We start from the raw sequence: 55,039 nt of genomic DNA on the forward strand, positions 1-55,039 counted from the left end.
GTGCCGCCCACGGCGCGGAAGGCGCGCACCGGCGAATTCACGCCGCCGGGGATGAGCGCCTTGGCGCGTTCGAAAAGGGGGAGATTGAGGTCAGTGTTGTGTGTCATGGGGTGGCAAATCGAAGCCCTCCACGACCGCGGAGGGAGATACGTCGTCGTCGGTGTCCTCGTCGTCGGGCTGGGCCCAGAACATGCGGTCGGGCAGCACATGGCCCATGCCGGGGCGGAATCCGTGCTGCAGGCAGCCGTCCAGGTAAGTGAGCGCTTCGCTCGTGGCCTCGCCCAGGTCGCTGCCGGTGGCAATGAGCGCCGCCAGGGTGGCCGACAGGGTTTCGCCCGCTCCGATGAAAGTCACTTCAAAGCGTTCGAAGCGCCCGCTGCCCAGCACCGTCTGCGGTGAGGCGAGCACATTGTCGATATGCCGCTCCGCCGCGGGAATGCCGGTCACCAATAGATAGGGCACGCCTATCTCCGCGACTGCCATGGCCAGGTCGCGTGCCGAGGGTGGGCGCTCACTGCCCCAGTCCGGCAGCAGCCAGCGCCACAGGGTGCTGTGGTTTCCAACCAACACCGATGTCTGCGGCAGCAACAGCTCGCGGAAGGCGTCGTGGTACTGGTCGATGAGATCGTCCTGCCACCACGACAGGTCCGGCATGAAGGCGATGACGGGCACGTCCGCATAGTCGGCGGCGATCTCGGAGATGGCGCTCAGGTTCTCGGGGCTCCCCACGAAGCCGACCTTGATCGCGTGCAGCGGCATGTCTTCCAGCACGGCACGGGCCTGCTCGGCGACCGTCTCGTCTTCGAAGGCGTAATGGTCGAATATCTCGGCGCTGTCACGCACATAGGTCCCGGTCACCACTGGCGCGACATGCCCCCCGACCGAGGACACCGCCGAAATATCGGCCGCCAATCCTCCCGCGCCGCTGGGGTCGTTTGCATTGAAAACCATCACGCAGATGGTGGGGGCGGTGGATTCGCTGTCATCCGCCGTCAAGCTTTGGCTGTCGGGTGCTGAAGGGGTATTCGATTGCATGGGTGGGTGCCAGCGTAACCGGTGGCACGAAAGCTGCATCCGGCAGTGATGACTAGATACAATCGTTGCATTCTATGTGAAGGCCCCTTAAGCTGTGACGGACCCAAAAACTTGGATGTGTTTGATTTGCGGTTGGATATATGACGAAGCTGCGGGCTGCCCCGAGCACGGCATTGCCCCCAACACCCGCTGGGCAGACGTTCCCATGAACTGGACCTGTCCCGAATGCGGCGCCCGCAAGGAAGACTTCGAGATGGTCGAGATTTGAGGCGCGGCTCCTGCCAGCGTTGTTTTTTCGTTCCTCAGGAGCAGTGAGAAATTGGCTACGACGACGACCGGTCCCACCTTCCGTGTCCTGGTGGTGGACGACAGCAATACCATACGGCGCAGCGCCGAAATTTTCCTCAAGCAGGGAGGGCACGAGGTTTTATTGGCCGACGATGGTTTCGATGCCTTGGCCAAAGTCAATGATTACCAGCCTCAGCTGATTTTCTGCGACATCCTCATGCCCAAGCTGGATGGTTATCAGACCTGCGCCATCATCAAACGCAACGCGCGTTTTGCTGATACGCCCGTGGTAATGCTTTCATCCAAGGACGGGGTTTTCGATAAGGCGCGCGGCCGCATGGTCGGTTGCCAGGAATATCTGACCAAACCATTTACCAAAGACCAGTTGCTGCAGGCTGTGCAGCAATTTGGAAATGCCCAATAAGGAGTTTTGTAATGCCGATTCAGAAAGTTTTGGTCGTGGACGACTCGAAGACCGAGTTGATGTTTCTGACCGACTTGCTGCAGAAAAAGGGCATGCAAGTGCGTACCGCCGAGAATGCCGAAGAGGCATTTCGCCGTCTGGCCGAGGAAAAGCCGGACCTGATCCTGATGGACGTGGTCATGCCCGGCCAAAACGGTTTCCAACTGACCCGTGCCATTACCCGCGATCCGCAGTATGCGGATGTGCCCATCATCATGTGCACGAGCAAGAACCAGGAAACCGATCGCGTGTGGGGCATGCGCCAGGGCGCGCGCGGCTACATCACCAAGCCAGTCGATCCTGCAGAACTGCAGGCCAAGATCGACGCGCTGAACTGAGGCCGGCTGCATACCCATGGCTAACCGCGAAGCCCTGAAAGAGCTACAGACACGACTTGCCGCCCGGCTGCAGGCTGCCAGAGGCGAGGGTGTGTCCGTGTCGTCCTGGTTGGCCGTGGAGTCTGCCGGACGCTATTTCCTTCTCCCTCTTGGACAGTCGGGGGAGATCTTCCCCTGGGGCGGGGTGCAGCCCGTTCCGTATACCCAACCGTGGTTCCTGGGCGTGGCCAACCTGCGTGGCGCGCTCACCGGCGTGGTGGATCTGGCGGGCCTCCTTGGCGCCGCGCAGATGCGCACGGAGCAGGCCTTGGCAGAATCCAGCCTGCTGGCCTTCAATGGTGCGCTGGACGTGAATGCCGCCTTGCTCGTGGACCGGCTGTCCGGCCTGCGGGGAATGGAGGCCTTCGTCGCCTCCGAGCCGCCGGAGGCCGATGCGCCCCCCTATTTCGGCACCACCTATCTTGATGCACAGGGCACGCGTTGGCAGGAATTGAACCTGCACGCTCTTTCCCAGCATCCCGCTTTTCTCAGCATCAGCGCTTGATTATTTCTGTAAGGCAGCACCATGTCCGTCGTCAATCCATTTGGAAAATTGTTTAACCGCAAGCCCGCCGACCCGGATGCTGAGCTGAACCCCACTGACTTGGCGCAGCACCCGGCGGGCGGACTGCTTGCCGATGCGTACCAGACCGATGGCATGGCCAGCGTGCAGGGCGATCCCGGCGATGCGGCGCAATATCCCGAAGGGGAGTTTGCGGATGAAGACTTGGTCTCGCTGCCTCTGCTGGGCCGCGCAACCACTGCCGTCCACCAGCGCCGCCTGCTGATGCTGCTGGGTGTTGGCTTGGTGGTGCTCGCCTTGATTGCCGGCTGGGTTCTGCAGCAAGCCAACCGCTCGGCGCAGCAGCTGACGGCGACCGGCCAGTCGCTGATGCAGTCGCAGCGGCTTGCAAAGTCCGTGTCGCAGGCCTTGGTGGGCAGCCCCCAGGCCTTCCCCGACGTGGTGGAGAGCTCGGGCGTGCTGGCGCGCAACGTGCGCGCACTCAACGGTGGCGACAACGAACTGGATGTGCAGGCACTGGGTGAGCCTTTCCGCCCCGAACTGGATGCCATCACGCCGCTTGTGGAGCGTGCCGAGCGCAACGCGGGCGTGGTGATGGGTCAGCAAAAGATCCTGACGCAGGTGGGCGACGCTCTGCGTACCATCAACCGCCAGTCCTCGGACCTGCTGGAGATCGCGGAGACGGTCTCGTCCCTGAAGCTTCAGCAAAATGCGCCCGCCTCCGAGATTTCTGCCGCAGGCCAGCTCGTGATGTTGACCCAGCGTATCGGCAAGTCGGCTAACGAGTTCCAAACGACGGAGGGCGTGAGCCCCGAGGCGGTGTTCCTGCTGGGCAAGGACTTGAACTCCTTCAAGGAAATCGCACAGGGCATGCTGGACGGTAGCGCCGACCTCCGCCTGGCAGCCACCCGCGACGCCCAAACCCGCGAGCAACTGGAGTCGCTCATCAAGCTGTATGAGCAGACGCGTACGCAAGCCGGCGCCATCCTGGGCAACCTCCAGGGTCTGGTGTCCGCACGTGAGGCGCAGTCGGCCATCCTGGCAGACAGCGAACCGCTGCGCCGTCAACTGGAAGGCCTGCAAAGCAAGCTGTCGGCACAATCGGGCATGGGTGCGGGCCAGTTCGCCGCGCTCGCCGTGGCCGGCATCTTCGTGCTGCTGTGCGGCGTGGGTATTTCGCGCGTGCAGCTGCTGGACAGCCGCAGCCGCCAAGCCACGGCCGAAGCACAGCAGCGTGATGCCAAGCGCCAGGAACAGGAAGCCAAGCGCATCAACGACGCCAACCAGGCGGCCATTCTGCGACTGATGAACGAACTGCAATCGGTCGCTGAAGGGGACCTGACGCAGGAAGCCACCGTGACGGAGGACATCACGGGCGCCATCGCCGACTCGGTGAACTACACGGTGGAAGAGCTCCGCCAGCTGGTGGGCAACGTGCAGAACACCGCGGCCCGGATGGCCCAGACCACCGCGCAGGTGGACAGCACCTCTACGGAACTGCTGGCGGCTTCGACCGAGCAGCTGCGTGAAATCCGTGAAACGGGCCGTTCGGTGCTCGAGATGGCAACGCGTATTAACGACGTGTCTTCGCAAGCGCAGGAATCCGCCTCGGTGGCCCGCCAGTCGCTGCAGGCCGCCGACCAGGGTCTGCAGGCCGTGCAAAACGCCATCGGTGGTATGAACGCCATCCGCGACCAGATCCAGGATACGTCCAAGCGCATCAAGCGCCTGGGCGAGTCATCCCAGGAGATTGGCGAAATCACCGAGCTGATCTCGGACATTACCGAGCAGACCAACGTGCTGGCTCTGAACGCGGCCATCCAGGCTGCCTCCGCCGGTGAAGCCGGTCGCGGCTTCTCGGTGGTGGCGGAAGAAGTGCAGCGTCTCGCGGAGCGCTCCGCAGACGCCACGCGCCAGATCTCGGCGCTCGTGAAGGCCATTCAGACCGACACCCAGGACGCGGTGGCCGCTATGGAGCGTTCCACCCAGGGCGTGGTGGAAGGAGCGCGTCTGTCGGACAGCGCAGGAACGGCGCTTTCGGAGATCGACCGCGTGTCACGGCGCCTGGCCGAGCTGATTGAGCAGATCTCATCGTCAGCCTCCCGCGAAGCGGACCTCGCCAACGGCGTGGCAGACAACATCCAGCATATTTTTGCGGTGACGGAGCAGACCGGAGAAGGTACCCGTACGACTGCGCAGCAGGTGCGTGAACTGTCTCACGTGGCCGAGGAACTGCGCCAGTCGGTGGCGCGATTCAAGATTGCCTGACGTCTTCCATTAACGAACTTGCTCCGGATCAGCCGGGGACGAATCCATGTCATCTGTTGACGCCGCAAACGCACAGGGCGCCGATTGGGCCCAGGGCGAGCAGGATCTTGGGCCGCTCGCATGGGTGCTCGATGAACTGCGCAAATCCTTGGATGGTGCCGTCAAGGCCATGCGCCGTTTCGTGCGCGATGCCGAGATAGCGCGGGAGTCCGATCTCGCCTCACTGGACGCGGGGCCCTTGCGCATCGCACGCCAGCAACTCCACCAGGCCAGCGGCGCGCTGGAGATGGTGGGCATGGCGCCTCCGGCACTGGTGTTGCGCGCCATGGAAACGGCGGTCCAGCGGTTCGTTCAGCGGCCGGAGACCTGCAGCGATGATGCAGCGGCCGTCATCGAGCGCGCCAGCTTTGCCTTGATCGAATACCTGGAGCATGTGCTCGCAGGCAAGTCCGTGTCGCCGGTGGCGCTGTTTCCCCAGTACCGCGAGGCGCAGACGCTGGCGGGGGGCGAGCGGGTGCATCCGGCGGACTTGTGGCCCGTGGAGCGGCGTTTCCATGATCCTGACGTGCCGGTTGCCGCTGCGCCGCTGCCCTATGGCTCGGAAGCGCGTGCGCGGCTGGACAGCGCGGTACTGCGGCTAGTGAAGAATGCGGACCCGGGCGCCGCTGCAGACATGCAGACAACCTGCCTGGGCTTCGCCGCGGCGCAGACCGACCGCCAGGCCCGCGCTTTCTGGAAGATCTGTGCAGGCTTTTTCGAGGCGCTGGCGCAGCAGGCACTCAATCCGGACCTGTATGCCAAGCGCGTCGCTTCGCGCGTGCTGATGCAATACGCCACCTTGGCCAAGGGGGACACGGCGATCAGCGACCGTCTGGTGCAGGATCTTCTGTTCTTCTGCGCCCAGGCCGTGGTGCCTGCGACGGCGGAAGCAGCTTCCCGCATGCCGGTACTGACGGCCGTACGGCGCGCGTTTGATTTGAATCGTTATCAGCCGGTGGACTATGACCAGCCGCGCTTCGGTCTTTTCGACCCTGCCATTCTTGCGCAGGCGCGCAAGCGCATTGCCGCGGCCACGGAAACCTGGTCCGCACTTGCGGGTGGAGACCGCAACAAGCTCAAACCGGCAGCGGACCAGTTCAGCCTGGTGTGCGATTCATTGCGCAAACTGCACCCGGACAGCGAAAGCCTGGCACTGGCCCTGACGCGTGCCCTGGAGGCCACCACACGGTCGGGCGAGCCTCCTTCGGCAGCGCTGGCCATGGAAGTGGCCACCTCTGTGCTGTATCTGCAGGCGTCCTTCGAGGAACTGGATGCCGCCCAGCAGTACATGGCGGAGCGAGCTGCGCGGCTGTCCGAGCGACTGGACAGCGTGGTTGCCGGCGGGGAATCGCAGCCTCTTGAACCCTGGATGGAAGAGCTGTATCGCCGCGTCAGTGACCACCAGACCATGGGTAGCGTGGTCGGTGAACTGCGTGCGACTCTGGCAGAGGCAGAGAAGTCCATGGACCAGTTCTTCCGCAGCCCGGAAGACATGACCCTGCTTGCCTCCGTGCCTGGCAGCCTGCAGCAGATGCGTGGCGTGCTGTCCGTGCTGGGACTGGATCAGGCCTCCTTGGCCGTGGTGCGCATGCGCGACACGGTCGAGCGCATGCTGACCAACGACCTGCCCGAGGAAGAGCGCCCGCAGGTTTTCGAGAAACTGGGCAACAGCCTGGGAGCGCTGGGCTTTCTCATCGACATGCTGAGCTACCAGCGTGCCATGGCGCGCAAGCTCTTCGTTTACGACGAAGAGCTGGGCGAGTTGCGTGTCCTCATGGGGCGGGCGCGTGCGCAACTGCCTCATCCGGGCGCGCATGATCAGGAAGCGCCTGCCGTACCCGCGTTGGAGCTCCCATTCCCCGACGCACCCGAACCCGCGGCTGCGGCTGTGGTCGAGAGCGCCACGCCGTCTGCACTGGCGGACATTGATTTTTCGCTGCTTGACGTGGACGCGGCGACGTCGCAAGGCGCCGTTTCGGCGGTGGCCGCTCCGGAAGAGCCCGCGCTTCCAGTGGTTCCTTCGAGCAACGTCGCTGCCGCAGCCCTGCCGGAGGACGATGGCGAGGATGAACTGCTCGACATCTTCCTGGAAGAGGCGCGCGAAGTTGTCGCCACCGGCTTGTCGGCCATTGACGCGCTGCGTGCTGCACCGGGTGACCTGAGCGAGCAGACCACGCTGCGGCGGGCCTTCCATACCCTCAAGGGTAGCTCGCGCATGGTGGGACTGAACGAATTTGGTGAAGCCGCGTGGTCCATGGAGCAGACGCTCAATGCCTGGCTGGCCGAGCAAAAACCCATCAAGGAAGCGCTGCTGCAACTCTCCTCCGAGGCGTTGGGCGCCTTTGGTCGATGGGCCGATGACATCGCAGCAGGAGCTGCCGACCCGTGGAAGGCCGAAGCCTTCCGGGTTGCGGCGGATGCGATGCGCACGGATGGCACGTTGCTGCCACTGGGCGTGCCCTCCCCCGATTCCGCGGACACCACTGCGGCCTTGGCGCCGCAAGTGCCCGCAGAACCGCTGCTGCCTGACGAGCCCGTGTTGTCGGTGCCAGACCTTCCGGAGCCCGCGGCCGAACCACAAGCATTTGCCATTGAACCGCCTGCACCGCTCGAAGTGGTTGACGCCCACGCCAACGCTGCCGCGCTGGAGTTTGATCTGGTGCTGCCGGATGTCGACGTGCCGTCTCAGGACGCGACGGCGGGCCATGAGGAAGTGGGCGGCGACTTTGTCGACACCTTCATCGATGCGGATGAGGCCGACCAGGCCGTGTTGCCGGTGGAGGAGGTGCCCGCAGCTCCCGAGACGGCGACGGAGGAGGTGGATTTCTCCCTGTTCGAGGCTGCGCTGCAAGCCACCGATGCGCCAGTACAGGAGGTCGGCGAACCCGCTTCAACAGTAGCGGCTGACACGGTGGCGGAGCCGGCGGATAACGCATCCGCGGTGCGGCAGGACGAGACATTCTTTATCGGCACGGATGGCGTCCAACCCGAGTTCATCCTGGACGAGGAGCCAGCGGCGGACGTACCGGCTGCGCAAGCCGCTGAAACCGCGGCCGGGACGGACGGTCCGGCGGAGGAAGCGGTCGACGAAGCGGTCAAGGTCATCGAGCACCTGCGCATCGGCATACCGCTGTACAACGTGTACCTCAACGAGGCCGACGAATGGTCGCGCCGCCTCGTGACTGCGTTGCAGGAATGGTCGCTGGAATTGCACCAGCCGCTGCCGGACAGCGCGGTGGCGCTGGCGCACTCGCTGGCAGGCAGCTCTGCCACTGTCGGGTTCTCGGCACTGTCCAATCTTGCGCGTACCCTGGAACATACGCTGCAGCATGTTCAACTGCTGCAGCAGGGTCTCCCCGAGCATGCGCAGGCATTCAACGCCGCTGCCGAGGACATCCGGAGGTTGCTGCACCAATTCGCCGCAGGCTTCCTGAAGGAGCCCAGCGCCTCGGTGCTGGAACAGCTCAACGAGATCCTGCAGACCGAAGTGATCAGCGGCATGGTGTCGCTCGAAGACCGTGCTTTCGCCGAGGCAGAGGCCCAGGCATTCGAGACGCTGGAGCCGGCGCCGGCAACGCCTCAGGGCACCGCGCATGCGACGGCCGTCGACGAGCCGGCTGCCCCATCGCCCGTGGTGGCGCCTACGCTCCCCGTAGGCCGCGACCGCGTGATTGGCGATACTGTCGCGCCTGCCGTGTCGACCACCGTCGATATCGATGACGACATCGATGCGCTGGACAACATCGACCCCGATCTGTTCCCCATTTTCGAGGAAGAAGCAGTCGAACTGCTGCCCACGCTGGGTGGGGCGTTGCGCCAGTGGTCGTCCCGGCCGGAGAACCTGGGCGCACGCAGCGAACTGCTGCGCGCCCTGCACACCCTCAAGGGCAGTGCGCGCCTGGCTGGCGCGATGCGGCTTGGCGAAATGGCGCACCGCATGGAAACGGCCGTGGAGCAGATCGACACGGAAACCGTGGCGGCCGCAGACATTGAGCCCTTGCTGGTCAACTTCGACGCATTGCAGGCGAGTTTCGACGCGCTGCGCGCAACTGGAGCGGAGCCGGCGGTACCGGCCGCTGAGCATGGACAGGACGCACAGGTGGTCCAATCCGCTCCCGCGCCAGGGCTTTCCCAGCCGCTCGCTCCGCCCGTTGCGTTGCGTGCGCCGTTGGGTGCAGCCCCTGCGCCGGCCCCCCTGCGTGCGGCAGGTGGGCATTCCGTGCGCGTGCGTTCGCAGTTGCTCGACCGGCTGGTGAACCAGGCGGGCGAAGTGATGATCGCGCGTTCGCGGCTGGACGTGCGCATGTCGCAACTGCGCAGTTCGCTGACCGATTTGTCGGGCAACCTGGAGCGCCTGCGCCAGCAGTTGCGTGACATCGAGGTACAGGCGGAATCGCAGATGCAGTCCCGCTTGGCCCTGTCCAAGGACATGGCGGCGGGCTTCGACCCGCTGGAATTCGACCGCTTCACCCGCGTTCAGGAACTGACGCGCATGATGGCGGAGTCGGTCAACGACGTGGCCACCGTGCAGCGCAACATGCAGCGTGCGATGGAAGACGCCGAAGACGATCTGATCGCCCAGGGCCGGCAGGCACGTGAGTTGCAGCGCGACCTGCTGCGCACGCGCATGGTGGAGTTCGAGGGCATCTCGGAACGCCTCTATGCGGTGGTGCGCCAGGCATCCAAGGAAACCGGCAAGCAGATCAAGCTGGACATTTCGGGTGGTTCCATCGAAATGGACCGCGGCGTGCTGGACCGCATGACCCCTGCGTTCGAACACCTGCTGCGCAACTGCGTGGGGCACGGCATCGAGGAACCCGAGACGCGCACTGCTGCCGGCAAGGCTCCTGTGGGCTCGATCTCCATCGACTTGCGGCACGAGGGCAACGACGTGTCGGTGGCGTTCCGCGACGACGGGGCAGGCCTGAACATCGCCCGCATCCGGGACAAGGCCGTGGCGCAAGGGTTGATTGCCCCCGATGTGCAGCTGAGCGATGGCGAGGCGGCCAACCTGATCTTCATGCCGGGCTTCTCCACGGCGTCGGAGATCACGGGCCTTTCCGGCCGTGGTATCGGCATGGACGTGGTGCGCTCGGAGGTGAATGCCCTGGGTGGCCGTATCGAGACCTCTACCGAGGCGGGCAAGGGAACGTCCTTCCGCATGGTGCTGCCGCTCACGACAGCGGTGACCCAGGTGGTGATGCTGCGCGCGGGCAACCTGACCATCGGCGTGCCAGCCAACCTGGTGGAGATCGTGCGCCGTAGTTCCGGCACGGAGCTCGACGCTGCCTACGCCAGCCATACCTTCTCGGATGGCCTGGAGGATCTGCCCTTCTACTGGGCGGGTGCATTGCTCCAGTCGTCCTCGCGCAGCACGGAGGTCACGGGCAAGAGCCGCCCCGTGGTGATCCTGCGCAGCGCGTCTCAGCGCATCGCGATGCACGTGGACGAAGTGCTGGGCAACCAGGAAGTCGTGGTGAAGAACCTGGGGCCGCAGCTGTCGCGTCTGCCAGGCCTCGCGGGCATGTCCGTGCTGGCTTCGGGCGCCGTGGTGCTGATCTACAACCCGGTGGCGCTGGCCACGGTGTACGGCGACCAGGTGCGCGCGGCCACGCACGCACCGGCGGTGGACCAAGCCGGCGCGGTGGTGGCTGCCGAGGGCGGCACGCCCGCCGCTTCGCTGCTGGTGCCGGTGCAGCAGGTGCCGTTGATCCTGGTGGTGGACGACTCGATCACCGTGCGCCGCGTCACGCAGCGCCTGCTGCAGCGCGAAGGCTACCGAGTGGCCCTGGCGGCCGACGGCCTGCAGGCGCTGGAGCGCCTGCAGGAAGAGCGCCCCGCGGTCGTGTTGTCCGACATCGAGATGCCGCGCATGGACGGTTTTGACCTCGCGCGCAACATCCGCTCCGACGCTGCGCTGCAGGACCTGCCGATCATCATGATCACTTCGCGCATTGCGCAGAAGCACCGCGACCATGCGATGGAACTCGGCGTGAACCACTACCTGGGCAAGCCCTACTCCGACGAGGAGCTGATGAGCCTGGTGCGCCACTACGCCAGCCTGAACACGGAGGCAGTGACCGCCTGACCGCGACGCAGTCCAGTGTCACCCAGGCCCGGCAGGCTGCACGCCTGCCGGGCCTTGTCTTTTGTGCGCCGGGGCGATGCCCTCGGATAACGGGGCGATGCGGTGGTTGGCCGTAAAATTGCCGCATGCCTGCCGATACCGCGCCCATGAATCTGACGCACCACTTCCTGATCGCCATGCCGGGCGTGGAAGATGCCTCTTTTTCGCGCAGTGTGGTGTATTTGTGTGAGCACAGCGAGCGCGGCGCGCTGGGGTTGATCATCAACAAACCCACGCCTATCAGCCTGGAAGGGCTGTTCGAGAAGGTGGACCTGTCCCTCGGGCGAGAGGATCTCACGCTGCAGCCGGTGTTCCAGGGCGGCCCCGTGCAGACCGAGCGCGGCTTCGTGCTGCACGAGGCCATGCGCGGCCCGCAAGAGAGCGAGGACGAGTCGCCCTACGCCTCCACGATGACCATCCCCGGCGGGCTGGAAATGACCACTTCCAAGGATGTGCTGGAGGCGCTGGCCCATGGTGCGGGCCCACGGCGCGTCCTCGTGACGCTGGGCTACTCGGCCTGGGGCGAAGGCCAACTGGAGTCCGAATTGGCCGAAAACAGCTGGCTCACCGTGGGTGCGGACGTGTCGGTCATCTTCGAAACGCCTGTGCAAGAGCGCTATGACCGTGCACTGGGGTTGCTGGGCCTGCAGTCGTGGATGCTGTCGCCCGAAGCGGGGCATGCATGAGCGGCCAGCCTGCTCCAGCCGTCGTCCCCGCGCATTTCCAATCCTTTCTGGCTTTCGATTACGGGCTCAAGCGCACCGGCGTCGCCGTGGGTACGCGCATGCTGCGCAGCGCCACGCCCCAGGGCACGATCCGCGCGGAGGGCGATGCCCGCTTCGCCCAGGTGGCCGAGCGCATCCGCGAGTGGCAGCCCGATGCCCTGGTGGTGGGCGTGCCGCTGCATCCCGACGGGGCTGCCCATGAGAACACCGCCCGCGCGCTCAAGTTCGCGCGCCAGCTGCGCGGGCGCTTCGGCCTGCCGGTCTTCGAGGTGGACGAGCGCTACAGCACCACCGAGGCCCTTTCTGCGGGCGCGGCTGATGCCGACGCCGCGTCGGCCTGCATCATCCTGGAACAGTTTTTGAGGAACCTGCCATGAGTTCTGCCACGACCCCGCCGGGTGCCACGCGCCCGGGCCATCTCACGCTGGATGCCGAGGCGCTGTACGCCGAGCTGCTGCGCGGCGTGCGCATGCTGCGCGAATCTGACACTTACTTGGCGGGCATCGCCTCGGGCGGCGCTTGGCTGGCCGAGCGTCTGCAAAAAGACCTGGGCTTGCCGGGCCAGGCCGGGGTGCTGTCGTCCGTCATGCACCGCGACGATTTCTCCCAGCGGGGCCTGGCCTCCAGCGCGCAGACCACGCTGCCGTTCGACGTGAATGGTGCGGACATCCTGGTGCTGGACGATGTGCTCTACACCGGCCGCACCATCCGCGCCGTACTCAATGAGCTGTTCGACTACGGCCGCCCGTCGCGCGTGCGCCTGGCGGTGCTGGTGGACCGCGGCGGCCGCGAGCTGCCGGTGGCCGCCGAGTTCGCTGCGGCGCGCGTGGCGCTGCCGCCCACTCAATCGCTGGCACTGGCCCGCAACGAGGCCGGCGCTTTCCATTTCGACGTCAAAGAGGTCTGACGGTGCTGTACAAGCGCAACCCCCAACTCAACAAGAACGGCGAGCTGATCCACCTGCTGTCGATCGAGGGCCTGCCCAAGGACATCGTCACGCACATCCTGGACACGGCCACCAACTTCGTCAGCGTCCAGGAACGCGAGGTCAAGAAGGTGCCGCTGCTGCGCGGCAAGAGCGTGTTCAACCTGTTCTTCGAGAACAGCACGCGCACGCGCACCACGTTCGAGATCGCGGCCAAGCGCCTGTCGGCCGACGTGTTCAATCTGGATATCGCGCGCAGCTCCACCGCCAAGGGCGAGACGCTGCTGGACACCATCGACAACCTGAGCGCCATGGCGGCGGACATCTTCGTCGTGCGCCACAGCGAATCGGGCGCGCCCTACCTGATCGCACAGCATGTGGCACCGCACGTGCACGTGGTGAACGCCGGGGACGGCCGGCACTCGCACCCCACGCAGGGGCTGCTGGACATGTACACCATCCGCCATTACAAGAAGGACTTCTCCAACCTCACGGTGGCCATCGTGGGCGACGTGCTGCATTCGCGCGTGGCGCGATCGGACATCCATGCCCTGACCACTCTGGGCGCAGCCGAGGTGCGCGTGGTGGGCCCACGCACGCTGGTGCCTTCCGACATGGCGCAGATGGGCGTGCGGGTGTTCCACAACCTGGAGGAAGGCATCAAAGGCTGCGACGTGGTCATCACACTGCGCCTGCAGAACGAGCGCATGAGCGGTGCGCTGCTGCCTTCCAGCCAAGAGTACTTCAAGAGCTTCGGACTCACGCCCGAGAAGCTGCGGCTGGCCAAACCCGATGCCATCGTCATGCACCCGGGCCCCATCAACCGCGGCGTGGAGATCGACTCCGCCGTGGTGGACGGTCCGCAGGCCGTGATCCTGCCGCAGGTCACCTTCGGCATCGCGGTGCGCATGGCGGTCATGTCCATCGTGGCAGGGAATGAAGCATGACCTCGCTGAGCCGCTTCGCGCCTTCCCCCCAGGGGGACGCCGCGAACGCGACGGGGCGGCCCTTGCACGGCGGCCCCGACCTGGGTTGCCCCAGTTTCATGGGGTGTGGGTGGCGCACGGCGCCATGGATCACCAGCATGACTCATTTGCTATTGTGTTGATAGCTGCTAGCGCTTGTGGGACGGGCGTTAGCGGCCAATTTGGCTTAGAACCATGAAAATCCTCATCCAGAACGGCCGCGTCATCGACCCGGCCAGCGGCCTCGACAAGGTGTGCAACGTGGCGCTGGCGGCGGGCCGCATCATCGCGGTGGACCGCGAGCCCCAGGGTTTCACGCCCACCCGCGTGATCGATGCCAGCGGCTGCCTGGTGCTGCCGGGTCTGGTGGACCTGGCGGCGCGCCTGCGGGAGCCGGGGCATGAGCATGAGGGCATGCTGGAGTCCGAGATGGCGGCGGCCGTCGCGGGTGGCGTGACCAGCCTGGTCTGCCCGCCCGACACCGACCCGGTGCTCGACGAGCCTGGCCTGGTGCAGATGCTCAAGTTCCGCGCCGAGAAGCTGCACCAGGCGCGGCTGTTCCCCTTGGGCGCAGTCACGCGCGGGCTGGCCGGCGAGGTGCTGACCGAGATGGCCGAGCTGACGGAGTCCGGCTGCGTGGGCTTCAGCCAGGCCGAGGTGCCGCTGACCAGCACCCAGGTGCTGCAGCGCGCGCTGCAGTACGCCGCGACCTACGGGTACACCGTCTGGCTGCGCCCGCAGGAACTGCACCTGGGCAAGGGCGTGGCCGCCAGCGGCCCCCTGGCCACACGGTTGGGCCTGTCGGGCGTGCCCGTGGCGGCGGAGACGATCGCACTGCACACCATCTTCGAGCTGCTCAAAACCACGGGCGCGCGCGTGCACCTGTGCCGCCTGTCCAGCAGCGCGGGCGTGGATCTGGTGCGTCAGGCCAAGGCGGCCGGCCTGCCGGTGAGCTGCGACGTGAGCATCAACTCGCTCATGCTCACCGATGCGGACATCGGCTACTTCGACAGCCGCGCGCGCCTCACGCCGCCGCTGCGCCAGCAGCGCGACCGCGATGCGCTGGCCGCGGCGCTGCTGGATGGCACCATCGACGCGTTGGTGTCCGACCACACGCCGGTGGACGAGGATGCCAAAGCTTTGCCATTTGCCGAGGCCGAGCCCGGCGCGACGGGGCTGGAGTTGCTCCTGTCCGTGGCTCTCAAGTGGTCGCAGGAAGGCGGCGCGCCGCTGCAGCGTGCGCTGGCCGTGGTCACCGCAGAGCCCGCACGGGTGCTGGGCACGTCGCTGGGTACGCTGCAGGCCAGCGTGGGCCGCATTATCGAAGGCGGTGTGGGCGACCTGTGCGTGCTGGACCCTGCGGCGCATTGGACCGTACAGGCCGACGCACTGGCCAGCCAGGGCAAACACACGCCGTTCTCGACCTATGAGTTGCCGGGCCAAGTGCGCTGCACGCTGGTGGGCGGCCAGGTCGCGTTCGAGCGCGGCTGAGCGACGCCGGCACACGCACATGCTGCGGGGATTACGGGCCTGCTGGCGGGTGTTGCGGCTGGTGCTGCACGCTGCACAGGGGTTGCTGGTGGTGGCGTGGCGCTTCCCCCGCCTATCGGTGGAGCAGCAGCAGGCGCGGGTGCAGGCGTGGGCGCTGGGCCTGCTGGCCTGCGCTGGGGTCACGCTGGAGGTGCGCGGCACCCCGCCGAGCCAGGGGCCGGTGCTGCTGGTGGCCAACCATCTGTCCTGGCTCGACATCCCGGTGATGCATGCGGCGCGCTACTGCCGCTTCATCTCCAAGTCCGACGTGCAGGCTTGGCCCATCGTCGGCACGCTCGCCACGGCAGCGGGCACGCTGTACATCGAGCGCGCGTCGCGGCGCGATGCCCTGCGCATGGTGGGCAGCATGCGGGATGCCCTGTTGCGGGGCGAAATACTCGCGGTGTTTCCCGAAGGCACGACCGGCGACGGTCGCACGCTGCTGCCCTTTCACCCCAACCTGCTGCAGGCTGCGCTGCAGGCGGACGTGCCCGTGCAGCCCATCGGCCTGCGCTTCGTGGACCGCGCAAGCGGCCAGACCACCCACGCCCCGAGCTACATCGGCGACGAAACGCTGGTGGGCTCCATCTGGCGCACGCTCACCGCGCCGCCCATCACGGCGGTGGCGCATTTCGGCATGCCCGAGCGTGCGCAGGGGCGCGACCGCCGGGTGTGGGGCCAAGCATTGCATGCCGCAGTGGACGATCTGCGCCAACGCTGAATATCCTCCTGCTGTCGCCAAAAGTGCACATGTGTGTGCAACGGGGCTGTAACGGTCTGTTTACATCCATCGCATCGACATGCGCCTGCAGTATGGTGCGCCTCTTTGCCAATAACCGAGGGAGGGATGCATGCAACTGATGGAGCGCGTGAAGGGGATTTTGCTCAAGCCCCGCGAGACCTGGGCCGCCATTGATGGGGAGCCTGTCGATACGGCCCGCCTGTTCACGGGCTACCTGATGATCCTCGCGGCCATTCCGGCCGTCTGCGGATTCATCGGCATGTCGCTGATCGGCATGGGAGGCTTTGGCTTCAGCATGCGCGTACCGGTGCTCGCCGGGCTGGCCAACATGGCCGTGTCCTATGTGTTGAGCCTGGTCGGCGTGTATGTGCTGGCCCTGGTCATCAATGCGTTGGCACCCACGTTCGGCGGCACCCAGAACCAGGGACAGGCGCTCAAGGTCGCGGTCTACGCCAGCACGGCCGCCATGCTGGGCGGCGTGTTCAGCCTGTTGCCGGCGCTGGCCATCCTGGGCCTGGTGGCGGCGCTGTATTCGCTGTACCTGCTGTACCTGGGCCTGCCGCTGCTGATGCGCAGCCCGGCTGCGCGCGCCGTGCCCTATACGGCGGTGGTCGTGGTGGTGGCCATCGTGCTGGGCATCGTCATTGCGGCCATCGGTTCGCTGTTCATGCCGCATGGCCCCGCCATGTGGGGCAGTGCGGGCGGCCCGGCCGTGGTCATCGACACGCCGCGTGGGCAGGTCACGCTGGATACCGCCAAGCTGGAAGAGGCCGGCAAGAAGATGGAAGAGGCTGCCCGCCGTATGGAGCAGGCGCACAAGAGCGGCGATACCCAACAGATGACCGAAGCCGCAGGCCAGGCGATGGCGGCGGCCATGGGAAGTGCCAAGCACCAGACGGTGGGGGTCGATGCGCTCAAGGCCGCGCTGCCCGCCAAGCTGGGATCGCTGGAACGCACCAGCTATGAGGTCCACGACGGCGCTGCCACAGGCCTGCCGACCAGCCAGGCGGAGGCCGAGTACGGCAACGGTGACAAGGTTGTGCGCATTTCGGTCGTGGATGCGGGTGCATTCGGCCAGTTGGCCCAACTGGCAGGCATGGTGCAGGGCGAGCGCGAGAGCGACGGCATCGTGGAAAAGACCTGGCAGGAGAATGGCCGCACGTTGCACCACAGCTACGCCAAGGACGGCAGCCAGGCGGAACTGCGCGCGGTGCTCAAGAACGGCGTGGTGGTCACGGTGGAGGCCGAGAACCTGCCGTTGAAGGACGTACAGGGCTTCATGGGCCAGATCGACCTGGCCGCGCTGGAGAACCTGCCGCGCAAGGACAAGTCCTGATCCTGCCGCCCCGCGACGGCAGGGGCGCCTGAGGGAGCCGCGGTCAGGGTGCGGCGTTCTCCCGTGCGAACGCCACCACGTGGTCGACCTGCGTGCGAATGCCGATCCATTCGCCCATGGCATGGTCATGGTGGCTGGGCACGTGGGCCATCACGGTGAGGCCGTTGGCCAGTTCCAGCGTGTACAGAAATTCCGAACCGCGAAAGGCCTTGCGCACGATGCGCGCCCGCACGGGTGAGCTGTCGTCATGCACCACGTCGTCGGCACGCAGCAGCACGTCGCATTCGCCGCCGGGGTAGCTTGCCGGCAGCAGGCAGCCGTCGATGTCGGTCAGGTCGCCCAGCGGGGTGCGCGCCACCACATGGCTGCCCTGCTGCACCAGCGTGGCGGGGGCGAACACGCCATGGCCGATGAAGTCGGCCACGAAGCGCGTGGCAGGGCGGTGGTAGAGGGAGTAGGCATCGTCCCACTGGTGCAGGTGGCCGCCCTCCAGCACGCCGATGCGGTCGCCGATGGCGAAGGCCTCCAACTGGTCGTGCGTGACGAACAGTGCCGTGGCGCCGGCGGTCTTGAGGATGCTGCGCACCTCGTGGGCCAGTCGCTCGCGCAAGTCCACATCCAGATTGGAAAACGGCTCGTCCAGCAGCATCAGCCGCGGGCGCGGTGCCAACGCGCGCGCCAATGCCACGCGCTGCTGCTGGCCGCCCGAGAGCTCGTGCGGAAAGCGCGCCTCGCTGCCCTCCAGACCCACCAGGGCCAGGGACTCGCGCACGCGTTCGGCCTGCTCCGCGCGGGGGAGTGCGTGGATGCCGAAAGCCACGTTGCGCCCGACGCTGAGGTGCGGAAACAGCGCATAGTCCTGGAACACCATGCCCATGCGCCGCTGCTCGGGGGGCATGCTGCGCCCCGGCGCGCCCACCACCTCGCCCCCCAGGCGGATGGCTCCTTCGGCGACGGGTTCCAGCCCCGCCACCGCGCGCAGCAGGGTGGTCTTGCCGCAGCCCGAGGGGCCGATGAGCACACCGATCTCGCCGGCGGCCAAGCCCAGGGTCACGCCGCGCACGGCGGCTTGCGGGCGGTTGGCGTACCGCACGTCCAATTGAGACACTTCCAGAAACATGGCGTGAGTTTAGGGCGTGTCCTGCCCTGAATGACCCCACGCCACAGCGCCGTACTGCGCAGGCGTGGCCCCGCGCTGCGCCGCCGCCCCGGGGCCCGCATGCCGGCGGGGCGCGGCCGACCAGCGGCCCGCGGTTGCGTAGAATTGTTCCCATTTGCATCACAGCCGCCAGGGGTTCACCAGGCAGGCGGTGGATGCGCTCTCTTCGCCTCGCACCTCGCTACCGGCCGTCCCTTGCTGCCACGAATCCGCCGCGCCCTGCGCTCCACTTCACTGATCCTGTTGGCCTTGCTGCTCACGCTGCCCCTGCTGGCTGTGCTGGGGGCGTGGCTGCCTTGGGGCGAGGGCGGCGCGCAGTCCGGCGCCATCCTGCGCGCCATGGCCACCACGGTGCTGCCAGGGTACCTGTGGACCACGCTGTGGCTGGGTCTCGCCGTGGCCGTGGGCGCGGCCGTGGTGGGCACGGCCTGCGCCGCGGCGGTCACGCTGTTCGACTTCCGTGGCCGGCGCTCGCTGGAGTGGCTGCTGCTGCTGCCCCTGGCCATGCCGGCCTATGTGACGGCCTACGCCTATACCGACTTCCTGCAGTTCAGCGGCCCGCTGCAGGTCGGGCTGCGCGCCACGTTCGGCCTGGAGGGCCGCCTGCTGCCCGAGGTGCGCAGCCTGGGCGGTGCGGTGTGGGTGTTCATCTTCTCGCTTTACCCCTACGTGTACCTGCTGGCACGCACGGCGCTGGGCGAGCGTGCGGCGCACCTCATGGAGGCGGCGCGCCTGCTGGGCGCATCGCCCGCGCGGCGCATCCGCAGCGTGGCGCTGCCGCTGGCACGCCCGGCGGTGGCCGCGGGCGTGGCGCTGGTGCTCATGGAGACGCTGGCCGACTTCGGCGTCGCGGCGTACTTCGGCATCCAGACCTTCACCACGGGCATCTACAAGGCCTGGCTGTCCATGGACGACCGGCTCGCCGCGGCGCAGTTGGCCACCGTGCTGCTGGTGCTGGTGGTGCTGCTGCTGCAGCTGGAGCTGCGCGCGCAGCGGCGCATGCGCTTTGCCACGGGCGGCGTGGGCCGCGCCGGCTCGACCGAGGCGCAGCCCACGCGGCTGCACGGTGCAAGCGCCGTGGCGGCGTGGCTGGTGTGCGCCCTGCCAGTACTGATGGGCTTCGTGGCGCCGGTGCTGTTCATGCTGCGGCCGCTGGCGGCCGACTGGTCGGTGCTGCCCTGGTCGCGTTTCATCGAATGGGCGGGCAACAGCGTGCGGCTGGGGGGCATTACGGCCGTGCTGGCCGTGGGCATTGCCCTGGTGCTGGCGTTTGCCGTGCGCCGCCGGCGCGATGCGCTCACGCGTGGCGTGGTGCAGCTGGTCAGCCTGGGCTACGCCGTGCCCGGGGCGGTGATCGTCGTGGGTCTGCTGCTGCCCGTGGGCTGGATGCAGGCCGCGGCGCCCGGCTGGGGGCTGCCCGCGATCATCACCGCCACGGCCGTGGGCATCGTCTGGGCCTACCTGGTGCGTTTTTGCGCGGTAGCGCTGCAGTCGGTGCAAAGCGGCTACGCGCGCGTCTCGCCCAGCCTGGACGACTCGGCGCGCATGCTGGGCGTGGGCAGCCTGGGCGTGCTCACGCGCGTGCATTGGCCGCTGCTCAAGCGCTCCACCGCGGCGGCGGCGTTGCTGGTGTTTGTGGACGTGATGAAGGAGCTGCCGGCCACCATGGTGCTGCGCCCCTTCAACAGCGACACCCTGGCCGTGGTGGCCTACCAGCTGGCCCGCGACGAGCGCCTGGGCGAGGCCGCGCTGCCCTCGCTGGCGCTGGTGGCCGTGGGGCTGGTGCCAGTGATCCTGCTGAGCCGCACGCTGCGCGCGTCGTCGCGCTGACCAGGCGCCGCCTCATTGGGCACCGAGGTGGCCCCGGTACGGCCCAGCGTGGCGGCCTACACTGCGCGTATGACCTCTGCCGCCATCACCATCTACCACAACGCCCGCTGCAGCAATTCGCGCGGCGCCTTGGCGCTGCTGCGCGAGCGCGGAATCGAGCCCACCGTCGTGGACTATCTCGCCCAGCCGCTGGATGCCGTCCAGCTCACCGCCTTGGTGGCGCGCCTGGGCGTGCCCGTGCGCGAAGTCATGCGCACCAAGGAGGCCGCCTACACCGCGCTGGATCTGGCCGACCCGGGCCGCACCGATGCCGAGCTCATTGCCGCCATCGCCGCGCACCCGGTGCTGCTCAACCGCCCCATCGTCGTGACGCCGCGCGGTGCCCTGCTGTGCCGCCCGCCCGAGCGGGTGCTGGAGTTGCTCTGATACCGGGCCATCGGAATTTCGGGTATTTCGGTTAAATTGGCCTGTAACGCTTATGTTTAAAGCGCTAATAGCTATTAAATAAATAGCAAAAAGGCGCATTCCCTGGCGCCGCGCCGCTTTCCTACAGTCGCGCGCAGCGCCGGGCCGATATGCTGGGCGGCATGCTGCCTGTTCCGGGCCGTGGGAGAGCGCCATGACACCACCCGTACCGCCAGAAGAATGCGCCCCGCATGCGGGGCCCATGCATGCGGTCGCTGGCCGTGCGGCCGCGGCGCGCGCTGTGCAGCAACGGTCGTCGGCGGGCCCTCGCCGCGTGCTCCACCCCCGCGCATGATCCGCGTGGCCGTGCTCTCGGGCCTGGGCCACGCGATCTTCGTGGCCGTGGGGCTGCTGGTGTACGTGATGGGCACGCGCATCGGCCACCAGCGCCGCCATCCCTCGGCCGCCATGGGCTGGGTGCTGGGCATCGTCACGTTTCCCTATCTGGTCGTACCGCTGTTCCTCTTGTTCGGCACGCGCAAGTTCGCGCGGCCCGCGCGTCGCCCGCACGGCCCGCCGCTGGAGGCAACGGAAGGCGGGCCGCCCTGGGCAACGCGGCTGCTGGCCAGCCTGGAGCTGGCGCCCGCCGTGCGCAATGCGCAGGTGGTGCTGCATGCCGACGGCACGCAGGCGCTGCAGGGGCTGCTGGCCACCATTGCGTCGGCCCGCCACCGGCTGGACCTGTGCACCTACGTGTTTGCCTACGACGAGGTGGGGCGCGAGGTGGCGCGCGCGCTGCTGGACTGCGTGCACCGCGGCGTGCGCGTGCGCCTGCTGGTGGACGCCTTGGGCAGCATGCGCACGCCGCCCGGCATGCTGCGCGCGCTGCGGCGCCAAGGCCTGCAGGTGCGCCGCTTCATGCCGCTGTTGCACAACCCGCTGCACGGGCGCACCAACCTGCGCAACCACCGCAAGCTGGTCGTGGCCGACGGCGAGCGGCTGTGGAGCGGCGGGCGCAACCTGGCCTGCGAGTACTTCATCGACCGGCCGGGCCACCCCGCCTGGGCGGACTTGAGCTACGAGGTCCATGGCCCGCTGGCCGCGCAGGCGCAGGCCCAGTTCGCCACCGACTGGCGTGTGGCGCGCGGCCTGGTGCTGCGCCGCCGCCGCAAGGCACGTAGCACCGCCGCGCCGGCGCTGCCCGCGCCGCCTGCCCACGGCCCGTTGGCGCAGTGGCTGCCCAGCGGCCCCGACCATGCCGACGACACCGTGCATGCGCTGCTGCTGGCGGCTGCCTACCATGCCCAGCGGCGCATCGTGGCCGTCACGCCGTACTTCGTGCCCGACGACGCGCTGCTGGACGCCTGGTGCCTGGCCTGCCGGCGCGGCGTGCAGGTCAGCGTGGTGGTGCCGGCGCGCTCCAACCACCGCCTGGCGGACCTGGCCCGCGAGCGCGCGCTGCGCCAGCTGGCCGCCGCGGGTGCGCGGGTATGGCTGTCCCCGGCCATGGTGCATGCCAAGGCGGTGCTCATCGACGACGAACTGGCTCTCGTCGGCTCGCTCAACCTGGACGCGCGCAGCCTGTTCCTGAACTACGAGGCCATGACCGTGTTCTACGGCCCGCAGGAACTGCACTGGCTGGCGCAGTGGAGCGACCAGCTGCTGGCCAGCGCGCGCCCCTACCACGCGCGTGCGCCCTCCTGGCTGCGCGACGTCATCGAAGGCGTGGTGCGCTCGGTGGGTTTTCAGCTCTAGGTGGCTGCCGCGCCCGTACAGGGCGAAGGGTAGGCCGGCGCGTTCGCTGTTGGGCGGCGCGGCTGCGATGGGTAGTCGTGGTGCCCGGGTTGCCCCGCACAGGTGCGCCGCACGTCCCTTCGGACCCATGGGGCGTGGGATGCGCGATCGGGGCCGTGCAGTGATGCGATGGCGCCCTCGTCCGACACGCCTGCGGCCGGCTGGCGGGCACGCCCGCAGCCACCGCCACACTACAACGGGGGTATCGGGCGCACGCAGCGTGCGTCCACCACTGTTTTAAGGAGAGCGCCATGAACGCCACCGATCCGCGATTTCCCCAGAACCCACCCATCGACCCCGACCTGGCCGAACAGGCACGACCCGGCCACGGCGTGCCGTCGCAAGACCCGGAGCCGCAGGCACAGCAGCCCCTGCCGCCCGAAGACCAGGAGCGTGAATCCAAATCGGTGCTGATGGGCGGCGGCGCGATGGCGGGCGCAGCTGCCGGCGCGGCCGTAGGCGCTGCCACGGTGGGGCCGGTGGGCGTCTTTGTGGGCACCCTGGCGGGCAGTGTGGCGGGGGCGCTGGGCGGCGCTGCGGCGGGCCGGCTGGTGGACACCGACCCCACCGCACCTGAAACCAACCCCAAGGCTGGGACGGACGGCGAGCACTAGATCCTGCGCCGGCATCTGCCCGGAAAGTGGTCCCTCCGACAGGAATCGAACCTGTATCTAGCGCTTAGGAGGCGCTCGTTCTATCCATTGAACTACGGAGAGGGAGGCAAGATTGTAAGGGCGGTGCCAAACCGCCCTTTTGCTATTGAGTTAATAGCTGCTTGCGCTTGAAGGGAAAGCGTTACGGCCCGATTTCCGGCATAGAACTTCAGTCGTAGCGCACCGTGTAGATCAGGTCCACCGCGCTTTGCATGCCCGTCTGGCCGCGCAGGGTAAGGTGCTGCGACAGGTCGTAAAAGATGTACAGCGTGCCCAGCACGCCCGAGAGGCTGCGCTCGTAGGTCACGTACAGGTCCTTGGACAGGCGCTTGCCGAAGGTGAGGGCGGCGGCGCTCGCGTCCTCGCCCGTGCCGGGGCCCTTGAAGCCGATCTCGTCCAGACCTACGCGCTTGGCGATACCGCCGGTGCCACTGCCGGAGCCCCCGCCCAGCAGGGCCAGCGCGGCCTGCTGCAGCAGCGCGGCCTCGGCGCCTCCGCTGGCGGCGCTGCGGCCCAGCACCACCCACGAGAGCTTCTCGGCGTCCGGCAGGTCGGGGTCGGCATACAGGCGCACGCGCGGCGACTGGGCCGTGCCGGTGACCTGCACGCCGGCGCGCACGCTGATGTTGGGCCGGATGGCCAGCACGTCCAGCGACGGGTTGTCGTAGGGGCCGTTGAAGCGCAGCAAGCCCGTTTCCACGTCCAGCGCCTGGCCCCAGGCGCGGTAGCGGCCCTGCACGGTGCGCACCTCGCCGGTCACGCGCGGCGGGGCGCCGGCCGTGCCGCTGCTGCGGATGTCCAGCTGCCCCGTCAGGCGTGTGGTGATGCCGTGGCCCTGCAGGGCGAAGTCGTTGCCCAGGTCCAGCGTGACGGCGATGTCGGGCGGGCGCGCGGCCTGCACCTGCCCGCCGGCCTCGGCCTTCTGGGCCTGCTGCGCGTCGCGCGCGGCCTTGGCGGCGGCTTCTTTGTCCAATGCGGCGGAGCGCACCACCACGTCGCTGCCCAGCGTGGGCGCGCCCGCCTCGGGCAGGATGATGGTGGCGCGGTCGGTGGTGAACTGGCCGCGCAGCGTGAATTGCCCGCCCTGCAGCCGCGCCGTGAGGTCGCCCGAGACGCTGACCTGCCGGTCGGCGCGCACCAGCAGCTGCAACGCCCGTGCCTGTGCGCGCAGGTCCATGCGGATACCGGCGCCGCCTGCGCCTGCCGCGCCCCACGATACGGTGCCGCCGCCGGTGAGCGTGCCGCCGTCCTGCGGCGCCGCGGTGCGGTTGCCGCTGTAGCCCGCGATGCGTGCGCGGCTGCCCTGGCCACCGTGCAGGCTCAGCTCGGTGATGGTGAGCCGGTCGCCCTGCAGCGCGGCGCGCAGGCGCCCGTCTTGCAGGTCCACGCCGTCCAGCAGCGAGCGGATGGCGAACTGGTCCGCCGCCAGTTGTCCGCTCCACTGCGGCGCGGTGCGCGTGCCGGACAGGCGTGCGTCGGCGCTCAGCGTGCCACGCACGCGCCAGCCCGGCGGCGCCAGGGCGGACCACACGCCCACGTCGGGCAGTTCGGCACGCACGGTGGCGGCCAGTGGGGCCTCGGCGGGCCAGGTCCAGCCGTCGGGCGTGCGTGCCAGTTGGGTGCTGCCTTCGGCGTGCAATTGGCCGGCGCGCTCACTGTCCCAATCCAGTCGGGCGCGCAACGCCGGGCCTTCGGCGCTGACCGTGAGTTCGGCCTGGCGCACGCCGGCGGGTGTGCCGCGCGTGGGCGTGGCTTGGGCCGCCTGGGCACCCTTGCCCTGGCCGCTGCTGTGCACCACGGTGGTCGGCGTGGCATCCAGCGTGAGGATGCGCAGGTCGCCGCCGCTGCGTCGCAGGCTGGCGCTGGCGCGCAGCGTGTCGCCGGCGTCGATGTTCCAGGTGCCGTCCAGCAGCAGGTCGCCCGCCAGGCCCGCCCGCTCCAGCATGCCGTCGCCGTCCATGCGCCAGGCGTTGGCCCAGTCCAGCGGCAGGCCCTTCAGTTCGCCCTGGCTGCGCAGCTGCAGGGCACCCTGCGCGCCCTGGGCATAGCGCAGGGGTTGCCAGCGCAGTTGCAGATGACCGGGCCGCGGCCCTTCGACGAAGGCCTGGCCGGCGCCGGCCTCCACCACCAGCTGGGGGGACTGGCGCAGCTGGATGGCCACCGGCTCGGCCAGGCGCAGCTTCCACGGGCCGGGCTGGCCGGCCGCGTCGGCCTGCATCTGCAGGGATTCCAATTGGGCCTGCCATTGGCCCGCGCCGCGGCTGGCCGCCGTGGCGCGCAGGCGCAACTGGGCACGCTGGCCCGTGAGGGTGGCGCTGCGGGCGGAAGTGCCCTCGTCAGGCTGCGGGCCGTGGCGCAGCTCGCCATCCCAGTCGAGCGCGGCGCGCGCCAACGAGCCCTGCAGCGTGGCGGTGGTGCGCCGCAGTTCCAGCGTGAGAGGGCCCGCGTCCGTGCCGGGCTGGGGTGCGCGCGCGATCTGCAGGCGCGGCGTGGACAGCTGGGCCTGCAGGTCAAAGCGCTGCGGTGCGGCTGCGGCGGCCACGGCCGTGCCTGCCGGCAGGCCCGCGGCCTGCAGTTGGCGCTGCAGGTCGTGCCAGCCGCCGCGCCAAGTGGCGGTCAGCGTGGCGTTGCCGTCCAGGCTCCAGCCCGCCAATGCAGCGGGCACGCCCGGCAGGCCCTGCAGCCAGCGCTGCGCGCGTTGCGTGTCCGTCATGTGCAGGGCCAGCGTGCCGTTGCCGCGCTGGGGTGCGAGTTGCCCGTCGAACTGCGCGCTGGCGCCGGGCAGCGTGGCCTGTAGCGCGCCTTGCACGGCCGGTCCCGCCAGGTCGATGCGCAGCGCCTGGGCGCGCACTTGCGCCCGCAGGGCGTCCAACTGCAGGCGGGCGATGTCGATCCGATCGCCCTGCCACTGGCCCTGCACGGTCAACTGGTCCAGGCGCAGCGGCGCGGGGGTGCCCGCCTTCGCCGCGGCCGTGGGGGCGGGGCGGCCGGCGGCGCGCAGGTCGGCGCTGAAGCGCACGGCGCCGCCCTCGGCAGCGTCGCGGCTTTCGGCGCTGGCGGTGCCGTTCACGGGCGCAGCGTCCAGCAGGGTGTGCAGCGCCGCAGGGTTGAGGGCGCGCACCTCGGCTTGGCCCTGCAGCGCGCGCGTGGCGGGCGTGTAGGCGCCCTGCAGCGTGACGCTGCCGCTGCCCACCCGCGCCAGCGATTCGGACACGGTCCAGGTGGTGCCGTCGAACGCGGCGCGGGCCTGCAGTGTGTCGACAGGCAGGCGCTGCTTGTCCCACGGGCCGGGCAGGGCGTTGCGCAGCGCGGCCTGAATCTGCCAGCCGGGCGCGTCGGCCTCGGCGGGCTCCAGCGCGGCGGTGCCGCTGAGCTGGGTGGCGGGCGCCTGCGGCCACAGCGCGGCGAGGTCCAGGGCCTGCACCTCGGCCGCGGCCTGCAGCAGCGGTTGACCGGCCCAGGGGGCGATGCGCGCTTGCAGGTCGGCGCGCAGCGGTGGATGGGTGGGGCCTGCGCCATCCGTGCCGCGCAGCTGGGCCGTGAGCTGGATCTGTGCGCCCGCGCCGGCCAGCGTGCCCTGCGCGCTGGCCTGGGCCAGGGCCTGCAAGGGTTGCGCGCTGCCGGGCACTGGCGTGCGCAGCGTGCCGTTGAGCGTGGCGGTGAGCGCCATGGGTGCCTGGGCCTGCAACGTGGCCAGCAGCGCGTAGCGGCCCTGGGCCAGCGTGACCTGGTCCACCGCCAAGCGGTGCTGCTCGCCGTCGTAGCGGTAGGTGCCCTCCAGTTGCTCGGCGACGGTGTTGCCGGCCCAGTCGATGCGGTCCGCGTGGAAGGGCAACTCGATCCGCAGCGGCAGCACCAGTTGCTGCAGCGGCGGGGTGGGCGGCTCCTGCGGGCCGGGCGCATCCTGCGGCGTGATGAGCACCTGCGCGGCCCGCACCTCGCCCAGACGCAGTTGGCGGCGCAGCAGCGGCGCGACGCTCCAGGCGATGCGCGCGTCGTGCACCTCCACGGCCAGCGTGGGGCTGCTCCAGCGCAGCCAGCCAATCGTGCCGCCCGAGCGCAGCGAGCCGCTCACGTCGCGCGCCTGCAGGCTCTGCCCCTCGGGCAGGTATTGCGCCGCGCGCGCCAGTGCGCTGGCCAGCGAGGTGTTGCTGCCGGCCCACCACCACAGCCCGCCCAGCAGCACCAGCGCCGCCATGAGCAGGCCCCCCAGCGTGGCCAGCACCCAGCGCCCGGCGCTGCGGCGCGGCGGCGGCCGCGGCGTGGGCGTCGCGCCTGCGGCGTAGGGCTGGTGGCTGGAGGGGTGGGTCATGGAGGTTTAAAAACAATAGCTGCTAGCGCTTGCCAGCAAAGGAATTCGAAATGAAAACCATCAGAATCCCTTGTGTATCAAGCGCTGGCAGCTCACTTTTTTGCATGTCAGAACGTGTAGCCCAGCCGCAGGTGCAGCCGTACCTGGTGCGTGTGCAGGCCATAGGCCAGGTCGGCCTGCAGCGGGCCCACCGGGCTTTGCCAGCGCAGGCCTGCACCCACGCCCACGCGCGCGGTCAGCTCACCGGGCTTGTCCGCCACGGCGCCGGCGTCGATGAACAGCGCGCTTTCAAAGTCGGTGCGGTTGCCGCGCACGGTGATGGGGCGCTGCCATTCGGCGCTGCCCACGGCCATGTAGCGCCCGCCGAAGAGCTTGTCCGCGTCGGTGCGCGCGCCGATGCTGCGGTAGCCGTAGCCGCGCACCGTGGTGTCGCCGCCGGTCAGGAACAGCTGGGTGACGGGGATGTCGGCGCCGTCGCGCGCCAGCACCGCGCCGCCCTCCAGGCGCAGCGACAGGCGGCTGCCGCGGCGCACGTTGTTCCCCAGGTCCACGCGGCCCAGGCCGACGAAGGACTGCCAGCGCAGCAGCGTACGCACGAAGGGGTAGCGCTCCGGGCGCAGCGTGGTGCCCACGCCCAGCTCGGCCGCCAGGCCCCAGCCGCGCGTGGGGTTGGTGTTGTTGTTGAAGTAGCGCCCCGTCCAGCCGTAGTTGGCGGAGATCGCGCTGCTGGACGGCGGTGCGTCCTCGCCGCGGTTCTTGGCCGTGTCGTGCTGCAGGAAGTAGCTGCGGTCGATGCGGTCCGTGCTCTTGGTGCGCCCGGCGCGCAGCCGCGAGCTGTCCACGTCGTAGCTGCCCGTGGCCTCGCGCTGCAGCTGCAGGCCCGTGAACCAGCGCCAGCCGTTCGCATGCGGCAGCCCGGTCCAGTCGGTGGACAGCAGCTTGCGCTTGTTGTCCACCGCCACCTTGCTCACGGCGCGCCAGCCCAAGCCCGGCAGGCGGTTGTGCGTGTGGTCCATGGACAGGCGCGGCCCGCTGTCGGTGGAGATGCCTACACCGAAGACGAGCTTTTGCAGCGGTGCGTCGCGCACCTGGGCGATCACGGGCGCGGCCTGCGGATCGCCGTGCTCGGTGTCCAGCGTGAGGAACACCGCGTCGTAATAACCGCTGCTGGCCAGGCGCTGCTGGGTGTCCAGCAGGCGCGCCTCGCTGTAGTCCTCGCCCGTGGGCAGGCGCGCAATGCGGCGCATGCCCTCGTTGTCGTAACGCTCGCCACCCTGGATCTGCAGGGTGCCAAAACGGTAGGCCGGGCCAGGCGCGTAGGCCACCTGCAGCTTGGCCTCGGCGCGGTCGGCGTCCACCTCGGCGCGGCTGCTGGCGATGCGCGCCGTGGGGTAGCGGCGCGCCTGCAGATCGCGCAGGCCCTGGTTCTTGGCACTGTCCCAGCCCTCCTGCGTGAACGGCTCGCCGGGCGGCAGCGACCAGCCGCGCTGCAACCGGGCCTGGCGGCGCGCGAGCTCGGTCGCGTCGGCACCGTGGCCGTCCTCGCCCATCAGCGTGATGTCGGCGCTGGCGATGTGCGTGCGCGGGCCGGGCGACACGCTGACCAGCACGGTGCGCGGTGGCGCGTCGGCGTCGGTGGCCTGCTCGCGCAGCTCGATGGTGATCTCGGGACTGAAGTAGCCCTGCGTGGCCAGCAGGTCGCGGGCGTTCGCGTCGGCCGAACCCAGCAGCCGCGTGAGTTCATGCGCCTGCAGGTCGGGCAGTTGGCGAAAGCGCTGCAGCTCCAGATGGCGCGTGAGGTACTCGCGCAGGGTGTCGTCCTCCACCTGCACATCCAGCGCGAACGCATCGGGGCCGGAGTCCGGGCCCGCCTCGGAGGTGATGGAAGAGGGCGCGTCGTGCGGCGCGGGGGAGGGGCGCTGCAGCAGGCTGCAGCCCTGCAAGAGGGCCAGGCCGATCAGCAGAAACAGCAACGCCGGCCACCGGGCCGGCGCTGAGCTTGGCTTGGTCATGCGGGCTATTTTGACAAAAGCCGCATCGTTTCTTCGAGGCCTTTGAGTGACAAAGGGTACATGCGGTTGCCCATGAGCTGCTGGATGATGCTGATGCTCTGGCGGTACTGCCACACGCCCTGGGGTTCGGGGTTGATCCACGCGAACCTGGGGAAGGCGTGCGTGAGGCGCTGCAACCACTCGGCGCCGGGCTCCTCGTTGTTGTATTCCACGCTGCCACCGGGCTGCAGGATCTCGTACGGGCTCATGGTGGCGTCGCCCACAAAGATGAGTTTGTAGTCCTTGTTGTACTTGCGGATGATGTCCCAGGTCGGGAACTTCTCGGCAAAGCGGCGGCGGTTGTTCTTCCACATGAAGTCGTAAACGCAGTTGTGGAAGTAGTAGAACTCCAGGTGCTTGAACTCGCTCTTCACGGCAGAAAAGAGTTCCTCCACGCGCTGGATGTGTTCGTCCATGGTGCCGCCCACGTCCATCAGCAGCAGCACCTTCACGTTGTTGTGGCGCTCGGGCACCATCTTGATGTCCAGCCAGCCCGCGTTGGCCGCCGTGGCGCGGATGGTGTCCGGCAGGTCCAGCTCCAGCTCATGCCCCTCGCGTGCGAACTTGCGCAGGCGGCGCAGCGCCACCTTGATGTTGCGCGTGCCCAGCTCCTGCGTGTCGTCGTAGTCGCGGTAGGCGCGCTGCTCCCACACCTTCACGGCGCTCTTGTTCTTGCCCGCGCCGCCGATGCGGATGCCCTGCGGGTTGTAGCCGCCGTGGCCGAAGGGGCTGGTGCCGCCCGTGCCGATCCACTTGTTGCCGCCTTCGTGGCGCTCCTTCTGCTCCTCCAGGCGCTTCCTGAGCGTCTCCATCAGCTCGTCCCAGCCCATCTTCTCGATGGCGGCCTTCTGCTCGGGCGTCAGCTCGCGCTCCAGCATCTTGCGCAGCCAGTCGGCGGGGATCTCCTTGCGGAAGTCGGCCAGCATCTCCACGCCCTTGAAGTAGGCCGCGAACGCGCGGTCGAACTTGTCGAAGTGCTTTTCGTCCTTCACCAGCGCGGTGCGCGCGAGGTAGTAGAAGTCGTCCAGGCTCCAGGCATCGTCGGACTTGGGGCCGACCACGCCGGCCTGCAGCGCCTCCAGCAGCGTGAGGAATTCCTTCACGGACACCGGCAGCTTGCCGGCGCGCAGGGTGTAGAAGAAGTCGATCAACATGAAACAGGCCTCCAGCGCTTATTCAGCGGGCGCATGGCGCTGCAGAAGGTATAGCAACTGCGCGCGCGCTTCGGGCCATTCGCCGCTGCGCATGCTGTACATCACCGTGTCGCGGATGGTGCCGTCGCGGCGCAGCGCATGGCCGCGGATCACGCCGTCCTTCTTCGCGCCCAGGCGCTCGATGGCGCGTTGCGATGCAAAGTTGAAGTTGTCGGTGCGCCAGCCCACGACATGGCATTGCAGCGTGTCGAAGGCATGGCCCATCATCAGCAGCTTGGCAGTGGTGTTCACATGCGTGCGCTGCACGCTCTGGCGATACCAGGTGTAGCCGATCTCCACCCGCTTCACGGCGGGCAGGATGTCGTGGTAGCTCGTCGTGCCCAGCACGCGGCCTGTGGCATCGTCGAGCACGGCAAACGCGAAACGGTTGCCCTCGTCGCGCATGCGCAGCGCCGTCTCGATGTAGGCGCGCGTGTCCTGCGGCTCGGGCACGCTGGTGACGCGCAGTCTCCACAGCTCGCCGTCGGCCGCGGCGGCGGCGAGGCCGGCTTCATGCGCCAGGGCCAGGGGCTCCAGCCGCAGGCCGCTCTGGCGCAGGGTGACGGGCTCGACGAAGGCCATGGACTGTCGCTCCTTGCTCATTCTTTCCGCGCGCTGCGGGCCGCGCGCCAGCGCCGCGCCAGGTGCAGGCCCAGCCCGCCCCCGATGCCCACCAGGGCGATGCCTGCAATGCTGGCCGCCCCGTAGCCCTCGTTGAAGATGTCCATCCCCAGCAGCAGGCCCACGCCATAGCCCGCGAGCGCGCCGCCCACGAACCCTATCGCGTCGGACGCACCTTCCATCAAAAGCCGCTGTGCAGTGCTCATGACGGGCTCCGGCTCAGCGGTTGCGCTGGTTCATGAAGACCAGCTTCTCGAACAGGCTCACGTCCTGCTCGTTCTTGAGCAGCGCGCCCACCAGTGGCGGCACGGCCACCTTGTTGTCGGCGCTTTGCAGGGCTTCGAGCGGGATCTCCTCGGCCACCAGCAGCTTGAGCCAGTCGATGAGCTCACTGGTCGAGGGCTTCTTCTTCAGGCCGGGCAGGTTGCGCACGTCGTAGAAGGTCTTCATCGCCACGGTGAGCAGTTCGCTCTTGAGCGTGGGGAAGTGCACGTCGACGATCTTCTTCATCGTCTCGGCCTCGGGGAACTTGATGTAGTGGAAGAAGCAGCGGCGCAGGAAAGCGTCGGGCAGCTCCTTCTCGTTGTTGGAGGTGATGAACACCAGCGGGCGGTGCTTGGCCCGGATCATCTCGCGCGTTTCGTAGCAGTAGAACTCCATGCGGTCGAGTTCGCGCAGCAGGTCGTTGGGGAATTCGATGTCGGCCTTGTCGATCTCGTCGATCAAGAGCGCCACCGGCTTGTCGGCCGTGAAGGCCTGCCACAGCACGCCCTTGACGATGTAGTTGTGGATGTCCTTGACGCGCTCGTCGCCCAGTTGCGAGTCGCGCAGGCGGCTCACCGCGTCATATTCGTACAGGCCCTGCTGCGCCTTGGTGGTGGACTTGATGTGCCACTGCAGGAGCGGCATGTCCAGCGCCTGGGCCACTTCCTCGGCCAGCATGGTCTTGCCCGTGCCGGGCTCGCCCTTGACCAGCAGTGGGCGCTGCAGTGTGATGGCTGCATTCACCGCGAGCATCAGGTCCTGGGTGGCAACGTAATTCTGGGATCCTTGGAATTTCATGGGCCTGGGAATAGGGAAATCGTTGATGAAAGGGCTTGACAAGCGCTGGCTATAATCGTCCACGAACTAGAACGCGGAGACAACCAATCGCCTGATTGTGCGCGCAAAATGAAGAAGACACTGACCACGATATTCGGCCTGTCTGTCGCTTGTGCGACCGGTTTTCTCCATGCCGAGGAGATCAAGGGAGATGCCAAAGCTGGGGCGCAAAAGATCGCCATGTGCATCGGGTGCCACGGCATCCCGGGCTACCAGGCCAGCTTCCCCGAAGTGCACAAGGTGCCGATGATTTCCGGCCAGGGTGCCAAGTACATCGCCTCCGCACTCGACGCCTACAAGAAGGGCGATCGCAAGCATCCCACCATGCGCGGCATCGCCGATTCGCTGTCGGAGCAGGACATTGCCGATGTGTCGGCCTACTATGCCGAGCACGGCACGAGCGCCGGGGCACCCGCCAAGCCCTCGCGCGAACCCAATGCCCAGGTGGCGCAGCTGCTGCAAAAGGGCGCTTGCGTGTCCTGCCACGGCGAGAACTTCGCCAAGCCCATCGACCCGTCCTATCCCAAGATCGCGGGCCAGCATGCGGACTACCTGTTCGTGGCGCTCAAGTCATACAAGACCGACAAGGGCGCGTACGTGGGCCGCAGCAACGGCGTGATGGCCGGCATCGCCAAGCAGTTTTCCAACACTGAGCTGAAGGCGCTGGCGGGTTACCTGGGTTCGCTCGATGGAGACCTGCAGGTCGTTCCACAGCCGCGCTTTCGCTGACCGTGTCACGCACCCGAAGAAGCCCGCAAACGCGGGTTTTTTTACGCCCGGTTGAGGCAAGCGGGCTGGGTTCCTTATCTGGCACGCCCAGGTGCGGAATGGTTGCCCCGGAGAGAGGGACTTCCTACAATCGGCCCCATGCGTTTCCTGGTTTCCACCCCGTGCGTCCGTATCGCGCGGCTTGCATCTGCAGCCGTCGAGATGGCGCGCGCCATGCGCAGGATGGGTGTTCTGAAACCAGCTTCGCCGGCCGCAGATCACTAGGCCCGGCGGTTCTCCACTCCTTTCATCCAAGCGTCACGCGTACCGCCGGGCAGCCAGCTCCGGTGCGCTGGGGCCTGCTTGCCGCGCGCCCCGCCGTTCGGCACCCCGGATGCGCACCTTCTCCCCACCGATGACGCGCCGCTGACGGTCGCTTTGTGCGCCGTTGTTCCCGCTTGTTGACCAGGAGTTTTGACCATGCGCCTTCAGACCATTGTGGCCCTCACCGATTTCTCGACCGCGGCGGAGCATGCGCTTGACCGTGCCGCGCTGTTGGCTGCCGAGCACAAGGCGCGCCTGCATCTTCTGTTTGGTGCGGAGCAGCCGGACCCGAAGTTCGTCGACCCGCAGGCGCGGCTGGAGCAGCGCGCGCGCCAACTGGCGCGCCGCCACGACCTGCCGGTCAAGGCCCTGGCGTACCGCGGCGCCGGCGTGGTGGATGAGGTCTTGCGCGCGGCCGTGGGCGCCGACCTGCTGGTGCTGGACAAGCGCGCGCACCAGGGCGTGGAGCAGTTGTGGCGCGGTGGCACGTTGAGCCAGATCCTGCGGCGCAGTCCGTGCCCCGTGCTGGTGGTGCAGCGTGCGGCGCGCGAGGCTTATGCGCATGTGCTGCTGGCCGTGGATTTTTCGCCGGCGGCCGATGCCATGGTGCGCTACGCGAGCGGGCTGGATACTGCCGCTGCGGTGGAGCTGTTCCATGCCGTGGACCTGCGCGATGAGGCCAAGCTGCGCAGTGCGGAGGCATCGGCCCAGGCCGTGCGCGCGTGGCGCGCGCAAATGCAGCGGCATGCGCACGACCGGCTGGTGCGGCTGTCCGATGCCTTCGAGGCGCGGCGCAATCGTGTGGGAATGACCGTCGGCATGGGCGATGTGGCGCGGCAGGTGGCCGTGCAGCAGGAGCGCTCGGGCGCGGAGCTGGTGGCGCTGATGCACCGGCGCCGGGGATGGATGCTGGATCTGCTGCTGGGCAGCGTAGCCCAGCGGCTGCTGGGGGGCGTGGGCTGCGACGTGCTGGTGTACCCGCACGACTACGCGGGCGCCGCACCGCGCGGCACCACGGCTCAGCCCCGCGTGGCGCGCCGCTGGACGCAGGCGATATAGGCGTCGCCGTCGGGTGCCCGGCCCGCGCGCTGGGCCTCCCACAGCATGGTGCCCAGGCATTCCATGGCGGCGTGGTGCGCGTCGTGCAACGATCCCAGGCGCGCGGCCAGCAGTTCCACGGCCTGGCGGATGCCGCGCGGCTGGTCGATGCTGCACTGCTCGCTGATCGAGAGGTGCATCGACAGGTGCAGGAAGGGGTTGGTGCGGTCCGGCGTCTCGTCGTAGTTGCGCGCCAGGGCCGTGTCCACATCGGCCAGCTCGGGCTGGTACTCAGGATGCTCCGCGATCCACAGGCCGGCCAGCGTCTCGATGGCCTCCATGGGCTGGCCGGCCTGCTGCTTGGCATGCGTGGCGCAGAAGAAGCGGCGTACGTCGGCTTGGGTGGGATTGAACATGGATTCCAGAGTAGCATGCAACGCGGAGGCTCTGCCGCGGGATGTCGCGGTGGCCTCCTACGACGGCGGGGTTACGCCGGCTCTACAGTAGCGGCGGGCGCCGCTGGCGGCTGCCGACCCTACGACCAACATAAAAAAGAGGTGGACACCATGACGGGCATGCGCATTCTGGGCGTGATCTTGCTGATCCTGGGCCTGGCCGGGTTCTTCACCGGGGGCTTCAGCTTCACCAAGGAAACCACGCAGGCCCGCATCGGGCCGCTGGAGCTGTCGGTGAAGGAAAAGGAATCCGTCAATGTGCCGCAATGGCTCAGCATTGGCGCGATCGCCGTGGGCGCCCTGGTGCTGGTGCTCAGCATGCGCAAGCCCTGACGCAGGTTCCATTGCTGCGCACGGTTTGCGCCGTGCGCGCGGGCGTTGGCCCAGGTCCTACGTGCGTCAGGGCCGGTGCGTGCCCAGCATGCGCGAGATGGTCTGGGCCGTGGCCAGCAGTTCGGGCAGCAACTGCTCGCGCAGCATTTCGGTGCTGGTGCGATTGGCCTGGCCGCTGATGTTCAGGGCCGCCACCACCTGGCCCGCCCGGTTCTTGAGCGGCGCGGCCACCGAAATCAAACCCTCTTCCAGTTCCTGATCCACCAGGCACCAGCCCTGGGCGCGTGCCTGGGCGATGCGCGCGAGCAGCGTCGCATCGTCCAGCACCGTGTGGCGCGTGAACTGCTGGCGCGGCAGCGCGGCCAGTCGGGCGCGCAGGTCCTGCTCGGGCAGCTCGGCCAGCAGCACGCGGCCCAGCGACGTCCAGAACGCCGGCAGGCGTGAGCCCACGGCCAGGTTGGTGCTCATGATCTTGTGGGTGTGCACGCGCAGCACATAGACGATGTCCAGCCCGTCCAGCACGGCGGCGGAGCAGGACTCGTGCACGCGGTCGGTGAGGGCCTCCATCAGCGGCTCGGCCAGGTCCCAGATGGGCATGGAACTCAGGTAGGCAAAGCCCAGGTCCAGGATGCGCGGCGTGAGGCGGAACAGCCGGCCATCGCTCTCCAGATACCCGAGCGTCTGCAGCGTCAGCAAGATGCGGCGCGCGCCTGCGCGCGTCAGGCCGGTGCGTGCCGCGACTTCGCTCAGGGTCTGCTGCGGCGCCGCCGCGCTGAAGGAACGGATCACCTCCAGCCCGCGTGCAAACGACTGCACGTAGCTATCCCCCGGCTTGTGGGTATTACTTACGGAAAGGGGGGTGTCATCCATGGCAGTTCGTCCTAAAATTCATTATACGAACATTTGTTCTATATGCGAACAAAGTGACACGATCACGACAGCCGGCCCGGGCCGGCTCCTTTTCCCTCACTGGACCAGCAACACATGATCAACAAGATTGCGGATTCCGTTGCCGAGGCGCTCGCGGGCGTGCAGGACGGCGCCACCGTACTGATTGGCGGCTTTGGCACTTCGGGCAACCCCATTGAACTGATCAACGGCCTGATCGCCCAAGGCGCGCGCGACCTCACCGTGGTCAACAACAACGCCGGCAACGGCGATGCCGGCCTGGCCGCGCTGCTCAAGAGCGGGCAGGTGCGCAAGATCATCTGCAGCTTCCCGCGCCAGGTGGACAGCTATGTGTTCGACGAGCTGTACCGCAGCGGCAAGATCGAACTGGAACTGGTGCCCCAGGGCAACCTGGCCGAGCGCATGCGCGCCGCGGGCGCCGGCATCGGCGCCTTCTTCTGCCCCACGGCCTATGGCACGCAGCTGGCCGAAGGCAAGGAAACCCGCGAGATCAACGGCAAGCACTACGTGCTGGAGTACCCCATCTACGGCGATGTGGCCTTGGTCAAGGCCGAGAAGGGCGACCGCTGGGGCAACCTGACCTACCGCATGTCGGCGCGCAACTTCGGCCCCGTGTGCGCCATGGCGGCCAAGTACACCGTGGCCACCGTGCATGAACTGGTGGAGCTGGGCGAGATGGACCCCGAGGCCGTGGTCACCCCCGGCATCTACGTGAGCAAGGTCGTCCAGGTGCCGCGCGTGGCCACCCAGGCCGGTGGATTCAAGAAGTAAAGCCCGTTCAGCCCAAGGAGATACAGCGTGAGCAGCTATCAAAAACGAACCAAGGACGAACTGGCCGCACGAGTGGCCCAGGACATCTTCGACGGTGCCTATGTGAACCTGGGCATCGGCCAGCCGACCCTGGTGGCCAACCACATCCCCGCAGGCCGCGAGGTGGTGCTGCATTCCGAGAACGGCATCCTGGGCATGGGCCCCGCGCCCGCCAAGGGCCAGGAGGACTATGACCTGACCAACGCCGGCAAGCAGCCCGTGACGCTGCTGCCCGGTGGCTGCTACTTCCACCATGCCGACAGCTTCGCGATGATGCGCGGCGGCCACCTGGACATCTGCGTGCTGGGCGCCTTCCAGGTGTCGGCCACGGGCGACCTGGCCAACTGGAGCACTGGCGAGCCCGGCGCCATTCCTGCCGTGGGCGGCGCCATGGACCTGGCCGTGGGCGCCAAGTCCACCTGGGTGATGATGGATCTGGTCAGCAAGACCGGCGAATGCAAGGTGGTCCAGGCCTGCAGCTACCCCCTGACGGGCCTGGCCTGCGTCAAGCGCATCTACACCGACCTGTGCACGCTGGAATGCACGCCCCAGGGCCTGCGCCTGATCGACACCGTGCCCGGCCTCTCGCACGAGGAGCTGGAGCGCATCGTCGGCCTGCCGATCCAGCCCGCACAGCAATAAGTACCAAAACGGCCTCCAGCGCTTGATGGACAAGCGCTGGCAGCTCACCTTTTTGATATTCCCCTCGGAGACACCATGAGCAACGCCCGCCAAGCCTTCATCTGCGACGCGATCCGCACCCCCTTCGGCCGCTACGGCGGCGCCCTCTCCAGCGTGCGCACCGACGACCTGGGCGCGTTGCCCATCAAGGCGCTGATGGAGCGCAACCCCGGCGTGGACTGGGCAGCGGTGGATGACGTGCTGTATGGCAACGCCAACCAGGCCGGCGAGGACAACCGCAACGTGGCGCGCATGTCCAGCCTGCTGGCCGGCCTGCCCATCGACGTGCCCGGCGCCACCATCAACCGCCTGTGCGGCTCGGGCCTGGACGCCGTGGGCTCCGCCGCGCGCGCCATCAAGTCGGGCGAGGCGCGCCTGATGATCGCTGGCGGCGTCGAGTCCATGAGCCGCGCGCCCTTCGTGATGCCCAAGGCGGAAAGCGCCTTCAGCCGTAGCAACGCGGTGTACGACACCACCATCGGCTGGCGCTTCATCAACAAGCTGATGAAGGCTCAATACGGCGTGGACTCCATGCCCGAGACGGCCGAGAACGTGGCCGACGATTTCAAGATCGAGCGCGAGGCCCAGGACCGCATGGCCCTGGCCAGCCAGCAAAAGGCCGCCGCCGCGATGGCCGCCGGCTACCTGGCCAAGGAAATCGTCAACGTCGTCATTCCCCAGAAGAAGGGCGACGCCGTCGTGGTCAGCCAGGACGAGCATCCGCGCGCCACCACGCTGGAGGCGCTGGCCAAGCTCAAGGGCGTGGTGCGCGAGGGCGGCACCGTCACGGCCGGCAACGCCAGCGGCGTGAACGACGGCGCCTGCGCGCTGCTGCTGGCCGATGAGGCGGCCGCCCAGCAATACAACCTGGTGCCCCGCGCCCGCGTGGTGGGCATGGCCGTGGCCGGTGTGGCGCCGCGCATCATGGGCTTTGGCCCCGCGCCCGCCGTGCGCAAGGTGCTGGCCCAGACCGGCCTGACGCTGGACCAGATGGACGTGATCGAGCTGAACGAAGCCTTCGCCGCACAGGGCCTGGCCGTGCTGCGCGACCTGGGTGTTGCCGATGACGACAAGCGCGTCAACCAGTGGGGCGGCGCCATCGCCCTGGGCCACCCGCTGGGGGCCTCGGGCGCGCGCCTGGCCACCACCGCCGTGAACCAGCTGCACACGCTGGGCGGCCGCTACGCGCTGTGCACCATGTGCATCGGCGTGGGCCAGGGCATCGCCGTGGTGCTGGAGCGCGTGTAAGCGCGCGGCGTGACCCGAGGAGCGAGCATGAAAAAGCAAGAACGCTGGGTGGACGTGCAAGGCGGGCGCCTGCGCGTGTGCGTGCAAGGCCCCGAGGGCGCGCCGGCCCTGGTGTTTTCCAACTCCCTGGGCACCACGCTGGAGATGTGGGACGCGCAGGCCGCGCGCTTCGCCCAGGACTTCCGCGTGGTGCGCTACGACACGCGCGGCCACGGCGCGAGCGTGGTGACACCCGGCCCATACACCTTCGAACTGCTGGGCGGCGACGTGGTCGCGGTGCTGGATGCGCTGCGGATCGAGCGTGCGCACTTCTGCGGCATCTCCATGGGCGGCTTCACGGGCCTGTGGCTGGGCGTGCACCAGCCCCAGCGCTTGCTGAGCCTGGCCGTGTGCAACAGCGCCGCCAAGATCGGCACGGCCGAAGGCTGGCAGGCCCGCGCCGCGCTGGTGCGCGAAAAAGGCCGTGACGCCATGGCGGAGCTGGCCGCATCGTCACCCGCGCGCTGGTTCACCCCAGCCTTCTGCGCGGCCGAGCCGGACGTGGTGCTGCGCGCGCAGAGCTGGATTGCCGGCATTTCCCCCGAGGGCTATGCCGCCTGCTGCGAAGCCCTGGCGCTGGCCGACCTGCGCTCGCAGATGGGTGGCATCGACGTGCCCACGCTGATCGTGGCTGGCAGCGCCGACCCCGTGACCACCGTGGCCGACGGCCGCTTCATGCAGGCGGCCATTGCCGGTGCGCGGCTGGCCGAAGTGCCGGCTTCGCACCTGTCCAACCTGGAAGCGCCGCAGGCCTTTGACGAGGCCCTGGCGCAGTTCCTGCGCGGCTGAGACCGCAGGTGGCGATGCAGTGCGGCTTGCTGCGCTGCCCACGCCGCTCCCTTCCATTCATCCAATCCTAGAGAAAGAGGAAACAAGCATGACCAACCTTCATCACACCACCCGCCGCACGCTGCTGGCCTCCCTGGCCGTGGCCGCCGCCGGCGCGCTGCCCCTGGGCGCCCTGGCGCAGAACTTCCCCACCAAGCCCATCACCATCATCGTGCCGTTCTCGGCCGGCGGCACCACCGACATCCTGGCGCGCATCGTGGGCCAGGGCCTCACCACCGAGCTGGGCCAGTCCGTCGTGGTGGACAACAAGCCCGGCGCGGGCGGCAACATTGGCGGATCGCTGGCCGCCAAGGCCGCAGCCGACGGCTACACCCTGTTCATGGGCACGGTGGGCACGCACGCCATCAACCAGTCGCTGTACAAGAAGATGCCCTTCGACCCGGTGAAGGACTTTGCGCCGCTGTCGCGCGTGGCCACGGTGCCCAACCTGCTGGTGGCCCACCCCAGCCAGCCGTTCAAGACCGTGAAGGAAATGATCGCCTACGCCAAGGCCAACCCCGGCAAGATCACGTTTGGCTCGCCCGGCAGCGGCGCGTCACCCCACGTATCGGGCGAGCTCTTCAAGAGCATGACCGGCACCGACCTGCTGCACATCCCCTACAAGGGCAGCGCCCCCGCCATGACCGACCTGCTGGGCGGCCAGACCTCCGTCATGTTCGACAACATGCCCTCGGCCATCCAGCACGTGCGCTCGGGCAAGCTGCGCCCCATCGCCGTGACCACCGCCAAGCGCTCGCCCGAGCTGCCTGACGTGCCGACCATCGCCGAAGCCGGCGTGCCCGGCTACGAGGCAACCTCCTGGTTCGGCATGTTTGCCCCGGCCGGCACGCCCAAGCCGGTGCTGGACAAGCTGCACGCCGCGCTGATCAAGGTGCTGAACCAGGCCGACGTGAAGAAGAAGATCGCCGAGCAGGGCGGTGACGTGGTGGCCGAGACTCCCGCGCAGTTCGCCGCCTTCATCCAGGCCGAAAGCGTGAAGTGGGGCAAGGTGGTGAAGGAGTCCGGCGCGACGGCCGACTGACCCTTCGCTGAGCGGTTCAGCCCCTTACCCTCCCTCACACGGCGGGTGGAGGGGTAGCGGTAATCTGCTATTGATACGAGAGCTTGTAGCGCTTGATGGACGGGCGCTACAGGCTCTTTTGTTATGGAGCCTTGGGTGCCTGGGGCGCATCGGGCGGCAGGCCGGCGCCAGCCTCCGCCGCGGCCAGGCGTTCCTGGCGCTCCTTGGCCATCTGCTCCACCAGTTGGGCGCGGCCCTGCTTGGCGACGGCGATCATGGCCTCGCGGTCGTTGTGGTGCTCGTACATGCGGTTGGACAGCGCCATGTTGTGCGCGCGGAAGCGCTCGGCCAAGGTGTCGGCCTCTTGCGGCGACAGGCCGTTGAGCTCCAGCACCGTGCGCGCGGTGCGCAGGCTGGACTCGAACACCTCGCGCTCCACGTGCTCCACGCCCAGATCGCGCAGCGCGTGCCAGTGCGTCACGTCGCGCGCACGCGCCACGATCTGCAACTGGGGAAAGTGCTTCTTCGCCAGTTGTACGATCTTGAGCGACTGCTCCGGCGCGTCCACCGCCACCACCAGGATGCGCGCATGCTCGGCGCCGGCCATGCGCAGCAGGTTCACGCGCGTGGCGTCGCCATAGAACACACGGTAGCCAAAGGTGTGGGCCACCTCCAGCATCTCCACGCTGTGGTCCAGCACCGTGGCGGGCACGCCCTGCGCCAGCATCATGCGCGCCACGATCTGCCCATAGCGCCCGAAGCCGGCAATGATCACCGGGGCCGACTGCGGCTCGGAGATCTCCTGCGCCTGCGGGGCGGTCTTCAGCGTGGCAAAGCGCTTGAGCAGCACCCGGTCCAGCAGCACCAGCAGCAGCGGGCTGATCAGCATGGACAAGGCTACCGCGCCGATCAGCAGCGACGCCATCTCGGCCGGAATCGCGCGAAAGCCCGCGCCGGCCTGGAACACCACGAAGGCGAACTCGCCGCCCTGCGCCAGCAGCAGCGTGAACACAGGCCGCTCCTGGTAGGGCATGGCGGTCACGCGCGCCAGCGTCCAGATCACCAGTGCCTTGATGCCCAGGAAGCCCAGCAGCAGCGCCAGCATGCCCCAGGGCGTGCGCAGGATCACGCCGAAGTCGATGCTCATGCCCACCGCGATGAAGAACAGGCCGAGCAGCAGGCCCTTGAAGGGCTCGATGTCGGTCTCCAGCTCGCGGCGGAACTCGCTGTCGGCCAGCAGCACGCCGGCAAGGAACGCGCCCAGCGCCATCGACAGGCCCACCGACAGCATCAGCATGGCGATGCCCACCACCAGGAACAGCGAGGTGGCGGTGAAGATCTCGGGCGTCTTGCTCTTGGCGATCCAGCGCAGCAGCGGGCGCAGCGCGAGCCGCCCGCCGAGCACGATGGCGCCCACCACGCCCAGGATCTTGGCCGCCTCCAGCAGCAGCCCCCGCACTTCGTGCGGATGGTCCAGCTCGGCCGCGCGCGCGGCCACGCCCAGCAGCGGCAGCAGCGCCAGGATGGGGATCGCCGCCACGTCCTGGAACAGCAGGATCGAGAAGGCCTTCTGCCCGCTGTCCGTGCGCATCAGGTTGCGCTCGTTGATCACCTGCAGCGCGATGGCGGTGGACGACAGCGCCAGCCCCAGCGCGCCCACCAGCCCCACACGCCATGGCAGCCCGAACGCCCAGGCCGCGGCCCACAGCAGTGCGGCGCAGCCCACCATCTGCGCCGTGCCCAGGCCGAAGATGGGGCGGCGCAGGCTCCACAGGCGGCTGGGTTGCAGCTCCAGCCCCACCAGAAACAGCATCAGCACCACGCCGAACTCCGCGAAATGCAGGATGTCCTGCACATTGCTCACCAGCGCCAGGCCCCAGGGGCCGATGGCGATGCCCGCGGCCAGGTAGCCGATGATGGCGCCCAGCCCCAGCGCGCGGGCGATGGGGACGGCGATCACAGCCGCGGCGAGATAGGTGAATCCGTAGGTGAGCCAGACGGGGGCTTGGGCCATGGTGTGCAGGAAGAGGGCGCGAAAAGTGATGCGGGGAAGTGCGTGCGCCGCACTCGGGCGCGGGCAGAAATTGTGCACCCGGCCCGCGGGCGGCGCAGGCGCGGGGGGCCGCCGGGCGGGCAAGGTGCCGTGAATGCTCTGGTTTTGATAGCTGTTAGCACTGGATGGAAAAGCGCTAGGCCGCGTTTTCATGCCGGACGCCCGAGGACCGCCGCGCAGCGTGCCGGCTGCGTCGGCCGATAGAATCGCCGCATTCCTTCCCCCTCATTTCCCGACGGACCACGACATGGACTGGCATACCTGGATGGCTTTTTTTGCGGCGTCGTGGGTGATCGCCATCTCGCCGGGCTCGGGCGCCGTGCTGTCCATGAGCCACGGGCTGTCCTACGGCGTGCGCAAGGCGGGCGCCACGATCCTGGGGCTGGAGCTGGGCCTGCTGCTGATCCTGGTGGTGGCCGGCGCGGGCGTGGGCTCGCTGCTGGTGGCGTCGGAACTGGCCTTCAGCATCGTCAAGGTGCTGGGTGCGTGCTACCTGATCTACCTGGGCTTCATGCAGTGGCGCGCGGGCGCCGCCGGCACGCTGCAGGGCGACCTGCAGGCGCAGCCCGCGAGCTGGCGCCGCCGCGTGCTCACCGGCCTGCTGACCAATGCCACCAACCCCAAGGGCATCATCTTCATGGTGGCCGTGCTGCCGCAGTTCATGACCGACACGCGCCCGCTGTGGAGCCAGCTGCTGGTGATGGCCGTCACCATGCTCTCGGTGGACCTGATCGTGATGAACGGCTACGCCGCCAGCGCCAGCGCGCTGCGCACGCTGATGCGCAGCGGCCGCGCCATGCGCACGCAGAACCGCGTGTTTGGCGGCCTGCTGATGCTGGTGGGTGCAGGGCTGTTTTTCGTCAAGCGCGGCACACAGCACGGGTAGTCGCTGGTTTGCTATTTTTATAATAGCTATTAGCGCTTGACGGACGGGCGCTAAGGCCTGTTTTTGCTTATGTGGAGCCAGCGGCCGCGACCGCCGGCACTACGATGCGGGCTGGCCCCGCGCGGGTACGGAACACAGGAGGCAGGCATGACCGTGGTCGCAGTTGCAAATCCCAAGGGCGGCGTGGGCAAGTCCACGCTGGCCACCAACATCGCCGGCTACTACGCCAGCCGCGGGCATGCGGTGGTGCTGGGCGATCTGGACCGCCAGCAGTCCGCGCGGCTGTGGCTGCAGCAACGCCCGGCCGCGGCGCGCCCCATCGGCGCGTGGGATGTGGAGCCCGATCGCTTTGACAAGCCGCCCAAGCATGCCGCCCACGCCGTGCTCGACACGCCCGCGGGCCTGCACGGATGGCGGTTGAAGGACATGCTCAAGCTGGCCGACCGCATCATCGTGCCGCTGCAGCCCAGCGTGTTCGACATCTTCGCCACGCGCCAGTTTCTGGACGAGCTGGCCGCGCACCGTCGCAGCGCGGGCGTGCCGATCGGCATCGTGGGCATGCGCGTGGACGCGCGCACCATCGCGGCGGACAAGCTGCATGCCTTCGTGGACAGCCTGGGCCTGCCGGTGCTGGGCTACCTGCGCGACACGCAGAACTACATCCACCTGGCGGCGCACGGCCTGTCGCTGTTCGATCTGTCGCCCGGTCGCGTGGCGCGCGACCTGGAGCAGTGGCAGGGCATCTGCGCCTGGCTGGACGGCGCCTGACGCGCGCGCTGGCCGAGTTCCAGCGCCAGGGCTGTCGCGGTGCCGACAGGCGCCCGCGCGCGCAGGCCGCTACAGTGGCCGCATGAAAACCTTCCGCAGCTATTCCGAAGTGGCCTCCTGCGTCGGGCAGGAAGTGGCCGTCACCGACTGGGTGGAAGTCACCCAGGCGCAGATCGACCGGTTTGCCGACGCCACGGGCGACCACCAGTGGATCCATGTGGACCCGCAGCGCGCAGCGCAGGGGCCGTTCGGCACCACCATTGCGCACGGCTTTCTGACACTGTCGCTGCTGCCGCGCTTCATGGAGGCATCGTTTGCCATCGCCGGCGCGCGCATGGGCGTGAACTACGGGCTCAACCGGGTGCGCTTCCCCGCTCCCGTGCCCGTGGGCAGCCGGCTGCGCGCGCGGATGGTGCTGGCAGCGGCCGAGCCCGTCGCGCCCGACGGCATGCAGATGACCTGGGAGGTGACCCTGGAGCGCGAGGGTGGCGACAAGCCCGTGTGCGTGGCCGAGGCGCTGGTGCGCAGCTACGGCGCACCCGCCTGACGGGGCTGCGCCGGGGGCCTGCCGGTCCGGTTCAGGCAGGCTGGGTCTGCGTGGGCGGAGTGAGAAAGCTGTTTTGCCGCCACGCCTCGTAGACCGTCACGGCCACGGCGTTGGACAGGTTCAGGCTGCGCTGGTTGGGCAGCATCGGCAGGCGCAGGCGCTGCGCGGGGGGGAACGTCTCGCGCAGTTCCGGCGGCAGGCCGCGCGATTCGGCGCCGAACACGAACCAGTCGCCCGGCAGGAAGCCCGTGTCGTACACCGACTGCGTGCCATGGGTGGTCAGCGCGAACATGCGCGACAGGTCGGGCTGCATGTCGCGCAGCAGGGCCGTCCAGCCCGGGTGGCGGCGCACCTCGGCGTACTCGTGGTAGTCCAGCCCCGCGCGGCGCATGAGAGGGTCTTCCATGGAGAAGCCCAGCGGTTCCACCAGATGCAGCATGCAGCCGGTATTGGCGGCCAGGCGGATCACGTTGCCGGTGTTGGGCGGAATCTCAGGCTCGACGAGGACGATGTGAAACATGGTGGCTATTGTCGGCGGCCCGCGGGTGGCGGGCTGACGGATGAGGCGGCAGATGGTAATGAATCGTATACCGGCGGCCATGCCCGCGCGTCACGGCGTGCGGGCCAGCACCAGCGCGCAGACCTGCAGCGCACCCGCATCGCGCAGGGGCGCTGCGGCCGCATGCAGCGTGGCGCCGGTGGTCATCACGTCGTCCACCAGCAGCACCCGCTTGCCGGCCAGTTGCGCGGCCCGCAGCGGGTCGGGCACGAAGGCGCCGCGCAGGTTGCGCAGCCGTTCGGCACGCGCCAGGTGGCTCTGCGCCTCGGTATCGCGCACGCGCAGCAGCATCCGCGCGTGCACCTGTGGATGGCCCAGCGCGCGCGCCAGCAGCAGGGCCTGGTTGTAGCCGCGCTGGCGCAATCGCTCGGGTGACAGCGGCACGGGCAACACCAGGTCGGCCTGGGCCAGCGCTGCCTGCGCGCCTGGGGCACGCGCCATCAGTTGCGCCAGGGCGCCGGCCCAGCCGGGCTCCGCATGGAACTTGAACTGGGCCAGCAGGTCGGCCCATGGAAAGGCGTAGCTCACTGCGGCCACGCAGGCATCCAGCGGCGGTGGGTGGCGCAGGCAGTCGCCGCACTGCGCGACGCCGTGGGGCAGCAACCGCGCGCAGGTGGCGCAGCGCGGGAGCGGCGGAGCAAACTGCATGCGGCAGGCGTCGCACACGGGGCGTGCGGGCCAGGCATGGCAGACCGCGCAGCGGCTGGGCACTGCCGCGCCCATGCGGGCCAGGCCGCGCGATATCCCTGCCAGGTGCGTGGCCAGATGCGTGAACAGCATGGGCTCAATATACTCGCGGCCATTTGCGGCCCGCCATGTCCGAACACCTTCCGCCCACCATCGACCCGGTCGCCGCTGCACGCTGGCATGCCATGGTGCCCGAGGTCTCGCCCTGGTTGCACGAAGAGGTGGCGCAGCGCATGCAGGAACGGCTGCAGTGGATCGTGCAGGCGCCGCAGGCCTGGTGCGACTGGGATCCGCTGCGCGGCGGCGTGCAGGGCCATGGCCTGGTGGGCCAGCATTTCGAACAAGCCGCCAGCCATATCACCGAGACTTCATCACCCGCGGGGGAGGCGCTGGCGCGCGTGCGCTTCGCAAAGCCCTGGTGGAGCCCCGCGCGCTGGTCCGCGGCGGCGCCGCGCTTCGGGGTGCCGCCCGAGGGCAGCGTGCAGATGCTGTGGTCCAACATGGCCCTGCACATGGCAGCGGACCCGCAGGCGCTGATCACCCAGTGGCATCGGGCACTGGCGGTGGACGGTTATCTGATGTTCTCGTGCCTGGGCCCTGACACGCTGCGCGAGCTGCACGCGCTGTATGCCGAGCTGGGCTGGCCCGCCGCCGGCCACGCCATGACCGACATGCACGACTGGGGCGACATGCTGGTGCATGCGGGGTTTGCCGAGCCTGTCATGGACATGGAACGCATCACGCTCACCTTTGCCACGCCCGAGCGGCTGCTGCAGGAGCTGCGCGGCCTGGGGCGCAACCTGCATCCGCAGCGCTTTCCCGCGTTGCGCGGGCGCCACTGGCGCCAGCGACTGGAAGAGGCGCTGGCCCAGCGGCTGGCCGATCCTCGCCATGAGGGGCAGCTTGCATTGACCTTCGAGGTCGTCTACGGCCATGCCTTCAAGCCCGCTCCCCGCGTGCGCGTGGAGGGCAGCAGCGCGGTGTCGCTGCAGGATATGCGCGCCATGCTCCACGCAGGACGCACGCTGCCGCGCTGAGGGGTGCAGCGCAATTTGCGCTGTCAATGACCTCAATCAATGCAGGCTACAATTCTTTAAGATTGCAGATTCGGAACTCTCTTGGCGCGCCTGCATCGGGTGGTCGCCCGCGGCCGGCGTCGCGTCTTCTGGAGTTCTGATGGCGCCGCGCGGCGCTCTCAGGCCTCCTTTCTGCGTCACTTCTTGGCAGTGTTCTCTCGGGACTAACGTGTATTGCAGCCATGTCCCGTGCTGGGCATGCTGAATGCGATCAAGAGAGTCCGTGTTGGATTGCGGAGACAACAGGCTGCCAGGAAAGCGGTCTGGACTGATTGGTGAAAGCGGGTGCACGGCATGCCCGCATGGCTTTGTGCGCCGCCTGACCCCACGCAGGCGCGCACCGAGGGATTGGTCAATTGGAGCTTAGAAGTAAGTGAGAACTATGAAGAGCATTTCCAACAAGCTGGCTTCTGGGCTGCTGATGGCCGGAGCATGGGTGGGCACGGCGGCCCATGCGGTTCAGAGCCTGCCCGGCGGCCCGGCGGTGAACCAGCTGAACTTGCACCCCCCCGTGACCAAGATCGCCGAGGAGCAGCACTTCCTGCATTGGATGATGCTCATCATCTGCACGGTGATCTTCGTCGGCGTGTTCTCGGTGATGTTCTATTCGATCTGGAAGCACCGCAAGTCGCGCGGCGCCCAGGCCGCCAATTTCCACGAGTCCGTCACCGTCGAGGTGGTCTGGACGGTGATCCCCTTCATCATCGTGGTTCTCATGGCCCTGCCGGCCACCAAGGTGCTGGTGGCGCAAAAGGACACGACCAATGCCGACCTCACGGTGAAGGTGACCGGCTACCAGTGGAAGTGGGGCTACGACTATCTGTCGGGCGAGGGCGAGGGCCTGTCTTTCATCTCCACGCTGGACAGCAGCCATCGCCGGATGTCCGACAGCGGCAACGTGGCCAATGCACCAGCCGACTACCTGCTGAAGGTGGACGCCCCCCTGGTGGTGCCGGTGGGCAAGAAGGTGCGCGTGATCACCACGGCCAACGACGTGATCCACGCCTTCATGGTGCCGGCATTCGGCATCAAGCAGGACGCGATCCCCGGCTTCGTGCGCGACACGTGGTTCCGCGCGGAAAAGGTGGGCGACTACTACGGCCAGTGCGCCGAGTTGTGCGGCAAGGAGCACGCCTACATGCCGATCCACGTCAAGGTAGTGTCCGCACAGGACTACACGCAGTGGGTGGATGGCGAGAAGAAGAAGGCCGCCGCTAAGCTGGACGACCCCAGCAAGGTCTGGACGCTGGACGCGCTGCTGCCGCGCGGCGAGAAGGTTTACGCCGCCAACTGTGCCGCCTGTCACCAGGCCAACGGCAAGGGGGCCGGCCCCATCAAGCCGCTGGACGGTTCGGCCATCGTCACCGACGCCGACCACGCCAAGCAGATCCAGGTGGTGCTCAAGGGCGCTGCCAACGGCGCCATGCCCGCCTGGGCGCAGCTCAGCGACACCGATCTGGCCGCCGTGGTGACCTACACCAAGAACGCCTGGTCCAACAAGACGGGTCAGCTGGTGCAGCCGTCTGAAATCGTGGCCCAGCGCGGCAAGTGAACCGCAACGCCCAACGCATTGAGGAATCGAACATGAGCGCAGTTCTGGACAATCACGGGCACGCCGGCGGCCACGCACACGACCACGGTGACCACCATCACGGCCCCACCGGCTGGCGCCGTTGGGTGTTTGCCACCAACCACAAGGACATCGGGACGCTGTACCTGCTGTTCTCGTTCACCATGCTGATGATCGGCGGCGTGCTCGCGCTGCTGATCCGTGCCGAGCTGTTCCAGCCCGGGCTGCAGGTGGTGAACCCCGAGCTGTTCAACCAACTCACCACCATGCACGGGCTGATCATGGTGTTCGGCGCCATCATGCCGGCCTTCGTGGGTTTCGCGAACTGGATGATCCCGCTGCAGATCGGCGCGTCCGACATGGCGTTCGCGCGCATGAACAACTTCAGCTTCTGGCTGATGATCCCTGCGGCCATCATGCTGGTGTCGTCGTTCTTCATGCCCGGTGGCGCGCCTGCCGCGGGTTGGACGCTGTATGCGCCGCTGACCCTGCAGATGGGGCCGTCCATGGACGTGGGTATCTTCGCCATGCACATCCTGGGCGCCAGTTCCATCATGGGGTCGATCAACATCATCGTGACCATCCTGAACATGCGCGCGCCGGGCATGACGCTCATGAAGATGCCCATGTTCGCCTGGACCTGGCTGATCACGGCCTACCTGCTGATCGCCGTGATGCCTGTGCTGGCCGGCGCGATCACCATGACGCTGACCGACCGCCACTTCGGCACCAGCTTCTTCAACCCGGCTGGCGGCGGCGACCCGGTGATGTACCAGCACATCTTCTGGTTCTTCGGCCACCCCGAGGTGTACATCATGATCCTGCCGGCCTTCGGCATCATCAGCCAGGTCGTTCCCGCCTTCAGCCGCAAGAAGCTGTTCGGCTACGCCTCCATGGTGTACGCCACCTCGTCTATCGCGATCCTGTCGTTCATCGTGTGGGCGCACCACATGTTCACCACAGGCATGCCAGTCACGGGCCAGCTGTTCTTCATGTACGCCACGATGCTGATCTCCGTGCCCACCGCCGTGAAGATCTTCAACTGGACGGCGACCATGTGGCGCGGCTCCATGACCTTCGAAACGCCCATGCTCTGGGCCGTGGGCTTCATCTTCGTGTTCACCATCGGCGGCTTCACGGGCCTGATCCTGGCCATGGCGCCGATCGATATCCAGCTGCAGGATACCTACTACGTGGTGGCCCACTTCCACTACGTGCTGGTGGCCGGTTCGTTGTTCGCCATGTTCTCGGCCTACTACTACTGGAGCCCCAAGTGGACGGGCATCATGTACTCGGAGACGCGCGGCAAGATCCACTTCTGGGGCTCGCTGATCACCTTCAACATCACCTTCTTCCCCATGCACTTTCTGGGGTTGGCGGGCATGCCGCGCCGCTATGCCGACTACCCCATGCAGTTTGCCGACTTCAACGCGCTGGCGTCCGTCGGGGCACTGGGCTTTGGACTGATGCAGGTGTACTTCTTCCTGTTCGTCGTGCTGCCGGCCATGCGCGGGCGGGGCGTGAAGGCGCCGCAAAAGCCCTGGGAAGCCGCTGAAGGCCTCGAATGGGAAGTGCCGTCGCCCGCGCCGTTCCACACCTTTGAAGTGCCGCCCAAGCTGGACGCTACGGCCACGCGGGTGATCGGCTGACATTCCGGGAGATCGCCATGACCACGCCGGAGCAAAGAAAGTCCAACCTGCGCATGGCGCTGATCCTGGCGTCGGTGGCGGCGGTGTTCTTCATCGGCTTCATGGTGAAGATCGCCTGGCTGCATTGACGAAAGGGCGGGACCATGGGTGCGCGTAGCGAGAACCTGAAGATGGTGGGCAAGCTGGCCGTGGTGACGGTCGGCATGTTCGCCTTCGGCTACGTGCTGATCCCGATCTACAAGCACATTTGCGAGATGACGGGCATCAACATCTTGTCGCTGTCGGAGCGGCAGGTGCCCGGCAACGGCACGGCCGGCCGCAACGCCCAGGTGCCCGCCAACAGCCAGGTGGACAAGACCCGCCTCATCACTGTGGAGTTCGATGCGAACGCGCGTGGTCCGTGGCAGTTCCGGCCCGCGCAGCGCTCCGTGCAGGTGCACCCGGGCGAGCTGGCCACGGTGATGTACGAGTTCCAGAACGTGCAGGACCGCCGCATGGCCGCGCAGGCCATCCCCAGCTATGCGCCGCGCCAGGCGGCCGCCCACTTCACCAAGCTGGAGTGCTTCTGCTTCAACCAATACACCCTGGAGCCGGGCGAGAAGAAGGAATGGCCCGTGGCCTTCGTGATCGACCCGCGCCTGTCCAAGGACGTCACCACGATCACGCTGTCCTACACCTTCTTCGAAGTCGGCGGCAAGACGCCGGCCGCGCCCCAGTCCACGGCCGCCGCACTGCCGGCGACTTCCGCGGAGGCCGGTTCATGAGCCCCACGCCCCCGCGTCCGCCGCGCAAGGGATCGCTGTTGCGCACCCTGCGTGCCGTGGCATGGTCGCTGATCGGGTTGCGCAAGGGGGAGCAATACCAGCGCGACCAGGAGACGCTGCAGCCGCTGCACATCGTGTTCGTGGGATTGGTCGCTCTGTTTGTGCTGGTGCTGCTGCTGATCGGGCTGGTGAACTGGATTGCTTGAGGCCTGCCGCCGCTGATAACAACGAGACAACCGAGAACTTTGAGAACGAGGAGCTGAAATGAGTGCATCTACCCACGGCACGACGCCTTACTACTACGTCCCCGCGGAGTCTCGCCACCCCGTGCTGGCGGCGGCGGGGTTGTTCTTTGTCCTCCTCGGCGCGAGCCAGTGGATCAACGGCCATGACTGGGGCAAGTATTCGCTGGCCTTCGGCCTGGCGTGGTGGCTGTTCGTGCTGTACCAGTGGTTCCGCGATGCCGCGCGCGAGAGCGAGGGCGGGCTGTATGGCCGCAAGATCGACATCTCGTACCGCTGGAGCATGAGCTGGTTCATCTTCTCGGAGGTGATGTTCTTCGGCGCTTTCTTCACCGCGCTGTGGTGGGCGCGTGCGCATTCCGTGCCGGCCCTGGGCAGCCTGGACAACGCGCTGCTGTGGCCCGACTTCAAGGCGGTCTGGCCCAGCCTGGCGGCCGGGGTGACCGCCTCGCCGGCCAACACCGTGGAGCCGTTCCAGACCGTGGGGCCATTCTGGCTGCCCACCATCAACACCGCGCTGCTGCTGACGTCGGGCGTCACGCTCACCATCGCCCACCACGCGCTGCGTGAAGGCCAACGCGCCAAGACGATTGGCTTCATGTGGATCACGGTGCTGCTGGGCTTCGTGTTCCTGTGCGTGCAGGGCTACGAGTACTTCCACCTCTACACCGACCTGAACCTCAAGCTCACCTCGGGCGTGTTCGGCTCCACCTTCTTCATGCTCACAGGCTTCCACGGTTTCCACGTGTTCGTGGGCATGCTGATGCTGCTGTTCATCACGCTGCGCCTGCACAGCGGCCACTTCACGGCCGAGCGCCACTTCGGCTTCGAGGGCGCGGCCTGGTACTGGCACTTCGTGGACGTGGTCTGGCTGGGCCTGTACATCCTGGTGTATTGGATGTAATCCCGTCTCCGGATCGGGAAAAAGCGCCGCAAGGCGCTTTTTTTACGCGGAGGTGGTTGCTTCAAAAACAGGAGCTGCCTGCGCTTGATAGATAAGCACTTTGGATATAAATACTATTGAAAGCCCTGTGCACCAAGCGCGGGGCGCTCACTTTTTTGATGGCCATCGGCGTGCGCCTCAGCGCACTGCGGCGGGCAGCCCGGTTGGCTGGATGTACCCCAGCTTCCAGGCCAGCAGCAGGCACAGGAACAGCACGATGGACAGCCCCACGCGCAGCCCCAGCGCGCGGGCCATGCGCTTGCCCTGCTGCTGGTCGTCGCCCTTGCCGCGCATCATGAAAAACAGCGCCGAGCCCAGGCTTGCGATGATGGCGAGAAACGCCAATGCCACCAGAATCTTCATAAGGCCCATTATCCGGTGAACCCTGCCCGACAACCCTTCGGCCTGCGCTTCTGGCTGGTGACCCTCGCGGCGCTGGTCGCCATGGTGGTGACCGCGTCCCTGGGCCGCTGGCAACTGTCGCGTGCCGCGCAGAAGACCGCGCTGCAGGCGGCCATGGACGAACGCCAGTCCCGCGCACCGCTGCAGGGTGCCGAACTGGCACAGGCGCTGCAGTCGGCATCGCAGGAGGCCACCGCGCCGCTGCTGCACCGCCGCGCCGAGCTGCGCGGCCAGTGGCTGCCCGAGGCCACGGTGTTCCTGGAGAACCGCCAGATGTACGGGCGTCCGGGCTTTTTCGTGTTCACGCCCCTGCAACTGGCGGACAGCCCGCGCGTGGTGCTGGTACAGCGCGGCTGGGCGCCGCGCAACTTCCTGGAGCGCACGCGCCTGCCGGAGATCACCACCCCTGCCGGACCAGTGCAGTTGGAGGGGCGGCTCGCCGGACCGCCGGCGCGGTTGTATGAGTTCGCACCCACCGCCCAGGGCGAGGGGTCTTCGCGCATCCGGCAGAATCTGGACCTGGCCGCCTATGGGGCCGAGACCGGCCTGGCGCTGGCGCCCCTGACCGTCGTGCAGACCGGCGCCGCCAGCGACGGGCTGCAGCGCGACTGGGCGCCCATCGACAGCGGCGTCGACAAGCATTACGGCTACGCATTCCAATGGTTCGGGCTTTGCGGCCTGGTGGCAATCCTCTATGTCTGGTTCCAATTCGTCCGACGCTTCCTTCGCCCAGGCCGCCAGCGTGGTGCCTGAGACCGGCGGCCAGCAGCCGCTGGGCCTCACGGTGCACAGCCTGCCCCAGGCCGGCGATGCCATGGCGGCGCTGCAGCGCTCGCGCAGCGGCCGCTGGCAGATGCTGGGGCTGTTGCTGGTGTGCGCGGCGCCCGTGATCGCTTCGTACTTCACCTATTACGTGCTGCGTCCCGAGGGCCGGCGCAACTTTGGTGAGCTCATCGAACCCCAGCGCGCCTTGCCCGCGCAGGCCGCAGCCACCGCATTGGACGGCACGGCGCATACGCTGGGCGAGCTGCGTGGCCAGTGGCTGCTGGTGAGCGTGGCACCCGGCGCCTGCGACGACGGCTGCCGCAACAACCTGTACCTGCAGCGCCAGTTGCGCGAAACCATGGGCCGCGAGAAGGAGCGCATGGACTGGGTCTGGCTGGTGTCCGACGGCGCTGTGCCCCCGGCGGAGATCGCCCCCGGCCTGCAGGGCGCCACCGTGCGCCGCGTGGATGCCGCCACCTTGGCCACCTGGCTGCAACCCGCGCCCGGCCATACGCTGGAAGAACACCTGTACGTCGTAGACCCGCAGGGCCACTGGATGATGCGCTTTCCCGCGCGGCTGGACCGCGCTGGCGCGGCCAAGGCCAAGCGCGACCTGGATCGGCTGCTGCGCGCCTCAGCATCATGGGACCAGCCGGGCCGCTTGCAGGAGGCCCCGTGACGGACATGCAGCCGCTGTACGACCTGGCGCCGGCCCTGGAGCTGATGGCCCTGGGCATCGTGATCGCCCTGGGCCCGCTGGCCTGGGTGTGGTGGCGCGGGCGGGGCGGCACACCGGTGCGGCGCTTGCAGGCGCTCACCGTGCTCACGCTGTTCCTCACCTTCGACCTGGTGCTGTTCGGCGCCTTCACGCGCCTGACGGACTCCGGCCTGGGCTGCCCTGACTGGCCGGGCTGCTACGGCAACGCCAGCCCGGTGGGCGCGCGTGCGGAGATCTCCGCCGCGCAGGAAGCCATGCCCACCGGCCCCGTCACCCACGGCAAGGCCTGGGTGGAGATGATCCACCGTTACCTTGCCACCGGCGTGGGCGTGCTGATCATCGCGCTCACCGTGGGCGCGTGGCGCCAGCGCCGCGCAGCTGCACAGTTGCCTCAGTTGGCAGGGGCGGCGCCTGCGCTGAGCCCCTGGTGGCCCACCGCCACGCTGGTGTGGGTGTGCCTGCAGGGCGCTTTCGGCGCGCTCACCGTGACCATGAAATTGTTCCCCGCCATCGTCACGCTGCACCTCATCGGCGGGCTGGTGCTGTTGGCGCTG

General features: G+C 68.0%; 53 protein-coding genes and 1 tRNA gene (2 of these 54 cut by a window edge). 38 read left to right on the forward strand and 16 right to left on the reverse strand.

The window, feature by feature from the left end; all coding sequences use genetic code 11:
* A protein-coding gene (gene hemL / locus BA022_RS18200) for a glutamate-1-semialdehyde 2,1-aminomutase (protein WP_088888385.1) crosses the window boundary here: on the reverse strand, positions 1-107 show its 5' end (the start). It extends 1,198 nt beyond the left edge of the window; the window shows 107 of its 1,305 coding nt (coding positions 1-107); it begins with the start codon at positions 105-107; the stop codon falls past the left edge of the window.
* Complete coding sequence (thiD, locus tag BA022_RS18205) at positions 91-1,035, reverse strand: bifunctional hydroxymethylpyrimidine kinase/phosphomethylpyrimidine kinase (RefSeq protein ID WP_088888386.1); 945 nt, start codon at positions 1,033-1,035, stop codon at positions 91-93. The genes hemL and thiD overlap by 17 nt, the downstream gene beginning before the upstream one ends.
* Before the next feature lie 115 nt (positions 1,036-1,150).
* Between thiD and BA022_RS18210 the strand changes: the two genes are divergently transcribed.
* The 13 genes from BA022_RS18210 (at position 1,151) to BA022_RS18270 (ending at position 17,343) form a co-directional block, all read left to right on the forward strand.
* Positions 1,151-1,303, forward strand: a complete 153-nt coding sequence (locus BA022_RS18210) for a rubredoxin (RefSeq protein ID WP_011806676.1) — start codon at positions 1,151-1,153, stop codon at positions 1,301-1,303.
* Between the two features lie 51 nt (positions 1,304-1,354).
* Entirely contained in the window at positions 1,355-1,747 is a 393-nt protein-coding gene (locus BA022_RS18215; protein WP_015914196.1) for a response regulator, read from the forward strand.
* Positions 1,748-1,758: 11 nt separating this feature from the next.
* Positions 1,759-2,124, forward strand: a complete 366-nt coding sequence (locus BA022_RS18220) for a response regulator (protein ID WP_011806674.1) — start codon at positions 1,759-1,761, stop codon at positions 2,122-2,124.
* Between the two features lie 16 nt (positions 2,125-2,140).
* Entirely contained in the window at positions 2,141-2,668 is a 528-nt protein-coding gene (locus BA022_RS18225) for a chemotaxis protein CheW (protein ID WP_011806673.1), read from the forward strand.
* A gap of 21 nt (positions 2,669-2,689) precedes the next feature.
* Positions 2,690-4,954 (forward strand): methyl-accepting chemotaxis protein, encoded by a 2,265-nt coding sequence (locus BA022_RS18230; protein WP_015914194.1) that lies wholly within the window; start codon positions 2,690-2,692, stop codon positions 4,952-4,954.
* A 46-nt stretch (positions 4,955-5,000) separates the two neighbouring features.
* Positions 5,001-11,081 (forward strand): hybrid sensor histidine kinase/response regulator, encoded by a 6,081-nt coding sequence (locus BA022_RS18235; protein WP_088888387.1) that lies wholly within the window; start codon positions 5,001-5,003, stop codon positions 11,079-11,081.
* A 125-nt stretch (positions 11,082-11,206) separates the two neighbouring features.
* Positions 11,207-11,806 (forward strand): YqgE/AlgH family protein, encoded by a 600-nt coding sequence (locus BA022_RS18240; protein ID WP_011806670.1) that lies wholly within the window; start codon positions 11,207-11,209, stop codon positions 11,804-11,806.
* Complete coding sequence (ruvX, locus tag BA022_RS18245; protein ID WP_015914192.1) at positions 11,803-12,222, forward strand: Holliday junction resolvase RuvX; 420 nt, start codon at positions 11,803-11,805, stop codon at positions 12,220-12,222. The genes BA022_RS18240 and ruvX overlap by 4 nt, the downstream gene beginning before the upstream one ends.
* Positions 12,219-12,752, forward strand: a complete 534-nt coding sequence (gene pyrR / locus BA022_RS18250; protein WP_088888388.1) for a bifunctional pyr operon transcriptional regulator/uracil phosphoribosyltransferase PyrR — start codon at positions 12,219-12,221, stop codon at positions 12,750-12,752. Before ruvX ends, pyrR begins: the two co-directional genes overlap by 4 nt.
* A 2-nt stretch (positions 12,753-12,754) precedes the next feature.
* Entirely contained in the window at positions 12,755-13,717 is a 963-nt protein-coding gene (locus tag BA022_RS18255; protein WP_011806667.1) for an aspartate carbamoyltransferase catalytic subunit, read from the forward strand.
* A gap of 213 nt (positions 13,718-13,930) precedes the next feature.
* The gene (locus tag BA022_RS18260) at positions 13,931-15,226 is read left to right on the forward strand and encodes a dihydroorotase (protein ID WP_088888389.1); all 1,296 of its coding nucleotides are present in this window, start codon (positions 13,931-13,933) and stop codon (positions 15,224-15,226) included.
* A gap of 19 nt (positions 15,227-15,245) precedes the next feature.
* Positions 15,246-15,986, forward strand: coding sequence for a lysophospholipid acyltransferase family protein (locus BA022_RS18265; protein WP_011806665.1), 741 nt, complete (start codon positions 15,246-15,248; stop codon positions 15,984-15,986).
* Between the two features lie 130 nt (positions 15,987-16,116).
* Positions 16,117-17,343 carry a Yip1 family protein gene (locus BA022_RS18270; protein WP_088888390.1) on the forward strand — a complete coding sequence of 409 codons (1,227 nt, stop codon included), beginning with the start codon at positions 16,117-16,119 and terminating at the stop codon, positions 17,341-17,343.
* A gap of 43 nt (positions 17,344-17,386) precedes the next feature.
* On the opposite strand, the gene BA022_RS18275 is transcribed toward BA022_RS18270, so the two are convergent.
* Positions 17,387-18,463, reverse strand: a complete 1,077-nt coding sequence (locus BA022_RS18275) for an ABC transporter ATP-binding protein (protein ID WP_088888391.1) — start codon at positions 18,461-18,463, stop codon at positions 17,387-17,389.
* 234 nt (positions 18,464-18,697) lie between these two features.
* On the opposite strand from BA022_RS18275, the gene BA022_RS18280 reads away from it, so the two are divergent.
* From BA022_RS18280 to BA022_RS18295, 4 genes are all read left to right on the forward strand, one after another.
* Complete coding sequence (locus tag BA022_RS18280) at positions 18,698-20,332, forward strand: ABC transporter permease (protein ID WP_088888392.1); 1,635 nt, start codon at positions 18,698-18,700, stop codon at positions 20,330-20,332.
* Positions 20,333-20,401: 69 nt separating this feature from the next.
* Positions 20,402-20,758, forward strand: a complete 357-nt coding sequence (gene arsC, locus BA022_RS18285; RefSeq protein ID WP_015914188.1) for an arsenate reductase (glutaredoxin) — start codon at positions 20,402-20,404, stop codon at positions 20,756-20,758.
* Positions 20,759-21,088: 330 nt separating this feature from the next.
* Positions 21,089-22,492: a phospholipase D-like domain-containing protein gene (locus BA022_RS18290; RefSeq protein WP_047349738.1), complete on the forward strand. Its 1,404-nt coding sequence runs from the start codon at positions 21,089-21,091 to the stop codon at positions 22,490-22,492.
* Positions 22,493-22,782: 290 nt separating this feature from the next.
* Entirely contained in the window at positions 22,783-23,145 is a 363-nt protein-coding gene (locus BA022_RS18295; protein ID WP_088888393.1) for a hypothetical protein, read from the forward strand.
* Positions 23,146-23,172: 27 nt separating this feature from the next.
* Here the strand turns inward: BA022_RS18295 and BA022_RS18300 are convergent.
* The 7 genes from BA022_RS18300 to BA022_RS18330 form a co-directional block, all read right to left on the reverse strand.
* Positions 23,173-23,247 (reverse strand) — tRNA-Arg (locus BA022_RS18300).
* 106 nt (positions 23,248-23,353) lie between these two features.
* Positions 23,354-27,496 carry a translocation/assembly module TamB domain-containing protein gene (locus BA022_RS18305; protein ID WP_088888394.1) on the reverse strand — a complete coding sequence of 1,381 codons (4,143 nt, stop codon included), beginning with the start codon at positions 27,494-27,496 and terminating at the stop codon, positions 23,354-23,356.
* 107 nt (positions 27,497-27,603) lie between these two features.
* Positions 27,604-29,508 carry an autotransporter assembly complex protein TamA gene (locus BA022_RS18310; RefSeq protein WP_088888395.1) on the reverse strand — a complete coding sequence of 635 codons (1,905 nt, stop codon included), beginning with the start codon at positions 29,506-29,508 and terminating at the stop codon, positions 27,604-27,606.
* A 5-nt stretch (positions 29,509-29,513) separates the two neighbouring features.
* On the reverse strand, positions 29,514-30,701 hold the full coding sequence (locus BA022_RS18315; protein ID WP_088888396.1) for a vWA domain-containing protein: 1,188 nt from the start codon (positions 30,699-30,701) through the stop codon (positions 29,514-29,516).
* Between the two features lie 18 nt (positions 30,702-30,719).
* On the reverse strand, positions 30,720-31,322 hold the full coding sequence (locus tag BA022_RS18320) for a GNAT family N-acetyltransferase (protein WP_088888669.1): 603 nt from the start codon (positions 31,320-31,322) through the stop codon (positions 30,720-30,722).
* A 17-nt stretch (positions 31,323-31,339) separates the two neighbouring features.
* Positions 31,340-31,567, reverse strand: coding sequence for a hypothetical protein (locus BA022_RS18325; RefSeq protein WP_088888397.1), 228 nt, complete (start codon positions 31,565-31,567; stop codon positions 31,340-31,342).
* A 13-nt stretch (positions 31,568-31,580) separates the two neighbouring features.
* Positions 31,581-32,423: an AAA family ATPase gene (locus BA022_RS18330; protein ID WP_011806653.1), complete on the reverse strand. Its 843-nt coding sequence runs from the start codon at positions 32,421-32,423 to the stop codon at positions 31,581-31,583.
* A gap of 108 nt (positions 32,424-32,531) precedes the next feature.
* Between BA022_RS18330 and BA022_RS18335 the strand changes: the two genes are divergently transcribed.
* Together BA022_RS18335 and BA022_RS18340 are read left to right on the forward strand one after the other, a co-directional pair.
* Positions 32,532-33,191, forward strand: a complete 660-nt coding sequence (locus BA022_RS18335) for a c-type cytochrome (RefSeq protein WP_088888398.1) — start codon at positions 32,532-32,534, stop codon at positions 33,189-33,191.
* Positions 33,192-33,650: 459 nt separating this feature from the next.
* Positions 33,651-34,553, forward strand: a complete 903-nt coding sequence (locus tag BA022_RS18340) for a universal stress protein (RefSeq protein ID WP_088888399.1) — start codon at positions 33,651-33,653, stop codon at positions 34,551-34,553.
* On the opposite strand, the gene BA022_RS18345 is transcribed toward BA022_RS18340, so the two are convergent.
* On the reverse strand, positions 34,514-34,948 hold the full coding sequence (locus tag BA022_RS18345) for a DUF1841 family protein (protein WP_041836092.1): 435 nt from the start codon (positions 34,946-34,948) through the stop codon (positions 34,514-34,516). The genes BA022_RS18340 and BA022_RS18345 overlap by 40 nt on opposite strands.
* A gap of 150 nt (positions 34,949-35,098) precedes the next feature.
* Between BA022_RS18345 and BA022_RS18350 the strand changes: the two genes are divergently transcribed.
* Complete coding sequence (locus tag BA022_RS18350; protein WP_015914177.1) at positions 35,099-35,320, forward strand: hypothetical protein; 222 nt, start codon at positions 35,099-35,101, stop codon at positions 35,318-35,320.
* A gap of 66 nt (positions 35,321-35,386) precedes the next feature.
* Here the strand turns inward: BA022_RS18350 and BA022_RS18355 are convergent, their stop codons facing one another.
* Positions 35,387-36,190: an IclR family transcriptional regulator gene (locus BA022_RS18355; protein ID WP_088888400.1), complete on the reverse strand. Its 804-nt coding sequence runs from the start codon at positions 36,188-36,190 to the stop codon at positions 35,387-35,389.
* A 114-nt stretch (positions 36,191-36,304) separates the two neighbouring features.
* On the opposite strand from BA022_RS18355, the gene BA022_RS18360 reads away from it, so the two are divergent.
* The 5 genes from BA022_RS18360 to BA022_RS18380 all read left to right on the forward strand — a co-directional run bounded on the left by BA022_RS18360 (position 36,305) and on the right by BA022_RS18380 (position 40,877).
* Positions 36,305-37,000 (forward strand): 3-oxoacid CoA-transferase subunit A, encoded by a 696-nt coding sequence (locus BA022_RS18360; protein ID WP_015914175.1) that lies wholly within the window; start codon positions 36,305-36,307, stop codon positions 36,998-37,000.
* 27 nt (positions 37,001-37,027) lie between these two features.
* Entirely contained in the window at positions 37,028-37,681 is a 654-nt protein-coding gene (locus tag BA022_RS18365) for a 3-oxoacid CoA-transferase subunit B (RefSeq protein ID WP_088888401.1), read from the forward strand.
* A 75-nt stretch (positions 37,682-37,756) separates the two neighbouring features.
* Positions 37,757-38,968 (forward strand): 3-oxoadipyl-CoA thiolase, encoded by a 1,212-nt coding sequence (gene pcaF / locus BA022_RS18370; RefSeq protein WP_015914173.1) that lies wholly within the window; start codon positions 37,757-37,759, stop codon positions 38,966-38,968.
* Between the two features lie 27 nt (positions 38,969-38,995).
* On the forward strand, positions 38,996-39,796 hold the full coding sequence (pcaD, locus tag BA022_RS18375) for a 3-oxoadipate enol-lactonase (protein WP_088888402.1): 801 nt from the start codon (positions 38,996-38,998) through the stop codon (positions 39,794-39,796).
* Between the two features lie 88 nt (positions 39,797-39,884).
* Positions 39,885-40,877 carry a Bug family tripartite tricarboxylate transporter substrate binding protein gene (locus BA022_RS18380; RefSeq protein WP_088888403.1) on the forward strand — a complete coding sequence of 331 codons (993 nt, stop codon included), beginning with the start codon at positions 39,885-39,887 and terminating at the stop codon, positions 40,875-40,877.
* 121 nt (positions 40,878-40,998) lie between these two features.
* Here the strand turns inward: BA022_RS18380 and kefC are convergent, their stop codons facing one another.
* The gene (kefC, locus tag BA022_RS18385) at positions 40,999-42,870 is read right to left on the reverse strand and encodes a glutathione-regulated potassium-efflux system protein KefC (protein ID WP_088888404.1); all 1,872 of its coding nucleotides are present in this window, start codon (positions 42,868-42,870) and stop codon (positions 40,999-41,001) included.
* A 286-nt stretch (positions 42,871-43,156) separates the two neighbouring features.
* Between kefC and BA022_RS18390 the strand changes: the two genes are divergently transcribed.
* The 3 genes from BA022_RS18390 (at position 43,157) to BA022_RS18400 (ending at position 45,110) form a co-directional block, all read left to right on the forward strand.
* Entirely contained in the window at positions 43,157-43,795 is a 639-nt protein-coding gene (locus tag BA022_RS18390; RefSeq protein ID WP_011806642.1) for a LysE family transporter, read from the forward strand.
* Positions 43,796-43,942: 147 nt separating this feature from the next.
* Complete coding sequence (locus BA022_RS18395) at positions 43,943-44,563, forward strand: ParA family protein (RefSeq protein ID WP_088888405.1); 621 nt, start codon at positions 43,943-43,945, stop codon at positions 44,561-44,563.
* Between the two features lie 82 nt (positions 44,564-44,645).
* Positions 44,646-45,110 carry a MaoC family dehydratase gene (locus BA022_RS18400; protein ID WP_088888406.1) on the forward strand — a complete coding sequence of 155 codons (465 nt, stop codon included), beginning with the start codon at positions 44,646-44,648 and terminating at the stop codon, positions 45,108-45,110.
* A gap of 31 nt (positions 45,111-45,141) precedes the next feature.
* Here BA022_RS18400 and BA022_RS18405 read toward each other — a convergent pair whose 3' ends face one another.
* Entirely contained in the window at positions 45,142-45,630 is a 489-nt protein-coding gene (locus BA022_RS18405; RefSeq protein WP_088888407.1) for a tRNA (cytidine(34)-2'-O)-methyltransferase, read from the reverse strand.
* A gap of 90 nt (positions 45,631-45,720) precedes the next feature.
* Positions 45,721-46,449, reverse strand: a complete 729-nt coding sequence (locus BA022_RS18410) for a ComF family protein (protein ID WP_047349750.1) — start codon at positions 46,447-46,449, stop codon at positions 45,721-45,723.
* A 35-nt stretch (positions 46,450-46,484) separates the two neighbouring features.
* On the opposite strand from BA022_RS18410, the gene BA022_RS18415 reads away from it, so the two are divergent.
* The 7 genes from BA022_RS18415 to BA022_RS18445 all read left to right on the forward strand — a co-directional run bounded on the left by BA022_RS18415 (position 46,485) and on the right by BA022_RS18445 (position 52,561).
* Complete coding sequence (locus BA022_RS18415; protein WP_015914166.1) at positions 46,485-47,393, forward strand: class I SAM-dependent methyltransferase; 909 nt, start codon at positions 46,485-46,487, stop codon at positions 47,391-47,393.
* A gap of 421 nt (positions 47,394-47,814) precedes the next feature.
* Positions 47,815-48,984 (forward strand): cytochrome c oxidase subunit II, encoded by a 1,170-nt coding sequence (coxB, locus tag BA022_RS18425; RefSeq protein ID WP_088888408.1) that lies wholly within the window; start codon positions 47,815-47,817, stop codon positions 48,982-48,984.
* Positions 48,985-49,016: 32 nt separating this feature from the next.
* Entirely contained in the window at positions 49,017-50,651 is a 1,635-nt protein-coding gene (gene ctaD, locus BA022_RS18430) for a cytochrome c oxidase subunit I (protein ID WP_015914164.1), read from the forward strand.
* A gap of 17 nt (positions 50,652-50,668) precedes the next feature.
* The gene (locus tag BA022_RS19525; protein WP_015914163.1) at positions 50,669-50,779 is read left to right on the forward strand and encodes a cytochrome oxidase small assembly protein; all 111 of its coding nucleotides are present in this window, start codon (positions 50,669-50,671) and stop codon (positions 50,777-50,779) included.
* Between the two features lie 15 nt (positions 50,780-50,794).
* The gene (locus BA022_RS18435) at positions 50,795-51,415 is read left to right on the forward strand and encodes a cytochrome c oxidase assembly protein (protein WP_088888409.1); all 621 of its coding nucleotides are present in this window, start codon (positions 50,795-50,797) and stop codon (positions 51,413-51,415) included.
* Complete coding sequence (locus BA022_RS18440; protein ID WP_011806631.1) at positions 51,412-51,621, forward strand: DUF2970 domain-containing protein; 210 nt, start codon at positions 51,412-51,414, stop codon at positions 51,619-51,621. The genes BA022_RS18435 and BA022_RS18440 overlap by 4 nt, the downstream gene beginning before the upstream one ends.
* 58 nt (positions 51,622-51,679) lie before the next feature.
* Positions 51,680-52,561, forward strand: coding sequence for a cytochrome c oxidase subunit 3 (locus tag BA022_RS18445; protein WP_088888410.1), 882 nt, complete (start codon positions 51,680-51,682; stop codon positions 52,559-52,561).
* 177 nt (positions 52,562-52,738) lie between these two features.
* On the opposite strand, the gene BA022_RS18450 is transcribed toward BA022_RS18445, so the two are convergent.
* Positions 52,739-52,963, reverse strand: coding sequence for a twin transmembrane helix small protein (locus BA022_RS18450; RefSeq protein ID WP_187305989.1), 225 nt, complete (start codon positions 52,961-52,963; stop codon positions 52,739-52,741).
* A 15-nt stretch (positions 52,964-52,978) separates the two neighbouring features.
* On the opposite strand from BA022_RS18450, the gene BA022_RS18455 reads away from it, so the two are divergent.
* The 3 genes in view from BA022_RS18455 to BA022_RS18465 are tightly spaced (each overlapping or abutting the next) and all read left to right on the forward strand, a layout consistent with a single transcriptional unit that may run on beyond the window.
* The gene (locus tag BA022_RS18455) at positions 52,979-53,755 is read left to right on the forward strand and encodes an SURF1 family protein (protein ID WP_088888411.1); all 777 of its coding nucleotides are present in this window, start codon (positions 52,979-52,981) and stop codon (positions 53,753-53,755) included.
* On the forward strand, positions 53,697-54,446 hold the full coding sequence (locus BA022_RS18460; protein ID WP_011806627.1) for a thioredoxin domain-containing protein: 750 nt from the start codon (positions 53,697-53,699) through the stop codon (positions 54,444-54,446). The genes BA022_RS18455 and BA022_RS18460 overlap by 59 nt, the downstream gene beginning before the upstream one ends.
* Positions 54,443-55,039, forward strand: the 5' portion of a protein-coding gene (locus BA022_RS18465) for a COX15/CtaA family protein (RefSeq protein ID WP_187305990.1). 594 nt of this gene lie beyond the right edge of the window; the window shows 597 of its 1,191 coding nt (coding positions 1-597); its start codon is at positions 54,443-54,445; its stop codon lies off the right edge, out of view. The genes BA022_RS18460 and BA022_RS18465 overlap by 4 nt, the downstream gene beginning before the upstream one ends.

This window comes from Diaphorobacter nitroreducens, assembly GCF_002214645.1.
GTDB classification, from domain to species: Bacteria; Pseudomonadota; Gammaproteobacteria; order Burkholderiales; family Burkholderiaceae_C; genus Diaphorobacter; species Diaphorobacter nitroreducens.

What these genes read in the sequence shown, in the direction of transcription:
- thiD (WP_088888386.1), bottom strand. Translation starts at nt 1,035, where the DNA reads ATGCAATCGAATACCCCTTCAGCACCCGACAGCCAAAGCTTGACGGCG.
- BA022_RS18210 (WP_011806676.1), top strand. Translation starts at nt 1,151, where the DNA reads ATGTGTTTGATTTGCGGTTGGATATATGACGAAGCTGCGGGCTGCCCC.
- BA022_RS18220 (WP_011806674.1), top strand. Translation starts at nt 1,759, where the DNA reads ATGCCGATTCAGAAAGTTTTGGTCGTGGACGACTCGAAGACCGAGTTG.
- BA022_RS18225 (WP_011806673.1), top strand. Translation starts at nt 2,141, where the DNA reads ATGGCTAACCGCGAAGCCCTGAAAGAGCTACAGACACGACTTGCCGCC.
- BA022_RS18230 (WP_015914194.1), top strand. Translation starts at nt 2,690, where the DNA reads ATGTCCGTCGTCAATCCATTTGGAAAATTGTTTAACCGCAAGCCCGCC.
- BA022_RS18235 (WP_088888387.1), top strand. Translation starts at nt 5,001, where the DNA reads ATGTCATCTGTTGACGCCGCAAACGCACAGGGCGCCGATTGGGCCCAG.
- BA022_RS18240 (WP_011806670.1), top strand. Translation starts at nt 11,207, where the DNA reads ATGCCTGCCGATACCGCGCCCATGAATCTGACGCACCACTTCCTGATC.
- ruvX (WP_015914192.1), top strand. Translation starts at nt 11,803, where the DNA reads ATGAGCGGCCAGCCTGCTCCAGCCGTCGTCCCCGCGCATTTCCAATCC.
- pyrR (WP_088888388.1), top strand. Translation starts at nt 12,219, where the DNA reads ATGAGTTCTGCCACGACCCCGCCGGGTGCCACGCGCCCGGGCCATCTC.
- BA022_RS18260 (WP_088888389.1), top strand. Translation starts at nt 13,931, where the DNA reads ATGAAAATCCTCATCCAGAACGGCCGCGTCATCGACCCGGCCAGCGGC.
- BA022_RS18265 (WP_011806665.1), top strand. Translation starts at nt 15,246, where the DNA reads ATGCTGCGGGGATTACGGGCCTGCTGGCGGGTGTTGCGGCTGGTGCTG.
- BA022_RS18270 (WP_088888390.1), top strand. Translation starts at nt 16,117, where the DNA reads ATGCAACTGATGGAGCGCGTGAAGGGGATTTTGCTCAAGCCCCGCGAG.
- BA022_RS18275 (WP_088888391.1), bottom strand. Translation starts at nt 18,463, where the DNA reads ATGTTTCTGGAAGTGTCTCAATTGGACGTGCGGTACGCCAACCGCCCG.
- arsC (WP_015914188.1), top strand. Translation starts at nt 20,402, where the DNA reads ATGACCTCTGCCGCCATCACCATCTACCACAACGCCCGCTGCAGCAAT.
- BA022_RS18290 (WP_047349738.1), top strand. Translation starts at nt 21,089, where the DNA reads ATGATCCGCGTGGCCGTGCTCTCGGGCCTGGGCCACGCGATCTTCGTG.
- BA022_RS18295 (WP_088888393.1), top strand. Translation starts at nt 22,783, where the DNA reads ATGAACGCCACCGATCCGCGATTTCCCCAGAACCCACCCATCGACCCC.
- BA022_RS18305 (WP_088888394.1), bottom strand. Translation starts at nt 27,496, where the DNA reads ATGACCCACCCCTCCAGCCACCAGCCCTACGCCGCAGGCGCGACGCCC.
- BA022_RS18310 (WP_088888395.1), bottom strand. Translation starts at nt 29,508, where the DNA reads ATGACCAAGCCAAGCTCAGCGCCGGCCCGGTGGCCGGCGTTGCTGTTT.
- BA022_RS18315 (WP_088888396.1), bottom strand. Translation starts at nt 30,701, where the DNA reads ATGTTGATCGACTTCTTCTACACCCTGCGCGCCGGCAAGCTGCCGGTG.
- BA022_RS18320 (WP_088888669.1), bottom strand. Translation starts at nt 31,322, where the DNA reads ATGGCCTTCGTCGAGCCCGTCACCCTGCGCCAGAGCGGCCTGCGGCTG.
- BA022_RS18325 (WP_088888397.1), bottom strand. Translation starts at nt 31,567, where the DNA reads ATGAGCACTGCACAGCGGCTTTTGATGGAAGGTGCGTCCGACGCGATA.
- BA022_RS18330 (WP_011806653.1), bottom strand. Translation starts at nt 32,423, where the DNA reads ATGAAATTCCAAGGATCCCAGAATTACGTTGCCACCCAGGACCTGATG.
- BA022_RS18335 (WP_088888398.1), top strand. Translation starts at nt 32,532, where the DNA reads ATGAAGAAGACACTGACCACGATATTCGGCCTGTCTGTCGCTTGTGCG.
- BA022_RS18340 (WP_088888399.1), top strand. Translation starts at nt 33,651, where the DNA reads ATGCGCCTTCAGACCATTGTGGCCCTCACCGATTTCTCGACCGCGGCG.
- BA022_RS18345 (WP_041836092.1), bottom strand. Translation starts at nt 34,948, where the DNA reads ATGTTCAATCCCACCCAAGCCGACGTACGCCGCTTCTTCTGCGCCACG.
- BA022_RS18350 (WP_015914177.1), top strand. Translation starts at nt 35,099, where the DNA reads ATGACGGGCATGCGCATTCTGGGCGTGATCTTGCTGATCCTGGGCCTG.
- BA022_RS18355 (WP_088888400.1), bottom strand. Translation starts at nt 36,190, where the DNA reads ATGGATGACACCCCCCTTTCCGTAAGTAATACCCACAAGCCGGGGGAT.
- BA022_RS18360 (WP_015914175.1), top strand. Translation starts at nt 36,305, where the DNA reads ATGATCAACAAGATTGCGGATTCCGTTGCCGAGGCGCTCGCGGGCGTG.
- pcaF (WP_015914173.1), top strand. Translation starts at nt 37,757, where the DNA reads ATGAGCAACGCCCGCCAAGCCTTCATCTGCGACGCGATCCGCACCCCC.
- pcaD (WP_088888402.1), top strand. Translation starts at nt 38,996, where the DNA reads ATGAAAAAGCAAGAACGCTGGGTGGACGTGCAAGGCGGGCGCCTGCGC.
- BA022_RS18380 (WP_088888403.1), top strand. Translation starts at nt 39,885, where the DNA reads ATGACCAACCTTCATCACACCACCCGCCGCACGCTGCTGGCCTCCCTG.
- kefC (WP_088888404.1), bottom strand. Translation starts at nt 42,870, where the DNA reads ATGGCCCAAGCCCCCGTCTGGCTCACCTACGGATTCACCTATCTCGCC.
- BA022_RS18390 (WP_011806642.1), top strand. Translation starts at nt 43,157, where the DNA reads ATGGACTGGCATACCTGGATGGCTTTTTTTGCGGCGTCGTGGGTGATC.
- BA022_RS18395 (WP_088888405.1), top strand. Translation starts at nt 43,943, where the DNA reads ATGACCGTGGTCGCAGTTGCAAATCCCAAGGGCGGCGTGGGCAAGTCC.
- BA022_RS18400 (WP_088888406.1), top strand. Translation starts at nt 44,646, where the DNA reads ATGAAAACCTTCCGCAGCTATTCCGAAGTGGCCTCCTGCGTCGGGCAG.
- BA022_RS18405 (WP_088888407.1), bottom strand. Translation starts at nt 45,630, where the DNA reads ATGTTTCACATCGTCCTCGTCGAGCCTGAGATTCCGCCCAACACCGGC.
- BA022_RS18410 (WP_047349750.1), bottom strand. Translation starts at nt 46,449, where the DNA reads ATGCTGTTCACGCATCTGGCCACGCACCTGGCAGGGATATCGCGCGGC.
- BA022_RS18415 (WP_015914166.1), top strand. Translation starts at nt 46,485, where the DNA reads ATGTCCGAACACCTTCCGCCCACCATCGACCCGGTCGCCGCTGCACGC.
- coxB (WP_088888408.1), top strand. Translation starts at nt 47,815, where the DNA reads ATGAAGAGCATTTCCAACAAGCTGGCTTCTGGGCTGCTGATGGCCGGA.
- ctaD (WP_015914164.1), top strand. Translation starts at nt 49,017, where the DNA reads ATGAGCGCAGTTCTGGACAATCACGGGCACGCCGGCGGCCACGCACAC.
- BA022_RS19525 (WP_015914163.1), top strand. Translation starts at nt 50,669, where the DNA reads ATGACCACGCCGGAGCAAAGAAAGTCCAACCTGCGCATGGCGCTGATC.
- BA022_RS18435 (WP_088888409.1), top strand. Translation starts at nt 50,795, where the DNA reads ATGGGTGCGCGTAGCGAGAACCTGAAGATGGTGGGCAAGCTGGCCGTG.
- BA022_RS18440 (WP_011806631.1), top strand. Translation starts at nt 51,412, where the DNA reads ATGAGCCCCACGCCCCCGCGTCCGCCGCGCAAGGGATCGCTGTTGCGC.
- BA022_RS18445 (WP_088888410.1), top strand. Translation starts at nt 51,680, where the DNA reads ATGAGTGCATCTACCCACGGCACGACGCCTTACTACTACGTCCCCGCG.
- BA022_RS18450 (WP_187305989.1), bottom strand. Translation starts at nt 52,963, where the DNA reads ATGAAGATTCTGGTGGCATTGGCGTTTCTCGCCATCATCGCAAGCCTG.
- BA022_RS18460 (WP_011806627.1), top strand. Translation starts at nt 53,697, where the DNA reads ATGTCTGGTTCCAATTCGTCCGACGCTTCCTTCGCCCAGGCCGCCAGC.